Source organism: Streptomyces sp. AM25 (assembly GCF_058146165.1).
In genome coordinates, this window is sequence record NZ_JBKIWN010000031.1 from 1 (window position 1) to 55340 (window position 55340).

Annotated in this window: 51 protein-coding genes and 2 pseudogenes (1 of these 53 running past the window's edge); 25 read left to right on the forward strand and 28 right to left on the reverse strand. The window is 71.2% G+C overall.

Annotation, left to right across the window (positions count from 1 at the left end; all coding sequences use genetic code 11):
* Positions 1-36 precede the first annotated feature (36 nt).
* A pseudogene (locus tag ACLHRZ_RS30640) lies at positions 37-372 on the forward strand (IS701 family transposase); the annotation flags it as partial.
* Positions 373-447: 75 nt separating this feature from the next.
* Here ACLHRZ_RS30640 and ACLHRZ_RS30645 read toward each other — a convergent pair.
* The 9 genes from ACLHRZ_RS30645 to ACLHRZ_RS30685 all read right to left on the reverse strand — a co-directional run bounded on the left by ACLHRZ_RS30645 (position 448) and on the right by ACLHRZ_RS30685 (position 7960).
* Positions 448-1029, reverse strand: coding sequence for a P-loop nucleotide/nucleoside kinase family protein (locus ACLHRZ_RS30645; RefSeq protein ID WP_490421830.1), 582 nt, complete (start codon positions 1027-1029; stop codon positions 448-450).
* A 53-nt stretch (positions 1030-1082) separates the two neighbouring features.
* A complete protein-coding gene (locus ACLHRZ_RS30650; RefSeq protein WP_490421831.1) occupies positions 1083-1805 on the reverse strand; it encodes a class I SAM-dependent methyltransferase in 723 nt (240 codons plus the stop codon).
* Positions 1792-2742, reverse strand: a complete 951-nt coding sequence (locus tag ACLHRZ_RS30655; protein ID WP_490421832.1) for a glycosyltransferase family 2 protein — start codon at positions 2740-2742, stop codon at positions 1792-1794. Before ACLHRZ_RS30655 ends, ACLHRZ_RS30650 begins: the two co-directional genes overlap by 14 nt.
* On the reverse strand, positions 2739-3971 hold the full coding sequence (locus ACLHRZ_RS30660) for an arylsulfotransferase family protein (protein ID WP_490421833.1): 1233 nt from the start codon (positions 3969-3971) through the stop codon (positions 2739-2741). The genes ACLHRZ_RS30655 and ACLHRZ_RS30660 overlap by 4 nt, the downstream gene beginning before the upstream one ends.
* Before the next feature lie 78 nt (positions 3972-4049).
* Positions 4050-4817: a creatininase family protein gene (locus ACLHRZ_RS30665; protein WP_490421834.1), complete on the reverse strand. Its 768-nt coding sequence runs from the start codon at positions 4815-4817 to the stop codon at positions 4050-4052.
* Positions 4818-4846: 29 nt separating this feature from the next.
* Positions 4847-5824: a hypothetical protein gene (locus tag ACLHRZ_RS30670; RefSeq protein WP_490421835.1), complete on the reverse strand. Its 978-nt coding sequence runs from the start codon at positions 5822-5824 to the stop codon at positions 4847-4849.
* A gap of 9 nt (positions 5825-5833) precedes the next feature.
* A complete protein-coding gene (locus tag ACLHRZ_RS30675; RefSeq protein ID WP_490421836.1) occupies positions 5834-7048 on the reverse strand; it encodes a radical SAM/SPASM domain-containing protein in 1215 nt (404 codons plus the stop codon).
* A 136-nt stretch (positions 7049-7184) separates the two neighbouring features.
* Complete coding sequence (locus tag ACLHRZ_RS30680; RefSeq protein WP_490421837.1) at positions 7185-7367, reverse strand: hypothetical protein; 183 nt, start codon at positions 7365-7367, stop codon at positions 7185-7187.
* Complete coding sequence (locus ACLHRZ_RS30685; RefSeq protein WP_490421838.1) at positions 7364-7960, reverse strand: DUF6415 family natural product biosynthesis protein; 597 nt, start codon at positions 7958-7960, stop codon at positions 7364-7366. Before ACLHRZ_RS30685 ends, ACLHRZ_RS30680 begins: the two co-directional genes overlap by 4 nt.
* Positions 7961-8194: 234 nt before the next feature.
* On the opposite strand from ACLHRZ_RS30685, the gene ACLHRZ_RS30690 reads away from it, so the two are divergent.
* The 3 genes from ACLHRZ_RS30690 to ACLHRZ_RS30700 all read left to right on the forward strand — a co-directional run bounded on the left by ACLHRZ_RS30690 (position 8195) and on the right by ACLHRZ_RS30700 (position 9922).
* Entirely contained in the window at positions 8195-9052 is an 858-nt protein-coding gene (locus ACLHRZ_RS30690; protein WP_490421839.1) for a helix-turn-helix domain-containing protein, read from the forward strand.
* Positions 9030-9251, forward strand: a complete 222-nt coding sequence (locus ACLHRZ_RS30695; RefSeq protein WP_490421840.1) for a DUF397 domain-containing protein — start codon at positions 9030-9032, stop codon at positions 9249-9251. Before ACLHRZ_RS30690 ends, ACLHRZ_RS30695 begins: the two co-directional genes overlap by 23 nt.
* A 101-nt stretch (positions 9252-9352) precedes the next feature.
* Positions 9353-9922: a DinB family protein gene (locus ACLHRZ_RS30700; protein ID WP_490421841.1), complete on the forward strand. Its 570-nt coding sequence runs from the start codon at positions 9353-9355 to the stop codon at positions 9920-9922.
* Here the strand turns inward: ACLHRZ_RS30700 and narI are convergent.
* The 4 genes from narI to ACLHRZ_RS30720 are packed head-to-tail and all read right to left on the reverse strand — an operon-like array spanning position 9898 to position 16478.
* Positions 9898-10590, reverse strand: coding sequence for a respiratory nitrate reductase subunit gamma (gene narI, locus ACLHRZ_RS30705; RefSeq protein ID WP_490421842.1), 693 nt, complete (start codon positions 10588-10590; stop codon positions 9898-9900). The genes ACLHRZ_RS30700 and narI overlap by 25 nt on opposite strands.
* A complete protein-coding gene (gene narJ / locus ACLHRZ_RS30710) occupies positions 10587-11252 on the reverse strand; it encodes a nitrate reductase molybdenum cofactor assembly chaperone (protein ID WP_490421843.1) in 666 nt (221 codons plus the stop codon). Before narJ ends, narI begins: the two co-directional genes overlap by 4 nt.
* The gene (gene narH, locus ACLHRZ_RS30715) at positions 11249-12775 is read right to left on the reverse strand and encodes a nitrate reductase subunit beta (protein WP_490421844.1); all 1527 of its coding nucleotides are present in this window, start codon (positions 12773-12775) and stop codon (positions 11249-11251) included. The genes narJ and narH overlap by 4 nt, the downstream gene beginning before the upstream one ends.
* A 1-nt stretch (position 12776) precedes the next feature.
* Positions 12777-16478 (reverse strand): nitrate reductase subunit alpha, encoded by a 3702-nt coding sequence (locus ACLHRZ_RS30720; RefSeq protein ID WP_490421845.1) that lies wholly within the window; start codon positions 16476-16478, stop codon positions 12777-12779.
* A gap of 330 nt (positions 16479-16808) precedes the next feature.
* Here ACLHRZ_RS30720 and ACLHRZ_RS30725 point away from each other — a divergent pair, with 330 nt between their 5' ends.
* From ACLHRZ_RS30725 to hemG, 3 genes are all read left to right on the forward strand, one after another.
* Complete coding sequence (locus tag ACLHRZ_RS30725) at positions 16809-18005, forward strand: TIGR04053 family radical SAM/SPASM domain-containing protein (RefSeq protein ID WP_490421846.1); 1197 nt, start codon at positions 16809-16811, stop codon at positions 18003-18005.
* A gap of 16 nt (positions 18006-18021) precedes the next feature.
* Complete coding sequence (locus ACLHRZ_RS30730) at positions 18022-18471, forward strand: hypothetical protein (protein ID WP_490421847.1); 450 nt, start codon at positions 18022-18024, stop codon at positions 18469-18471.
* A 62-nt stretch (positions 18472-18533) separates the two neighbouring features.
* Positions 18534-19925, forward strand: a complete 1392-nt coding sequence (hemG, locus tag ACLHRZ_RS30735) for a protoporphyrinogen oxidase (protein WP_490421848.1) — start codon at positions 18534-18536, stop codon at positions 19923-19925.
* A gap of 105 nt (positions 19926-20030) precedes the next feature.
* On the opposite strand, the gene ACLHRZ_RS30740 is transcribed toward hemG, so the two are convergent.
* The gene (locus ACLHRZ_RS30740; protein ID WP_490421849.1) at positions 20031-20759 is read right to left on the reverse strand and encodes a response regulator; all 729 of its coding nucleotides are present in this window, start codon (positions 20757-20759) and stop codon (positions 20031-20033) included.
* Between the two features lie 262 nt (positions 20760-21021).
* Between ACLHRZ_RS30740 and ACLHRZ_RS30745 the strand changes: the two genes are divergently transcribed.
* Positions 21022-21981, forward strand: coding sequence for an Acg family FMN-binding oxidoreductase (locus ACLHRZ_RS30745; protein WP_490421850.1), 960 nt, complete (start codon positions 21022-21024; stop codon positions 21979-21981).
* A 155-nt stretch (positions 21982-22136) separates the two neighbouring features.
* Positions 22137-22730 (forward strand): CBS domain-containing protein, encoded by a 594-nt coding sequence (locus ACLHRZ_RS30750; protein WP_490421851.1) that lies wholly within the window; start codon positions 22137-22139, stop codon positions 22728-22730.
* A 26-nt stretch (positions 22731-22756) separates the two neighbouring features.
* On the opposite strand, the gene pflA is transcribed toward ACLHRZ_RS30750, so the two are convergent.
* The 3 genes from pflA to ACLHRZ_RS30765 all read right to left on the reverse strand — a co-directional run bounded on the left by pflA (position 22757) and on the right by ACLHRZ_RS30765 (position 26890).
* Positions 22757-23536, reverse strand: a complete 780-nt coding sequence (pflA, locus tag ACLHRZ_RS30755) for a pyruvate formate-lyase-activating protein (RefSeq protein WP_490421852.1) — start codon at positions 23534-23536, stop codon at positions 22757-22759.
* Complete coding sequence (gene pflB / locus ACLHRZ_RS30760; protein ID WP_490421853.1) at positions 23533-25797, reverse strand: formate C-acetyltransferase; 2265 nt, start codon at positions 25795-25797, stop codon at positions 23533-23535. Before pflB ends, pflA begins: the two co-directional genes overlap by 4 nt.
* 193 nt (positions 25798-25990) lie before the next feature.
* Positions 25991-26890: a universal stress protein gene (locus tag ACLHRZ_RS30765; RefSeq protein WP_490421854.1), complete on the reverse strand. Its 900-nt coding sequence runs from the start codon at positions 26888-26890 to the stop codon at positions 25991-25993.
* 217 nt (positions 26891-27107) lie between these two features.
* On the opposite strand from ACLHRZ_RS30765, the gene ACLHRZ_RS30770 reads away from it, so the two are divergent.
* Positions 27108-27821 (forward strand): response regulator, encoded by a 714-nt coding sequence (locus ACLHRZ_RS30770; protein WP_490421855.1) that lies wholly within the window; start codon positions 27108-27110, stop codon positions 27819-27821.
* Positions 27822-27908: 87 nt separating this feature from the next.
* On the opposite strand, the gene ACLHRZ_RS30775 is transcribed toward ACLHRZ_RS30770, so the two are convergent.
* The gene (locus ACLHRZ_RS30775) at positions 27909-28400 is read right to left on the reverse strand and encodes a MarR family winged helix-turn-helix transcriptional regulator (RefSeq protein ID WP_490421856.1); all 492 of its coding nucleotides are present in this window, start codon (positions 28398-28400) and stop codon (positions 27909-27911) included.
* Positions 28401-28517: 117 nt separating this feature from the next.
* Here ACLHRZ_RS30775 and ACLHRZ_RS30780 point away from each other — a divergent pair, with 117 nt between their 5' ends.
* On the forward strand, positions 28518-29738 hold the full coding sequence (locus ACLHRZ_RS30780) for a multidrug effflux MFS transporter (RefSeq protein WP_490421857.1): 1221 nt from the start codon (positions 28518-28520) through the stop codon (positions 29736-29738).
* A 30-nt stretch (positions 29739-29768) separates the two neighbouring features.
* Here ACLHRZ_RS30780 and ACLHRZ_RS30785 read toward each other — a convergent pair whose 3' ends face one another.
* Entirely contained in the window at positions 29769-31502 is a 1734-nt protein-coding gene (locus tag ACLHRZ_RS30785; RefSeq protein ID WP_490421858.1) for a sensor histidine kinase, read from the reverse strand.
* A gap of 252 nt (positions 31503-31754) precedes the next feature.
* Between ACLHRZ_RS30785 and ACLHRZ_RS30790 the strand changes: the two genes are divergently transcribed.
* Both ACLHRZ_RS30790 and ACLHRZ_RS30795 read left to right on the forward strand, forming a co-directional pair.
* Complete coding sequence (locus ACLHRZ_RS30790) at positions 31755-32180, forward strand: cyclic nucleotide-binding domain-containing protein (protein WP_490421859.1); 426 nt, start codon at positions 31755-31757, stop codon at positions 32178-32180.
* A gap of 150 nt (positions 32181-32330) precedes the next feature.
* Entirely contained in the window at positions 32331-33143 is an 813-nt protein-coding gene (locus ACLHRZ_RS30795) for a universal stress protein (protein ID WP_490421860.1), read from the forward strand.
* A 9-nt stretch (positions 33144-33152) separates the two neighbouring features.
* Here ACLHRZ_RS30795 and ppk2 read toward each other — a convergent pair whose 3' ends face one another.
* Both ppk2 and ACLHRZ_RS30805 read right to left on the reverse strand, forming a co-directional pair.
* Positions 33153-33974 (reverse strand): polyphosphate kinase 2, encoded by an 822-nt coding sequence (gene ppk2 / locus ACLHRZ_RS30800; protein WP_490421861.1) that lies wholly within the window; start codon positions 33972-33974, stop codon positions 33153-33155.
* A 27-nt stretch (positions 33975-34001) separates the two neighbouring features.
* The gene (locus tag ACLHRZ_RS30805; protein ID WP_490421862.1) at positions 34002-34433 is read right to left on the reverse strand and encodes a pyridoxamine 5'-phosphate oxidase family protein; all 432 of its coding nucleotides are present in this window, start codon (positions 34431-34433) and stop codon (positions 34002-34004) included.
* Positions 34434-34669: 236 nt separating this feature from the next.
* On the opposite strand from ACLHRZ_RS30805, the gene ACLHRZ_RS30810 reads away from it, so the two are divergent.
* The 6 genes from ACLHRZ_RS30810 to ACLHRZ_RS30835 all read left to right on the forward strand — a co-directional run bounded on the left by ACLHRZ_RS30810 (position 34670) and on the right by ACLHRZ_RS30835 (position 41926).
* A complete protein-coding gene (locus ACLHRZ_RS30810; protein ID WP_490421863.1) occupies positions 34670-35272 on the forward strand; it encodes an Rv1733c family protein in 603 nt (200 codons plus the stop codon).
* 76 nt (positions 35273-35348) lie between these two features.
* Complete coding sequence (locus tag ACLHRZ_RS30815) at positions 35349-36026, forward strand: vitamin K epoxide reductase family protein (RefSeq protein WP_490421864.1); 678 nt, start codon at positions 35349-35351, stop codon at positions 36024-36026.
* Between the two features lie 101 nt (positions 36027-36127).
* Entirely contained in the window at positions 36128-37876 is a 1749-nt protein-coding gene (gene ctaD / locus ACLHRZ_RS30820; protein WP_490421865.1) for an aa3-type cytochrome oxidase subunit I, read from the forward strand.
* A 17-nt stretch (positions 37877-37893) separates the two neighbouring features.
* On the forward strand, positions 37894-38325 hold the full coding sequence (locus ACLHRZ_RS30825; RefSeq protein WP_490421866.1) for a hypothetical protein: 432 nt from the start codon (positions 37894-37896) through the stop codon (positions 38323-38325).
* Between the two features lie 97 nt (positions 38326-38422).
* Positions 38423-39388: an isopenicillin N synthase family dioxygenase gene (locus tag ACLHRZ_RS30830; protein ID WP_490421867.1), complete on the forward strand. Its 966-nt coding sequence runs from the start codon at positions 38423-38425 to the stop codon at positions 39386-39388.
* A 132-nt stretch (positions 39389-39520) separates the two neighbouring features.
* Positions 39521-41926 (forward strand): ABC-2 membrane transporter-related protein, encoded by a 2406-nt coding sequence (locus tag ACLHRZ_RS30835; protein ID WP_490421868.1) that lies wholly within the window; start codon positions 39521-39523, stop codon positions 41924-41926.
* Positions 41927-41963: 37 nt separating this feature from the next.
* On the opposite strand, the gene ACLHRZ_RS30840 is transcribed toward ACLHRZ_RS30835, so the two are convergent.
* Positions 41964-42851 carry a universal stress protein gene (locus ACLHRZ_RS30840; protein ID WP_490421869.1) on the reverse strand — a complete coding sequence of 296 codons (888 nt, stop codon included), beginning with the start codon at positions 42849-42851 and terminating at the stop codon, positions 41964-41966.
* Between the two features lie 17 nt (positions 42852-42868).
* Entirely contained in the window at positions 42869-43561 is a 693-nt protein-coding gene (locus tag ACLHRZ_RS30845) for a CBS domain-containing protein (protein WP_490421870.1), read from the reverse strand.
* Between the two features lie 288 nt (positions 43562-43849).
* Here ACLHRZ_RS30845 and ACLHRZ_RS30850 point away from each other — a divergent pair, with 288 nt between their 5' ends.
* Positions 43850-45763: a PAS domain S-box protein gene (locus tag ACLHRZ_RS30850; protein WP_490421871.1), complete on the forward strand. Its 1914-nt coding sequence runs from the start codon at positions 43850-43852 to the stop codon at positions 45761-45763.
* On the opposite strand, the gene ACLHRZ_RS30855 is transcribed toward ACLHRZ_RS30850, so the two are convergent.
* Positions 45717-46415, reverse strand: a complete 699-nt coding sequence (locus ACLHRZ_RS30855) for a hypothetical protein (RefSeq protein WP_490421872.1) — start codon at positions 46413-46415, stop codon at positions 45717-45719. The genes ACLHRZ_RS30850 and ACLHRZ_RS30855 overlap by 47 nt on opposite strands.
* Positions 46416-46570: 155 nt before the next feature.
* Here ACLHRZ_RS30855 and ACLHRZ_RS30860 point away from each other — a divergent pair, with 155 nt between their 5' ends.
* The 5 genes from ACLHRZ_RS30860 to ACLHRZ_RS30880 all read left to right on the forward strand — a co-directional run bounded on the left by ACLHRZ_RS30860 (position 46571) and on the right by ACLHRZ_RS30880 (position 50877).
* The gene (locus ACLHRZ_RS30860) at positions 46571-47104 is read left to right on the forward strand and encodes a hypothetical protein (RefSeq protein ID WP_490421873.1); all 534 of its coding nucleotides are present in this window, start codon (positions 46571-46573) and stop codon (positions 47102-47104) included.
* 85 nt (positions 47105-47189) lie between these two features.
* Positions 47190-48221, forward strand: coding sequence for a phosphogluconate dehydrogenase (NAD(+)-dependent, decarboxylating) (gnd, locus tag ACLHRZ_RS30865; protein ID WP_490421874.1), 1032 nt, complete (start codon positions 47190-47192; stop codon positions 48219-48221).
* Positions 48222-48223: 2 nt separating this feature from the next.
* Positions 48224-49684, forward strand: a complete 1461-nt coding sequence (gene zwf, locus ACLHRZ_RS30870; RefSeq protein WP_490421875.1) for a glucose-6-phosphate dehydrogenase — start codon at positions 48224-48226, stop codon at positions 49682-49684.
* Positions 49681-50292: a histidine phosphatase family protein gene (locus ACLHRZ_RS30875; RefSeq protein ID WP_490421876.1), complete on the forward strand. Its 612-nt coding sequence runs from the start codon at positions 49681-49683 to the stop codon at positions 50290-50292. Before zwf ends, ACLHRZ_RS30875 begins: the two co-directional genes overlap by 4 nt.
* Before the next feature lie 66 nt (positions 50293-50358).
* The gene (locus ACLHRZ_RS30880) at positions 50359-50877 is read left to right on the forward strand and encodes a GNAT family N-acetyltransferase (RefSeq protein WP_490421877.1); all 519 of its coding nucleotides are present in this window, start codon (positions 50359-50361) and stop codon (positions 50875-50877) included.
* Between the two features lie 39 nt (positions 50878-50916).
* On the opposite strand, the gene ACLHRZ_RS30885 is transcribed toward ACLHRZ_RS30880, so the two are convergent.
* The 4 genes and pseudogenes from ACLHRZ_RS30885 to ACLHRZ_RS30900 all read right to left on the reverse strand — a co-directional run.
* Positions 50917-51615 (reverse strand): 4'-phosphopantetheinyl transferase family protein, encoded by a 699-nt coding sequence (locus tag ACLHRZ_RS30885; protein WP_490421878.1) that lies wholly within the window; start codon positions 51613-51615, stop codon positions 50917-50919.
* 90 nt (positions 51616-51705) lie between these two features.
* A pseudogene (gene cmlS / locus ACLHRZ_RS30890) lies at positions 51706-53424 on the reverse strand (chloramphenicol-biosynthetic FADH2-dependent halogenase CmlS); the annotation flags it as partial.
* A 5-nt stretch (positions 53425-53429) separates the two neighbouring features.
* Complete coding sequence (locus ACLHRZ_RS30895; protein WP_490421879.1) at positions 53430-54056, reverse strand: LbetaH domain-containing protein; 627 nt, start codon at positions 54054-54056, stop codon at positions 53430-53432.
* On the reverse strand, positions 54053-55340 hold the 3' portion of the coding sequence (locus ACLHRZ_RS30900) for a class I adenylate-forming enzyme family protein (protein ID WP_490421880.1). Its footprint extends 77 nt past the window's final position; 1288 of the gene's 1365 nt are visible here — the last part of the coding sequence; its start codon lies off the right edge, out of view; its stop codon occupies positions 54053-54055. The genes ACLHRZ_RS30895 and ACLHRZ_RS30900 overlap by 4 nt, the downstream gene beginning before the upstream one ends.

Below are 55340 nucleotides of genomic sequence, written 5' to 3' on the forward strand. Positions count from 1 at the left end.
GCTATCAGAAACGGACTTAACGCCCTCTCAGGGGCCATGTTGCCCCAGCGTGTGCCGTGTCCGCCCGTTCCGGGTCCGTTGGAAGCCTATGCCGCGCGCTTTGACGACCTGTTCTCCACGCTGGCACTGCGCAGTGGAGTTCGCGAGTACTTGGCTGGTCTGCTGCTGCCGCGGGACCGGACCAAGACACCGACCTGTCTGGCGGGTTCGGAGCCGGTGGTCGGTGCCCAGCACCGGACGGTGCAGCGGTTGCAGTTCTTCCTACCCAAGTCGACCGAGAGCCAGGAGGAAGTCAACGCCGCCGGCTGGAACTGCTGCTGGCGGATCCGGCGACCGCCCCCGCACCCGGGTGGGATACTCGTAGTCGACGACTCCGGGGTCCGCAAGGACGGGCGAGCGGCCGCGCACGCGGGCAAGCAGCACGCGGGCCAGCGCAGGCTCGGCTCGTCAGCCAGCGCTGGCATGCCACTCGTCGGGAGCGGATGCTCGAATGAACGTAGCGATCTCCCCAATACTCGGGCTGTAGCCGCTCGAGGTGTCCACCGTCATGGTGGGGACGTCCAGGGAGATCGGCACGAACGAGTCAAGCGAGTGTTCCCCCGCGGCGATCGCTTCGAGCAGGTCGTGGTCACCGTGCGCTGCCCGGTGGGCGCTTTCCTTCGCGCGTTGGACGATGCGGTCGTGGGCAATGCCGGCGGGAGTGGTGCAGCGGATGACCCGGATGCGCGCGAGGCTGGCGAGCGGCTCCAGGTTCGGCCGCCACAGCCGGTCTTGGAAGGCGGCCTCGGCGACGACCGTCACCCGGGCGTGGAGGAGGACCTTCAGTACGCCGAAGAAGGCTTCGAGGGTCGGGTAGTTGAGAGGGTCGTCCCCGCCGTTGCGGTAGCCGGGGGTGGCCATGACCATGCCCTGCTTGATCTCGTCGCGGATGATCGCGGGGCACCCGAGTTCGCGGGCGAGCTCGTGCGCGAGCGTTGTTTTCCCCGTGCCGGGGCCGCCGCTCACGATGGCCAGGATTGGGGCGCTCATAGCGTGTCCTCGCAGGTCAGCATCGTGTGGTCCCGTTCATGGCGTTCGCCCCGTCAGAGCAGGAGGGATTGGGTCATGGTGATCTTCACGAGCCGCAGGGCGATGAATCCTGGCTCGCGGGTCAGTTTGGCGTACTCACGGGGATAGCGCTGGCCCATTGCCGGGTCGGGGCGATGTTCCACCAGGCGTTCGATGGCAAAGCCCGCGTCGGTGATCTCCTCGACCCAGCGTTGGAGGGGCTGTCGCCAGTAGCGGTGGAGCATCCCGCCGGTCCAGGTCTCTTCGACGTGGCGGGCGTCGAAGTAACTGCCGCCGTCGGCAAGCCAGTCGGCGGTCGGGTGGCTGGTGGAGAGGATGAGACGCCCAGCGGGACGCAGGACCCGATGAAGCTCGCGCAGGGCGGCTACGCGGTCGTGGACGTAGTGGATGACCAGGGTGGCGAGGACGACGTCGACGGTGGCGTCGGGCAGCCAGTCGAGCGGGGCAGCGAGGTCGTGCTGGCGCACCTGGGTGCTGGGGCCGAGGCGCTGGCGGGCGTGGCGGACCATGTCGGCGCTCTGGTCGAACCCTATCGCCTCGGCTCCGCGCGCGGTCAGCTCGGCCAAGTACAGGCCGGGGCCGCATCCGGCGTCGAGGACGCGCTGGCCGCTCACGTCGCCGAGGAGACTGAGGATGGTGGGCCGGTCGTAGTGGGCGTTGTAGGCGCTGACGGCTGCCTCGGCTGCGAAGGTGTCCGCGAAGCCGTCGTAGGCCGCCGGGTCGTCACCCGGCTGCACGGGCGGCCTCCGCGAGCTGCCTGCTTGATGCGGGGTGGGGTGCTGTGGCAGTGGGAAGAAGGCTGTCGAGCAGCGTGGGGTCGGGCGGAGCGCTGGCGGCGAAGCCGGGGTGGAGCCCGCGGACGGCGTGCTCGTAGACGTGCGCGGGGAGCGGTCGGCCGTGCTCGATGTGAACGTCCAGGCTAGCGTCGAAGCGCCGGAACCAATCCCGGTAGGCGTGCACGAGCGGATCCGTGGTCGGCCACATCTCGTACAGGCGGGCGCGGGCGCTGGTGAAGGGGGTGGGGCTGGTCAGGTAGGCCGAGGAGACGGCGCTGGGGCGCGGGACCTGGTGGTACACGGATGTGATGTCGCTGAGGAAAGCGAACCGGAATCGTAGGGTCCGGCGGAGGGCCAGCCACAGGGCCCAGTCCTCACAGTGCGTCATTCCCTCGTCGAACCTGACTTCTGTGCGGGCGAAGTTCCAGGTCACTACGGAGCCGGTGTGGATGTAATTGGCGACCAGCAGGAAGGCGTCGTCGAAGGGGTAGTCCTTGCGCGGGAGCAGGTGCGGTGCGCAAGGGACGGCCTCGATCCAGCGGGAGCTGACAAGTGCCCCGCCGTACACCGTGTCGGCGTGTCCGGCGGCCAGGGTGCGGTGGGCGGTGGCCAGGTGTTGGGGGAGGTAGATGTCGTCGTCATCCAGGAAGGCGACATGCTCGCCGCGGGCAGCAGCCAGCCCGGTATTGCGGGCGTGGCTGACACCGCGCCGGGGATCGGTGTCGATCAGGGTGATCGGCAGGTCGTGTTTCCAGCTGTCGACGACCGTTCGCACGGACAGGCCGCCGTCGCGGACGACGATGACCTCGAAGTCGCGGTGGGTCTGACGGGCCAGACTGCGCAGGGCCCGGTGCAGCGGGCCGGGGCGGTCGGCGGTGGGGATGATCACGCTGATCACAGGGTGCTCCTCAAGGTGAGGGGGAGGCTGTCCCGCAGTTCGCACCGTAGCCGGGAGCGGACCAGGTCCCGGGCGGGCCCGTCGCCGTCGCCCAGGAGAGCGGCGGTGGCGGCGGGCACAGCGGTCATGCGGTAGAACTCGGCGCGGGAGGAAGCCGCCTTCGCCGGCTTCCGAGTGCTGATCCGCACGGCCCATGCGGTGCGGCCCTCGCGCGTGACTTCGATGCCCCGCCCGCTCTGGGCGTCGCTGATCAAGATGGTTCCGCCGGGCAGTTCCTCGCACCCGCCGGCCATCGCGCAGAACAGGCTCTCGGGCGGGTCCGCTATGTACTGCCAGACGACCTGATTGCTGACCGGGTCTATCTCCAGGACGCGGGAGCGGCCGTGGGCCTGTCCATTGTCGAAGACGAGCACGGTGCCGCCGGTCCGGGCAGAAGGCTGGTGCTGGCCGGACAGCTCACCCGGTCCCCAGAACCAGCGGACCGCCCGTGCGGTCAGGTCCAGCACCGCGATCAGGTCGAGGCTGCGCAGGGATACCAGGACATCGCCGTCGTTCCACAGCCCTTGGGGGTGGGCGCGGAGGATCTCGACGGTGTTGGCGTGCAAGACGTCGCACGGCGAGCCGGGCAGGTCCCGCAAATGCCGCGAGACCTCACGTCCGCGCTGGCCGTTCACCTCGTACGTGCCCGGTGCGGGCAGGTGGCCGCTCGCAGCGCGCTGGTCGGCTTCCTTCTCGATGAGGGCCTTCAGGCCCGGGTCGATGGTGAGGATGTCATAGAGCGAGTGCGCGGCGTGGATCTCGCCGTGGCTGCTCAGGATGGTGATGGTGTTGTCCAGCAGGACGCGGGCACCGCCCGGCCAGGGAACGCTCCGAGGTTCCTCGGTGAGGGCGTAGACGTCGCCGCTGGGGTGGACGTCGAGGTCGTGGTGGACGGGCAGCTCGGCCCGCCAGGCGAGGCTGGAGTCCGGGCGGAGTTTGAGCAGCGCGTGCAGCGGCACCGTGACGAACAGGCCGCCATCGTCAGCCAGTTCGACGTGGTTCCAGCCGCGCAGGTAGGTCGACGGTTCGGTCTCGGGCGCGGGCTGGTCGAGCGCGCTGGACCAGGCATGAACGACACGTCCACGGCGGTCAATCAGGCAGGCGAAGGGCTGAGGGTAGGAAGCTGACGGGGAGAACAGGAAGTACGTGTCCGTCTTCCCGCCTTTCTGGCCGAGAGGTGCTGGTGCCACTGGCTGTCTCCTTGTCCGCTCGCGAGTGGGGGTCCGATGGCGCCGGGCATGTTGCTGCATCTCGTACGGGTGGTGGGGCTACTGACTGCGGGGGTCCTTGAACTCCAGGCGGACCGCTGCTTCGAGCTGGCGGGCGACCTGGTCGGCAACTCTCTCGCCCAAGGCGGCGCTAGCGTTGTCGGCGGTGTAGACGATGCCGGAGTCGGTCGTGGCGTCCGGCGGCAGCGGGTAGACGTGGTAGCGCATCCGGCGCGGCTCGCCGCTGGTGCTGGGTCTGGCCGTGAGCTGGTCGGGCTGAACGGCCTCTGGCGCAATGTGCATGACCAGGCTGGACTCGACTATGGCCGCATGGTGATCGTTCCGGCGGGCGACGCCGGTCTCGGTGGCGAGGTCGTCGCGGAACCGCTCGCCGACGACGTCCCACCAGGCGACGATCACGACGCGGGCGCCCGGGGTGCTCTCGGTGAACGAGCGAGCCGCCTCGCAGAGGAAGCCGACGTTGTCGATAGCGGAGTTGACGATGACGAACTTGCGGACGCCGTTGTCGGCCAGCGAGGACAGGACGTCGCCGACGAGGTGCATGAAGGTGCTGCCGCTGATGCTGATGACGCCAGGGAAGGTGCCGCCCAGACGATAGGGCGGGGTGGCGATCCCGTAGCCGATGGACGGGGTGATGAAGCCGCCGAGGTCGCGGGCGAGCCGGGTGGCGAAGTACTCACTGATCACCGTGTCCGAGGCGAGCGGGAGGTGGGGGCCGTGCGGTTCAAGGGCGCCGACCGGCACGATGGCGTATCCGTTCCCGGCGCGCCGTTGGAAGTCGGGCCAGGTCATGTCACCCAGCAGCATCTGAGGCTCCTTGATGTCGTCGGTTCAGGTCAGGCGTTCGTCCAGCCGAGACTGGGCACGTCTCGGGAGCGCAGAGACTCGGCGACCTGCAGGTTGAGGAAGTCCTCCTTGTTGCAGCAGCCGCTGGCCGCCTCGCATGGTGCCCACCGCTCGGCGCGCAGCGGCAGCTCGAACTCCGGGTCCAGGACGCTGCCGAGCGGAGCGCGTTCCAGAGCCGCGTAGCGGGAGCACCGGTAGACCTGACCGTGGATGTCGATGAACACGTAGTCGTGCCCGGCCCGGCAGGACTGCCCGAGCGGCGAGGAAAGACCGGTCAAGGCAGCCTTGGTGAGCGCGGCGTCACCACCGCAGGCGTCCACCGTGTCCAACACGTCCAGCACGTCCGCGTTGCGTATCGCCGGCACCGCGTGGGCTGGGTCACCGTTGTGGTCGAAGGACGCCGACGGGGCGGTGGGGTCGTAGCCAAGGTCGACGTTGAAGCGCAGACCGGCCGTCAGGGCTGCGGCACGAACGCACTGGATCTCGGCGGTGTCGTGGCCGTTGAACAGCAGCGCGTTGACCACGACGAAGCAGCCGTACTCCTCCTGCGCGAACGCGGCGGCGTCGATGAACTTCTCCAGCGGGATCTGGCCCTCGTGCCAGGTCAGCCACAGCGACAACTTGCCCAGGTTCGCGTGGTGTTCGAGCTTGGGCAGTCGGCGTTTGATGAGGGATCCGTTGGACAGCAGCTCCACGTACCGCACGCCGGGCTGTTGGGTGAGCCAGCCCGCCCTCTCCAGGAAGAAGGGGGAGGCGAAGGGCTCGCCCAGACTCCCGAGGCGTACCTCGACCGAGCAGGGCCGCGAGGCTATCCAGTCCACAACGGCAGTGAAGGTCTCCCGGTCAGCGGGGTTCTTCCAGTCGTAGCGATTGCTCTTGGCCCAGTCGCCGGTGGACACACAGTAGTCGCAGTCGAAGTTGCACAGCCGTTGCCCGGCGACGTACCAGATCTTCACAGGGTCCGGCATGAACCCTCCCTATCCGAAGGTCGCGATCGGCCGGAAGTCCCGGCCGGGATAGTCCGACGTCTGGTTGTGGCAGCGTCGGCACATGAAGTCCTTCGGCGCGTCGGTCACACCGAACACCTTCTGGCGCAGGCTCACGGCGGCGTCGCTGGTCATGAGCTCGTCGATGGACCCGTCGCGGATGTTCCCGAAGACCTCACGCTGGTAATAGTCGTTGCAGCACAGGAACAGGTCACCGGTGACGCTGAAGTTGGCGTGCTGGACAGGCCAGCCGCATCCGGTCAGCCGTCCCTCGACTCGCACGTCCTGGGCGTACGGTCCACCCACGTCGCCAGCCCGGTCGCAGGTCAGGCTGGGGAAGACTTCCACCCCCAGCGGCTGGTAGCGGCGCGTAATACCGTCGAGGTTGCGGACCAGCCGGTCGCCGACGCCGTTCACCACGATCTGGACGCGCAGCCCGGCGCTGATCGCCGCCTCCACGTTCCGCACGGTGCGCGGGTAGCTGCGCGACCCGGTCAGCTCCGCGAACTCGCGCGGGTCGACGCTGGGCATGTTGACGATGAGATGCCGCAGGACGCCGTGCCGTACCAACGCGTCGATCTTGTCCTGGGTCAGCGCCGAGGCGTTGCTGTACAGGGCGAGCTGCATGCCGTGCCGGGCCAGCACCGTTACGCGATCGATGAAGTACCTGTCCAGCGTGGGCTCGTTGTAGAACTGGAATGTCACGTAGTCGACCGTGCCGACGGTCTTCAGCTTGGTGATGATCTCCTCGAACAGGTCCATCGGCATGGTCTGCCGGGGCTTCGGGTCGGTGGCGACGGGGCAGAATTGGCAGCCCCAGTTGCAGTGGGCGGTGACCTCGATCTCCCCGGACACCAGCCGGTACGCCCGGCACAAGTCCTTGGGTACCTGTAACCAGTCCCGCGCCGTGGCCACGGCTACCCGGTCCGCGCCGAACCGTTCGGCCAGCGCACATGCGGCCTGGGGCTCGCGCGCACATGCGGTGAGCAGCTCCAGCATCTGGCAGTCGTCCTGCCAGGCGATCTGACGGTCGAGGCCGATGATCCCGAACACCGCGTCGGCCGACGGCGGAGCGCCCTCGGGAAACACGGGCCCGAACGTGTCGCTCAGGTAGACGACCGGCGGATCAGCCCCCGGGATGACATGAGTGAGATATGGCGACGTCTGGAGCAGATCCGTCCCTGACCTGTGAGAGGAGCGGGTCATATAGACCTCCTTCGACCGGTAGTCAGCCCGAACGCGCCTGGCCCGTGGGGCCCGTGGCCTGCCCGCCCGGGGGTGAGGACACATCGGACGGGCAGGGAATCCCGGCCGGGCCAACAGCAGGACATTTCAAGGCTGTTCACTTCTCGGCCGGCGTGTCGGGCGCAGTGGCCACGGGGGCCGTGGCGGCGTGCTGCTGTTGCTCGACGATCTGTCCGAGCAGGACCAGCGTCGCGATGACACCCAGCCCGTAGATCCACTTGCACACGTCGCCTACCGGGTCGTACCAGGTGGAACCGCGAGGGCGCGCGTGGCAGCTCATTCGGCTGCCCCCCCTTGGCACCACTGGTCGTCCCCAGGCTCCGTCAGTGCGAGTCCGAGCAGGCCCCGGCAGGCGCGGGCGAGCTCCTGCGCGTATACGCACCAGGCAACTACCTGACCGCCGGCGGTGGGAGCGGAGTCGAGCTTCTTACGGATCTCGCCGACAAGGAGCTGGACGATGCGCTGCTGGTCGCTGGACGCCCAATCCTGCGCTTCCACGACGGGCAGCAGACGCCTCACATGCCCCCGCAAGGCGGTGAGCAGGTCATCCACGGTGTCGGCCAGCGGCATCGCGTCCAGGGGCTTGCCGATGGTCGCGGTGATGTCCTGTACGTCGATCGGGTGCGTGTGCTGCGCGGCAGACTCGGAGTGGTCGGCGGCCGCGGTTACCGGGTCTCCCCCGGGGCTGAAATCCGGGAGCGGCATCGCCCGTGCGAGGTCGTAGTAGTCCTCGAAGTCGTTACTGCTCCACTCTTGCGGATCACCATGTGAGTGCCAATAGCGGGCGCCGAGGGGAGATTCGACGGCGCGCTCGTGGTGCTCCTCGGTACGCGGATCGGCGCCGGACATGGCTGTGCGCGGGAACAAGGGCATGGGAGGGCTCCTGCACGAGCGGTGATGATGGTGGTTGCGACGGTCCGCCGCTACTCACTGCCTTCGAGGGACGGCGAGCCGCCGCACTGGTGAACCGAACACCCGATACCGGAAGGAGGGGGTGGTTCAGTCACCCCAGTATCCGGTCGCGTGTGTGAGGTCACCATGCTCTGGGTATCGAGGTTCCGAGTCGCGTATCAGTTGACGCACCGATACGACGAAGGAGGGGCAACGATGCCAGCAGCAAAGGAACTTGACCCATTACGGAATCTCGCATCACTTGCAGGATCCATGCTGCGCAACAGGCGTAAAGCCGTTGGGCTGACGCAGACCCAGTTCGGGAGGAAGATTCCCCTGTCGCAGGCGATGGTCGCAAGCATCGAACTCGGCAAGGAGATCCCCAACGCGGACACTGCGCAGCTGATCGACGATGCTGCGGGCGCCGGAGGCGAGTTGGTCGCGACGTGGTACCACGTGCGCAAGGACATCCAGCGGCAAACCACTTACCCGATCTGGTCCCACGCATACCTGTCAGCCGAAGTTGAAACGACCCGCATCCAGCACTTCGCGAACATCGTCCCTGGACTCGTGCAAACCGAGGACTACGCACGGGCGATCATCAGCGCTGGTGTCACCCTCTTCGGGGGAGATGCCGAGGAGAAGGTCGAGGCCCGCATGGAGCGCCAGACCATCCTCGGAGGAGATGACCCGCCGTGGCTCTGGAGCATCATGGACGAGGCCGCGCTCTATCGCGTCGTCGGCAGCCACGACGTGATGTGCGCCCAACTCACGCATCTCCTCGAACACTCCAAGCGGCCCCGCATCACCTTCCGCATCCTGCCTTTCAACAGGCAGATCCCAGGCGGGGTTACCTCCATCGGAGCCCTCATGCTCCTTTCACGACCAGGGAAGAACGAGGCAGTCTACTGGGAGAGCGGCATCAACGGGGCCTTCCTGGAAGCGCCAAGCGAAGTGGCGGTATACAGGGCCTTCTACGATCACCTGGATCTCGACGTCCTGACGCCGTCGGCGTCAACCGACCTGATCCGTAAAGCCCGTGAGGAGCACCATGCGCACTGCGAGCACCATTGACCTGACGTACGTCACCTGGCGCAAGTCCACTCACAGCGGCAACGGCACCGACTGCGTCGAAGTATCCGACGACCTCGACGCAGTCGTGCCCGTCCGCGACAGCAAGAAGCCGACCGGTGCCGTCGTCGTCTTCACCAGCACGGCCTGGACCTCGTTCATCGGGCGCATTCACGCCGGCCACATCGGAATGACTCGCTAAGCCATCCCGAATGGCACGTGGCCTCTCCCCAGGGATGACGAGGAGAGGCCACACTTGCGTCGCGACCTGAGCAGTCTAGACAGCACGATGGGAGGCACACCATGGACATCGACTGGCCGGCCGAACTCGGCGATCAGCTGAACTCGCACTGGGAGCAACGGCTGCGGCCCCGGCTGGACGGGCTGACGGACGACGAATACTTCTGGGAGCCGGTGCCCGGCTGCTGGACGTTGCGGCCGCGCCGCGCGGAGGACGAGTTGGGCGGGGGGACGTTCACCGTCGACTACGACTTCTCCACCCCCGAGCCGGCGCCGGTCACGACCATCGCCTGGCGGCTGGCCCACATCACCGTCCATGTCCTGGCCAAGCGCGCGGAGATGTTCTTCGGTGGACCGCCCGTCGACTACGGCACCCATGTCTATGCCGGCACCGCGGCCGAGGCACTCGGCCAGCTCGACCGGGCCTACGACGCGTGGTCCTCCGGAATGCGGTCGCTCGGCCCCGCGGATGCGGCCCGCCTCTGCGGTCCGGCCGCAGGCCCCTTCGCCGGCCGCCCGCTGGCGGCTGTGGTGCTCCACATCAACCGTGAGGTGATCCATCACGGCGCTGAGATCGCGCTGTTGCGCGACCTGTACCTGCGTTCCGGTCACCCGTCCTTCCGGCTCCGGTAGACCAGCGCCGGGCGCCTGAGGTAGCCGACGGGTGCGCTCCAGACGTGCACGAGGCGGGTGAAGGGCCACACGGCGAAGAGCAGGAAGGCGCTCAGGATGTGGAGTTGGAACAGCAGGGGTGCCGAGGCCATGGCGGCGGGGTGCGGTTGCAGGGTGAACAGCCCGCGGAACCAGACCGAGATCGTGGCGCGGTAGTCGTAGCCGCCTCCGGCCACGTTGTGCACGGCGGTGGCCGCAACGCCCAGCAGGACGGTCGTGAACAGTACCGGGTAGAGGACGCGGTCGCTGCGGTCGGTGGTGCGGCGGACGCGTGCGGACAGCAGGCGGCGTGCACACAGCATGGCCAGCCCGGCCACCATCGCCGCCCCGGCGGCCGTGCCGAGGCCCACGGCCGTGACGTGGTAGGCGTGTTCGCTGATCCCGACGGCTTCCGTCCAGGTCGCGGGTACGGCCAGGCCCACGGCGTGTCCGCCGATGACGGCGAAGGTTCCCGCGTGGAACAGCGGGCTGCCGAAGCGCAGCCAGCGGTGTTCCAGGAGCTGGGTGGTGCGGCACGTCCAGCCGAACCGGTCCCGGCGGTATCGCCATATGTGGCCGGCGACGCACACCGTCAGGCAGATGTAGGGGAACGCGACCCACAGGAGGGGCTGCGAGGCGAGGTGGGTCATCGGGGGTCTTCCGGGTTCGTGGGAGTGGTTCCGTAGGGCTGCAGGCCCACCTGTTCGGCGGGCGGGCCTTCGGCCGCCAGGCGGCGCACCGCTTCCCGGTCGGCGGCCGTCGGCGGCGGGAGCAGGGCGAGGAGGGCCGCGAGGAGGTGGCGGTAGGGGGATTCCAGGTCGTCGAGGGAGTGGTGGATCAGCTGCAGCCCGCGCCGGTGGCGGCGCAGGGGTGCCTCGCCCGGCCCCGGCCCCAGGAGGGCCGCGAACTCCAGGGCGACCGGCAGGTGGTCGGGCAGTTCGCCGTCGGCGACCTCCCAGCCGTGGGCGCGGTAGGTCTGGGCGAGGGCGAGCAGGGCCGTGCCGCGGCGGCGGGTGTCGCCGTGCAGGTAGTAGGTGAGGTGCAGTCCGCTCCTGCGGCGCAGGTCGAAGACGTCGACGTAGTGCATCTGCCGTTCGTGTGCGGGCTGCGGGGCGAACCAGTCGGTGAACCGGGTCAGGTGTTTCGCGGCGGGTGAGGGCGACAGTTGTGCGACGGCGGCGGCCAGTTCCGGTGCGGCAGCGGCCAGTTCGGCGTCGGGGTACTGGAGCAGCAGGGACAGCAGGCGCATCGACCGGGCGCGTTCCGCGGTCTGCCGGGGGGTGGGCCGCCGGTCGCGGGTGAACAGGTTCACGGTGCGTCCCTTTCCGTGCGGCGCCGGGCGGGCATGCCGAGCATGGTGCGGCCCTCCCCCGGCTGCCGGTCGTGGGTGTCGACCGGGCAGCGGAAGCCGGCTGTGCCCGGGTCCCCGGTGGCCGCTTCCTTGTGTGCGGCGGGTACGACGAAGCGGTCGGTGTATTTGGCGACGGCCAGCAACCGGTGCAGGTCGTCGGCCTGTTCGGGGGTGAGTCCCACGGCGTCGAGCAGGCCCGGGTCGGCGGGGTCGCCGAGGGTGCGGGTGCGCATGTGGCTGCGCAGGGCGGTCAGTTTCATCAGGACGCCGGCCACGGCGTCGGTGTCGCCGGCGGTGAAGAGGGCGGCGAGGTATTCCAGGGGGATGCGCAGCCGGGTGACGGCGGCGAAGACGTGGTCGGGGTCGTCGGAGCTGCCGCCCGTCGCGCCGACCGCGTCCAGGACCGGGGACAGTGGGGGCACGTACCAGACCATCGGGAGGGTGCGGTACTCCGGGTGCAGCGGCAGGGCCACCCGGTATTCGCTGATGAGGGCGCGTACGGGTGAGCGCCGGGCGGCGTCGATCCAGTCGTCGGCGATGCCGTTCGCGCGGGCGGCGGCGGCCACTTCGGGGTCGTGGGGGTCGAGGAGGAGATTGCGCTGGGCGTCGAGCAGGTCCGTCTCCTCGGGGATGGCGGCGGCCTGGCCCACCCGGTCGGCGTCGTAGAGGACGACGCCGAGGTAGCGCAGCCGGCCGACGCAGGTCTCGGAGCAGACGGTGGGCTGTCCGGCTTCGATGCGCGGGAAGCAGAAGGTGCACTTCTCCGCCTTGCCGGTGGCGTGGTTGACGTAGACCTTCTTGTAGGGGCAGGCGGAGACGCACATGCGCCAGCCGCGGCAGCGGTCCTGGTCGACGAGGACGATGCCGTCCTCGGTGCGCTTGTAGAGGGCGCCCGACGGGCAGGCGGCGACGCAGGCGGGGTTGAGGCAGTGTTCGCACAGTCTCGGCAGGTGGAACATGAAGGTCTGCTCGAACTCGAACCGGACCTTCTCCGCCAGGCCGCCGCCGAGGTTGGGGTCTCCGGCACCGTGCTCCGGCGTACCGCCCAGTCCGTCCTCCCAGTTGGCGCCCCAAGTGATCGCGGTGGGGCGGCCGGTGAGCGCCGAGCGCGGGCGTGCGACGGGGACGTCCTGGCCCGCCGGGGCGCTGACGAGGGTGTCGTAGTCGTAGGTGACGGGCTCGGCGTAGTCGTCGATCGTGGGCAGCCGGGGGTTGGAGAACAGGGAGGAGAGCCGCTTCAGCCGGCTGCCGGAGCGCAGGGCCAGCCGGCCCTTGCCGTCGAGGGCCCAGCCGCCCTTCCAGTGTTCCTGGTCCTCGTAGCGGCGGGGGTAGCCGACTCCGGGCTTGGTCTCGACGTTGTTGAACCAGGCGTACTCCACGCCGCTGCGGTTGGTCCAGGTCTGTTTGCAGGTGACCGAACAGGTGTGGCAGCCGATGCACTTGTCGAGGTTCATGACCATGGCGACCTGGGCCATCACACGCACGTCAGTACTCCACGTTCTGCGAACGGCGGCGGATCACGGTGACCTCGTCGCGCTGGTTGCCGGTCGGTCCGTAGTAGTTGAAGGCGTAGGTGAACTGGGCGTACCCGCCGGCCAGATGGGTCGGCTTGATCAGCAGCCGGGTGAGGGCGTTGTGGATGCCGCCGCGCTTGCCGCCGACCTCGGTCTTCGGCACGTTCACGGTGCGGTCCTTGGCGTGGTACATGTACACGGTCCCCTCGGGCATACGGTGGGTGACGACGGCTCGGGCGGCGACGACGCCGTTGCGGTTGTATGCCTCGACCCAGTCGTTGTCCTCGGCGCCGATGCGCGCGGCGTCGGCCGTGCTCATCCAGATCACCGGCCCGCCGCGGGACAGCGCGAGCATGTGGGCGTTGTCCTGGTAGGTGGAGTGGACGGACCACTTGGAGTGCGGGGTGAGGTAGCGCACCGTGACCTCCGCGCGGCCCTCCTCGTGCAGGTGCTCGTCGCCGTAGTGGCGGCGGCTGTCCAGGGGCGGGCGGAAGACCGGGAGCTGTTCGCCGAGTTCGGCCATCCAGACGTGGTCGACGAAGAAGTGCTGTCGTCCGGTGAGGGTGTGCCAGGGCTTGCGGTGCTCGACGTTGATGACGAACGGGGAGTAGCGGCGTCCGCCGGTCTCGCTGCCGGACCACTCGTAGGAGGTCATGACGGCGCGGGGCTGGGTGCGGGTGTCGGCGAAGGTGATGCGTTCCCCCTCCCGTTCGGTGGCGAGGTGGGCCAGGTCGGTGCCGGTGCGCTGTTCGAGGGCGCGGAAGCCGGCGGTGGCGATACGTCCGTTGGTGGTGCCGGACAGGGCGAGCACGGCCTCGCAGAAGTCGGAGGCGGTGGCCAGCGAGGGCCGTCCGGCGGCGATGCCGTCGCGCACGGTGCCGCAGCGGCGGCGCAGTTCGTCCAGTTCGGGGCCGACCTGGACGGTGATGCCCTTGGTGGTGGTGCCGAGGTCGTCCAGCAGCGGGCCGATCGCGCGCATCTTCCGGGCGACGGCCGCGTAGTCGCGTTCGACGGTGACGAGCCTGGGCATCGTGCGGCCGGGTACGGGTGCGCAGGTGCCGGTCCGCCAGTCGCCGACGGCCCCGCGGGGCTGGGCGAGTTCGTCGGGGGTGTCGTGCTGCAGGGGCACGGCGAGGACGTCGGTGCAGGTGCCCAGGTGTTCGGCGGCGAGTTCGCTGAAGCGGTCGGCGAGGGTCAGGAAGGTGTCGTAGTCGGTGCGCGCCTGCCAGGGCGGCGGGATGGCGGGGGTGAAGGCGTGGACGAAGGGGTGCATGTCCGTGCTGGACAGGTCGTCCTTCTCGTACCAGGTGGCCGCGGGCAGCACCACGTCGGAGTACAGCCCGGTGGAGGTCATGCGGAAGTCGAGGGTGACCAGCAGGTCGAGCTTGCCCTCGGGGGCCTGCTCGTGCCAGGTCACGTCCTTCGGCCTCGTGCCGGGAGGCGACTCCTCGGAGCGCACGGCGGCGTCGGTGCCGAGCAGGTGGCGCTGGAAGTACTCGCTGCCCTTGCCGGAGGAGCCCAGCAGGTTGGCGCGCCAGACGGTCAGGACGCGGGGGAAGTTGGCCGGGTCGTCGGGGTCCTCGGCGGCGAACCGCAGCCGTCCGGCGGCGAGTTCGCCGGTTATGTGGTCGGCGACGGGGCGGTGTGCGGCGGCGGCCTCGTCGGCGAGGTCGAGGGGGTTGCGGTTGAAGCCAGGGTGGCCGGGTGTCCAGCCGTTCCTGACGGCCTGGGCCAGGCAGTCGGCGAACCCCTTGCCCTCGAAGCGGCCTTCGCCGAGCGGCGAGGCGAGTTCCCCGGGGCCGAAGGCTTCGTACCGCCACTGGTCGGTGTTGAGGTACCAGAACGAGGTGCCCGCCATGTGCCGGGTGGGCCGCTGCCAGTCGAAGGCGAAGGCCAGGTGCTGGAAGCCGGTGACGGGGCGGACCTTCTCCTGTCCGACGTAGTGCGCCCAGCCGCCGCCGTTGACGCCCTGGCAGCCGGTCATGGTGGTGAGGGCCAGGAAGGCACGGTAGACGGTGTCGGAGTGGAACCAGTGGTTGGTGCCGGCTCCCAGCGCGATCATCGAACGGCCGCGGGTGCGTTCGGCGTTGCGGGCGAACTCCCGGGCGATGCGTGCGGCCTGTTCCGCCGGGACGGAGGTGATGCTCTCCTGCCAGGCGGGGGTGCAGGGCCGGGTCGCGTCGTCGTAGGAGTCGGGCCAGTCGCCGGGCAGTCCGTCGCGGCATACTCCGTACTGGGCGAGCATCAGGTCGAAGACGGTGGTGACGAGCCTGCCGCCCACCCGGCGGGCGGGCACGCCGCGCACCGTGGCGGAGCCGCCCTCGGTGGGGCCCTCGTCGAACCGGGGCAGCGCGAGCTCGACGTTCTCCTCGGCCCGCTCCAGCAGGGTCAGTTCGGGGACGGTGTCGCCGAGTTCGAGGTTCCAGCGGCCCTCTCCGGTGTCGCCCCAGCGGAAGCCGAGGGAGCCGTTGGGGACCACGGGCTCGCCGCTCTCCCGATCGGTCAGGACGGTCTTGAACTCGGCGTTCTCCTCTTCACTTCCGAGGTCGGCGGCGGTCAGGAAGCGGTCCGGGACGTACCGTCCGTCGTCGTGGGCGCGCAGGGCGACGAGGAAGGGTGCGTCGGTGAACCGGCGCAGGTAGTCCTCGAAGTACGGGGTGCTCCGGTCGACGAGGAACTCGCGCAGGATCACGTGGCCCATGGCCATCGCGAGCGCCCCGTCGGTGCCGGGGTGCGGGGCGAGCCACTCGTCGGCGTGCTTGACGTTGTCGGCGTAGTCCGGGCTGACGGCGACGACCTTGGTGCCGTTGTAGCGGGTCTCGGTGAGGAAGTGGGCATCGGGGGTGCGGGTGACGGGGATGTTGGAACCCCACATGACCAGGTAGCCCGCGTTCCACCAGTCCGCCGCCTCGGGCACGTCGGTCTGGTCGCCGAAGACCTGCGGCGAGGCGACCGGCAGGTCGGCGTACCAGTCGTAGAAGGACAGCAGGGTGCCGCCGATGAGCGACATGAACCGCGAGCCGGCCGCGAAGGAGGCCATGGACATGGCGGGGATCGGGGAGAAGCCGGCCACCCGGTCGGGGCCGTAGGTCTTGATGGTGTGGACGTGGGCGGCGGCGACGAGTTCGGAGACCTCGTCCCAGTCGGCGCGCACCAGGCCGCCCTTGCCGCGGGCCCTCTTGTAGGCACGGGCCTTGGCCGGGTCCCCGGTGATCTCGGCCCAGGCCGCCACGGGATCGCCCAGCCGTCTGCGGGCCTCGCGCCACATCTTGAGCAGCGCGCCGCGCACGTACGGGTGGCGGACACGGCTGGGCGAGTAGGTGTACCAGGAGAACGAGGCGCCCCGCGGGCAGCCGCGCGGCTCGTACTCGGGGCAGCCGGTGCCGATGGAGGGGTAGTCGGTGGCCTGGTGCTCCCACGTGATGATGCCCTGCTTGACGTGCACCATCCAGGAGCAGGAGCCGGTGCAGTTGACGCCGTGCGTGGAGCGCACGACCTTGTCGTGGGCCCAGCGGCTGCGGTAGAAGCCCTCCCACTGCGTGTCGCCGGGGGCGAACAGGGCGCGTCCGTCGGCCGAGGTCTCGTGGTGCCGTGTCAGCAGCCGCCGCGCGGCGAGAGGCCCGCCCTGTTCCCCGCGGGCACCGGGGTTACCGGCGGTCTCGTCGTTGTCCATGGGATCGAACGCTAGGCGAGAGCGAACCGGACAAGGCGGGGCGAAAGGTCCCTGTCCGGGTGGCCGCACGGCCCGGGATACGACGTCCGGCGCGGGACCAACGGCCCCGGAACGGGGCCGCTCGGCCGCCGCCCGCGGGCAGCCGGACATCGCATGCTGGGCGGCAACCGATACGGAGGTTCTCGTGCACGACCGCAGGCAGTTCCGGCCCGGACACTCCCCCTCACACCCGCCCGGGCGGGCACCGCACGCGGCACCTCCCGTCGGTCACCGGCCGGTCCGCCCGGGCCATGGTGACACCCGGGCGGCCGGTCGCGGCCGGTGGCCGCGATGAGCGCCCGCCGTCCGGTGCGCAGCACGCGCCGGGACGTGTCGGACCGGCCCTTCATCGTCATCTGGGAGTCCACCCGGGCCTGCCCGCTCGCCTGCCGGCACTGCCGGGCCGAGGCGGTCCCCGACCGGGACCCCGGTGAACTCGGCACCGCCGCAGCCAAGGAACTGCTGGACCAGGTCGCCGCGTTCGGCCGCCCCGCGCCCCTGTTCGTGATCACCGGCGGCGATCCCTTCCAGCGGCCCGACCTGCTGGAGCTGATCGCCTACGGCACCCTCTCCGGGCTGCACGTGGCCGTCTCCCCCTCCGGCACGCCCACCCTCACCCCCGAGAACCTGCGTGCCGTGCGCGACGCGGGGGCGGTCGGCCTCTCGCTGAGCCTGGACGGGTCCACCGCAGCGCTGCACGACACCTTCCGGGGCGTGTCCGGCGTGTACGACTGGACGCTGGACGCCTGGGACGCGGCCCGCCGGCTCGGGCTCAAGGTGCAGATCAACACCACGGTCACCCGTCACAACCTGCTCGACCTGCCGGACATCGTCGCCCTGGTGCGCGAGCACGGGGCCATGCTGTGGAGCGCGTTCTTCCTGGTGCCCACCGGACGCGGACGGCTGCTGGACGCGCTCACGCCCGGCGAGGCGGAGGACGTCCTGAACTTCGTCCACGACGTGGGGCTGGCGGTGCCCGCCAAGACCACCGAGGCGCACCACTTCCGCCGCGTCGCCCTGCAGCGCGCGGTGCTGGCGGCCAGGGGCGAGGACCACGTCGCGGCGCTGGGGCTCGGCCCGCTGTACGGGAAGCTGCGCGAGCGGGCGGCCGAACTCGGGCTGGACGTCGCGGAGCGGCGCACGCGGCGTCCCCCGCTGGACGTCAACGCCGGCCGGGGGTTCGCCTTCGTCTCCCACACCGGCACGGTGCACCCGAGCGGCTTCCTGCCGCTCGCCGCGGGCAACGTGCGCACCCGGCCGCTGACCGAGATCTACCGCACCTCCGAACTGTTCACCGGTCTGCGCGACCCCGACCGGCTCGGCGGCCGGTGCGGGCGGTGCGAATTCCGCGTGGTCTGCGGGGGTTCGCGCTCGCGCGCCTACAGCGCGACCGGCGACCCGTACGCCCAGGAGCCGTGGTGCGGTTACCGTCCCGGTTCCTTTCCCCACCAGCGGGACGTGGCACAGCTGCTGCTCGCGGCGAGATGAGCGAGGAACACACGCCATGACAAGCGCCATCGGGCTCTGGACGCTGGTCCGCTTCGTCCATGTGACCGGAGCCGTTCTGTGGGTCGGCGGCCAGCTGGCCCTGTCACTGGTGATCCTGCCGCTGGCCCGCCGCATGCTGTCCGAGGAGGAGCGGGCGCGGTTCGCCGTGGCGGCGGGCAAGCGGTTCGGGATCCTCACCGGCGCGGTGTTCCTGCCGGTGCAGATCGCCACCGGCTGGGCCATGGCCTGGCACAAGGGCATCACCTTCGCCACGCTCGCCGAGCCGGGCTACGGCCGCACGCTGGCGGCCAAACTCGCCCTGTTCCTCGCCGTGTTGGCGGCGGCCGCCGCCCACGGGTGGGCGTACTCCCGCGGCCGGCCGAGGACTGCCCGGGCGCTCGCGGTCGCCTCTCTGGCCGGCTCCCTGGGAGTCGTCCTGCTCGCCACCGGACTGCCGCCCACCTGACGCGGCGGGACATCCCCCGCCACCGAAGACCGACCCCGAACCCGACCGGCCAGGAGGCCCTCGTGCAATCAGTGATCATCATCGGCGGCGGCATCAGCGGCCTCACCGCGGCGTGGTACCTCAGGGCCGAGGCCGAGGTCACCGTCGTGGAGGCCGGCCCGCAGCCGGGCGGCATCCTGCGCTCCGGCACCGTCGCCGGCGTCCCCGTCGACGACGGGGCGGAGGCGGTGCTGGCCCTGCGCCCGGAGGCGGTGGACCTCGCCAAGGCCGCCGGACTCGGCAACGACCTCGTCGCGCCCGCGCAGGCCCCCGTCACCCTGTGGACCCGGGGCACCCTGCGCCCCCTGCCCGCGGGCCACGTCATGGGGATACCCACGGACCTCGCCGCACTCCGGGACACCGGCCTGCTGTCGCCCGAGGGCCTGGCCCGGCTCCGGCGCGAGGAGGAGCTCCCCGCCGCGCCCCTGGACGGCGACACGAGCGTCGGGGCGTATCTCGCGGACCGGCTCGGCCGGGAGGCGGTGGACCGGCTCGTCGAGCCGCTGCTCGGCGGGATCTACGCGGGACGGGCGGACCGGATCTCGCTGCGCGCCGCGCTGCCCGGGGTCGCGAACATCGCCGCCCGCGGCGGTTCGCTGCTCACCGCCCTGCGCTCCGGTGCGCCGTCGAAGGCAGGAGCTCCTCCCGCCGTGATGCAGGGGCTGCGCGGCGGCCTCGCGCGGCTGCCCCGCACCCTGGCCGACACCTGCGGGGCACGGGTGCTCGCCCGGACCCGGGTGCGGGAGCTGCACCGCACCCCCGACGGCTGGCGGGTCGTCGTCTCCGGCTCCTCGCCCCGCACGCTGGAGGCCGACTCCGTGATCCTGGCCACCCCCGCCTATGCCGCCGCCCCGCTCCTGCGACCGCACGCGCCCGTGGCGGCCCGCGAGTTGAGCGCGATCGAGCACGCGAGCATGGCGCTGGTGACCCTGGCCTTCGACCGCGCGCAGATGCCGGCCGGCGTGCCCCGCGGCAACGGCTTCCTCGTCCCGCCCGTCGAGGGGAAGGCCGTGAAGGCCGCCACCTTCCTCAGCAACAAGTGGCACTGGCTCGCCGAGGCCGCCCCCGGAACGTTCGTCCTGCGCGCCTCCGTCGGCCGGCTGGGCGAGGAGTCCCTGCTCGGCCGGGAGGACGGCGAGCTGGCCGCCGTCTGCCTCGCCGAACTGTCCGAGATCCTGGTCCCGTTGGGCCGCCCGGTCGACTTCCACGTCTCGCGGTGGGCGCGGGGGCTGCCGCAGTACTCCGTGGGACACCTCGACCGGGTGCGCACGATCCGTGACGCCGTGGCCGGGCTGCCCGGCCTGGAGGTGTGCGGGGCCGCGTACGAGGGCGTGGGCGTCGCCGCCTGTGTCGCGGGGGCACGTACCGCCGCCCTGCGCACTCTGGGACATGCAGGGCGGAGTTCAGGCAGCTGAACCGGCCATGGAGATCACGTCCGCCGCGCGTCCCCGCACGTTCCGTGGGGTCGGTGCCAGCCACACAATTGACTCCCCGTCATAGACGGGCGACCGGCCGTCGTGTCAGCCGCGTCGCCGCCGGAGCAGCGCGGACTGTCCGGACCGTCTCCTGCCGGCCTCCGGCAAGCGGGTGGCGATCACGGCGGCCTGTACCCGCCGCTCCACCCCCAGCTTGGCCAGCAGACGGGAGACATTGTTCTTGACCGTCTTCTCGGCGAGATAGAGCCGTTGGCCGATCTCCCGGTTGGTCAGGCCCGCTCCCACCAGTGCCAGGATCTCCAGCTCGCGCTCGTCGAGGTCGGGCACGTCCCGCTGCTCCTCCTCGCGCCGGTGCTCGCCGCGCAGCCGGGCCATCAGCCGGGTGGTGGTGCCGGGGTCGAGCATGGACTTGCCGGAGGCGACGACGCGCACGGCGCCGACGAGGTCGTTGCCGCTGATCTGCTTGAGGACGTAGCCGGAGGCCCCGGCCAGGATCGCGTCGAGCAGCGCTTCCTCGTCGTCGAAGGAGGTCAGGATCAGACAGGCGAGACCGGGCATCCGGGAGCGGAGTTCGCGGCAGACGCTCACCCCGTCGCCGTCGGGCAGGCGGACGTCGAGCACCGCGACGCGGGGGCGGAGTGCGGGGATGCGGGCGAGCGCGTCCGCGGCCGTGGAGGCCTCGCCGATCACGGTCATGCCGGGCTCGGCGGACAGCAGGTCGTGGACGCCTCGTCGTACCACTTCGTGATCGTCGAGGAGGAAAACCGTGACGGGCGCCTGCGCGCCGGTCCCTGCTGTGCTGTCGACCGTCATGACGTGCTCCGTACTCAAGTGACCGTCCCGCCGGGCGGGACCCGCTCCATCCTGTCCCGCCACCGGACCCGCGACATGGGCCGACCGGCCCTCCCACCCGGCCCAGGGGGCCTTCCTTCACCTTCCTGCGCCTCCCCGTGCAGATCAGGGCCGGTCTCCTGGTTTCCGGGCCGCCTGGGCCATGGTCCGGCGCACGACGGCGGCGAAGCCTGGGGCTCAGCACCCGGACCGGCCGTCACGGCCCAGGAAAGGAAGGATCGCGATGCGTGCCCCGGACATCGACGCAGCCGCCATCGAAACGCTCATCTCCGCCGCGGTGGCCGCGCCATCGATCCACAACTCCCAGCCGTGGCGGTTCCGGCTGGATCCGGACACCCCCGCCGTGGAGGTCCGCGCCGCGCTGCAGCGCTCGCTGCCGCTGGCGGACCCGCTGCGCCGGGCCCTGCACCTCTCGGTGGGGGCCGCGGTGTTCAACCTCCGGGTGGCGGCCGCGCATCTGGGCTGGGAACCGGACGTGCACCTGCTGCCGGAGGGGGACGACCCCGAACTCCTCGCGACCGTGCGCCTGATCGCCGCCGGGGACACCGGCTCCGGGCATCCGGCCCTGTACGACGCCATCGCGCGGCGGCACACCAGCCGGCTGCCCTTCACGGGCCGTCCCGTGGCGGAGCCGGTGGTGGCGGAGATGGCCTCCGCCGCGCGTGCGGAGGGCGCCCGGGTCCATCTCCCGGGCATCGTGGAGACCAAGGTCCTGCTGGGCCTGACCGCCGAGGCCGAGCGGCGCAACCACGCCGACCGGTGGCGCATCGCGGAGAGCCGGGCCTGGGTCGCCCCGGCCGGGGCGGGGCCCTACGGCGTCCCGGTCACGGCGCTGGGCCCTCGCGACACCGCGCGGCGGATACCGATGCGCGACTTCACGGGGTCGGCCGACACCCCGCACCTGCCCGCCCTGCGCTTCGAGCGCCACGCGCAGCTGGCGCTGCTGTGGACGAGCGACGACCGGCCGGTGGACTGGCTCCGGGCCGGGCAGGCCCTGGAGCGGATGCTCCTGCTGGCCACCGCGCGCGGCGTGCGGACCTCGGCGCTGCACCAGGCCCTGGAGTGGCCCGACTTGAGGGAGTGCCTGCTGCGGCGGCGGTTCCGCTACCCGCAGTTCCTGGTCCGCTTCGGTTACGGGCCCGACGGCGGTCCGACACCGCGTGCCGGGGTCAGGCCGGCATGACGGGGCGGGACGGACCGTCCGCGGGCCACTCGACCTGGCGCTCCGGTCCGCCGATCGGGGACACTCGGCCCCTGCGTCCGCCGGGTCCGCGCGCGAAGCTGGGAAAACGCCGCGTGACCGCGGCACACGAGGATCGCCGGGAAAGGAGGTCTGCCGTGAAGTCCCGGACAGTCGGTGAGGTGATGACGCGCGAGGTCGCTCACGCGGGCCGCGACACCACGTTCGCGGATCTGGTGCTCCTGCTCGACCGGCGGTGCGTCAGTGGTGTGCCGGTGGTGGACGACGACGACAAGGTGCTCGGCGTCGTCTCCGAAGCGGACCTGACCCGTCATCAGGCAGTCGGCACGGAGACGGCGCGGGGGCTGATGTCCACCCCCGCCCTCACCGTCCACCCCGAGCAACGGGTCTCGGACGCCGCGCGGGTCATGGAACGCCACCATGTCAACCGCCTCCCCGTGGTGGACGAGGAGGACCGGCTCATCGGCATCATCACCCGGCACGACCTGCTGCGGGTGTTCCTGCGGACGGACGAGGAGATCCGTACGGAGGTGGCGGACGAGGTGCTCGGACGCGCACTGAGCCTGCCGCCCGGCTCCGTGTCCGTCTCCGTCGCGGACGGAGTGGTCACGCTGGACGGGCCCGTGTACCGCGGTCTGGACGTCTGGACCGCGGTCCGGCTCGCCTGGCGGGTGGACGGCGTCATCGGCGTGGTGAACCGGCTGGTTCCCGCCGGGGAGACCACGGTCTGACGACCGGTGGTCTCCCCGGAGTTGCGTCAGTCCGCCCTGAGGCCGTACGCCCGGAACTGCTCGCAGACCCGCTCCACCAGGGCCGGCTGCGGCGCCGGGGTGCCGCTCAGGGGGAAGGACAGGCCGAGTGCCGCGTACTTGGCGGCACCCAGCTTGTGGAACGGCAGGACGTCGACGCGTTCGACGACGGACAGCCCCGCCACGAAGGCGGCCAGGCCGTCGACGTCGGCCTCCTTGTCCGTCCAGCCGGGGACGAGCACGTACCGCACCCATACCGGCACCCCGAGCGCGTCCAGCCGGTGGGCGAAGCGCAGGGTCGGCTCCAACTCGCCGCCGGTGAGCCTGCGGTGGAGGGCGCGGTCGAAGGACTTGATGTCGAGCAGCACCAGGCCGGTGTCCGCGAGCAGGGCGTCGTCGGCGCGGGCTCCCAGGTTCCCCGAGGTGTCCAGGGCCGTGTGCAGGCCGGCCTCCTTGCACCGGCGCAGGATCTCGCCGGTGAAGGCGGACTGGAGCAGGGGTTCGCCGCCGCTGAGCGTCACTCCCCCGCCCGAAGCGGCCAGGAAGGCACGGCACTTGTCGATCTCCGCCATCACCTGGTCCACGGTCATGGTGTGGCCGTCGCGCATGCGCCACGTGTCGGGGTTCTGGCAGTACAGGCAGCGCAGCGGGCAGCCGCTGGTGAACAGCACGAAGCGGGTGCCGGGCCCGTCGACGCCCGTCGACAGGTCCCAGGAGTGGACCCTGCCCGCCGCCGGTCCGGGCCGGGCGGTGCTACCCGCCCGGACCGGACCGTGGACGTCGCTCACGCGGCACCGTGGAAGGTGCGGCTGATGACGTCCTGTTGCTGTTCGCGGGTGAGCCGGACGAAGTTCACGGCGTACCCGGAGACCCGGATGGTCAAGTCCGGGTACTTCTCCGGGTGTTCCATGGCGTCCTCCAGGGTGGCGCGGTCCAGGACGTTGACGTTCACGTGGAAGCCCCCGGAGGCCGTGTAGCCGTCGAGCAGCCCCACCAGGTTGGTCACCCGGTCCTCGGGGCTGCGCCCGAGACCGGCGGGGGTGATGGTGGACGTCAGCGAGATGCCGTCCCGGGCCGCCGTGTAGGGGAGCTTGGCCACCGACAGGGCGGAGGCCGCCATGCCGTGCCGGTCCCGGCCGTTCATGGGGTTGGCGCCCGGGGCGAACGGCTGTCCGGCCCGGCGCCCGTCGGGGGTGTTGCCGGTGTGCTTGCCGTAGACGACGTTGGAGGTGATGGTGAGGACGGACTGGGTGTGCTCGGCGTCCCGGTAGGTGGGGTGCCGGCGGATCTTGCCCATGAAGGACCGGACGAGTGCGACCGCCAGTTCGTCGGCCCGGTCGTCGTTGTTGCCGTACGCCGGGTAGTCGCCCTCCACCGCGTAGTCGACCGCGAGCCCGTTCTCGTCGCGGATCACCTTCACGCGCGCGTACTTGACCGCCGAGAGGCTGTCTGCCGCGACCGAGAGCCCGGCGATGCCGCAGGCCATGGTGCGCCGCACCGGGTGGTCGTGCAGTGCCATCTCGATGCGTTCGTAGGCGTACTTGTCGTGCATGAAGTGGATGACGTTGAGGGCGTCGACGTACGTGCCCGCGAGCCAGTCGAGGACGCGGCCGTACGCCTCGGTGAGCTCCTCGTAGTCCAGGTACTCGCCCGTCAGCGCAGGCATGGGCGGGGCGACCTGTTCGCCGGAGATCTCGTCGCGGCCGCCGTTGACCGCGTACAGCAGTGCCTTGGCGAGGTTGACGCGTGCGCCGAAGAACTGCATCTGCTTGCCCACGGCCATCGCCGACACGCAGCAGGCGATGGCCGTGTCGTCGCCCGTGCACGGCCGCATCAGGTCGTCGGACTCGTACTGGATGGAGCTGGTGTCGATGGAGACCCGGGCACAGAAGCGCTTGAAGCCGTCGGGCAGTCGGGGCGACCAGAACACGGTGAGGTTCGGCTCGGGTGCCGGTCCCAGGTTGTAGAGGGTCTGCAGGAAGCGGAACGAGGTCCGGGTGACCAGGGGGCGGCCGTCGGTGCCGATGCCGCCGATGGACTCCGTCACCCAGGTGGGGTCGCCGGAGAACAGTTCGTCGTACTCGGGGGTGCGCAGGAAGCGTACGATGCGCAGCTTGATGACGAAGTCGTCGATCAGCTCCTGCGCGTGCTCCTCGTCGATCCGGCCTTCGGCCAGGTCGCGTTCGAGGTAGACGTCGAGGAAGGTCGAGGTGCGGCCGAGCGACATGGCGGCGCCGTTCTGCTCCTTGACCGCCGCCAGGTATCCCAGGTACAGCCACTGCACGGCCTCGCGGGCGGTGGCGGCCGGGCGGGAGACGTCGCAGCCGTAGCCGGCCGCCATGCGCGTGAGCTCGTCCAGGGCGCGCAGTTGCTCCGCCAGTTCCTCGCGGTCGCGGATGACGGCCTCGGTGGAGGGCTGTTCGTCGAGCAGTGCCCGTTCGGCGCGCTTGGCCTCGGTCAGCCGGTCCACGCCGTACAGCGCGACGCGGCGGTAGTCGCCGATGATCCGGCCGCGGCCGTAGGCGTCGGGCAGTCCGGTGATGATGTGGGCCTTGCGGGCCCGGCGCATCTCGGCGGTGTAGGCGTCGAAGACGCCGTCGTTGTGGGTCTTGCGGTAGGTGCCGAAGACCTTGGTGACGAACGGGTCGGGCTCGTACCCGAAGGCGCGCAGGCCGTTCTCGACCGTGCGCAGGCCGCCGTTGGGCATGATCGCGCGCTTGAGCGGGGCGTCGGTCTGCAGGCCGACGACGAGTTCGCGGTCGCGGTCGATGTATCCGGGGGCGTGCGCGGTGATGGTGGAGGGCGTGGCGGTGTCGACGTCGAGGATGCCCTTGCGGCGCTCTTCGGGGAACAGCGCGGTCACCTTGCCCCACACGGTCCGGGTGCGCTCGGTCGGCCCGGCCAGGAAGGCGGAGTCGCCTTCGTAGGGCGTGTAGTTGGCCTGGATGAAGTCGCGCACGTCGACGTGCTCGCACCAGCGCTGCCCGGCGAAGCCGCGCCAGGGCTGCGCGGTGGTGGTGTCCACGATCGGTTCGGCCACTGCGGTCATCTTCGGTCTCCGTACTCGTCGGCGACGCCGGCGTGCGATCGTGCCGGCGTCCGCACACCCGATGCTCGTCGCAGACTCCGGGCCGGGCCCAGGGCCGCCGGGGGTCCGGCAGCCTGCCGACCGGTCCCCTTCCGGGGCGCCGGCGGCGGGTCTCAGGTCCCGGCGCGGCGGGGACCTTGGGCCCGGCGGCGGGTCACGCCGTCGGGCCGTGCCCGTTCGGCACGAGCACCACGGGGCAGTGCGCGTGGTGCAGCAAGGTGTGGGTGACCGGCCCGAGTTGGAGGCCGAGCCGGCGGGCGCGGCGGTGGGCGGAGACGACGACCAGGTCAGCCGTCCGGCTCGCCTCGGTGAGCGCGTGCCCGGCGCCGAGGCACATGGCCACCGTGTCGACGTCGACCCCGGGATATTCGGGACGCAGGGCGGCGACGGCGTACTGCGGGACGGCCTCGGCGGCCTTCGCCAGCAGTTGCACGTCGTCCCACTGCAACGACGCCGGGGGGCACATGCTCGGGACCGCGGGGTAGCGCCAGGCATGCAGCACGCGCAGGGTCGCATCGCGGCGGGCCGCCTCCTCGAAGCCGAAGCGCAGCGCACCGAGGTCGGCCTCCGACTCCAGGCCCACCAGGACGCAGCTCCGCTCGTTGCCCGTCGAACCGCGGACGACGAGCAGGGGGCCGAGGCAGTGCGCCGCCACCCGCAGGGTGACCGATCCCAGCAGCAGTTCGCCGAAGCCTCCGTGGCCGCGGGTGCCGACGACGGTCAGGGCCGCGGTGTGCCCGGAGAGCACCAGGGCCCGGGCGGCGGGCTCGGTGGTCAGCGTCGGCACGACGGGCAGGCGGGCGGCGCGGCCGTGCACGCGGGCGACGGCCCGGTCCAGGGAGACGCGGGACAGCTCCTGGAGCGAGGGCCCGCCGGGCGCCATCGCCATGTGCGGCGACCGCTGTCTGCCCCAGGGCCAGCCGCACAGGATCTCCAGAGTGGCCCCGCGCCGCAGGGCCTCGTCGGTCGCCCGGTCCAGTGCGGGCAGGGCGCGTGCCGAGCCGTCGAAGCCGACCAGGACCCGGGTCCTGCGGGCGGTGGTCGCAGCGGACATGGCTGTCTCCTCGGTGTCCTGGGGACTGAGGTGCCGGACTCTGCCAGCGTCGGCCACCTTTTTCCCGTGCGGCAGGGGCCGGTAGGGACCGACAGCGGGCCGCCGGGGCCCACCGGGTGGGCCGACCGGCCCATGGCGGCTTGTGCCGCTTTGGCCCATCCTCGGAAGCAGGAGACGTGCACGGAGCACGGGACCGAGCCGACAGGAGCCGGGAGCTGTGGACGAGCCAAGGACGTTCTCGGCCGAGCAGCCGGTCCGGGTGTTCCTGCTGGACGACCACGAGGTCGTCCGGCGGGGCATCCAGGATCTGCTGGACGCCGAGGAGGACATCACGGTCGTCGGCGACGCCGGCACCATCGCCCAGGCGCTCACCCGGGGTCCGGCCGTCCGGCCGGACGTCGCGGTGCTGGACGTGCGGCTGCCGGACGGCGACGGCATCACGGTCTGCCGCGAGCTGCGGTCGCGCATGCCCGGCCTGGCCTGTCTGATGCTCACCTCGTTCGACGACGACGACGCGCTGCTCGACGCGATCATGGCGGGGGCCGCCGGCTACGTCCTCAAGCAGATCAAGGGCTCCGACCTCGTGGCCGCCGTCCGCACGGTCGCCACCGGCCAGTCGATGCTCGACCCGACCACCACCGCCCGCCTGATGACCACGCTGCGCGGGGAGAAGACCGCCGGGAACGAGCCGGGGGACGAGCGGCTGGCGGGCCTCTCCCCGCGCGAGCGCGACATCCTCGCGCTGATCGGCGATGGCCTGACGAACCGTCAGATCGGTGAGCGGCTCTTCCTCTCGGAGAAGACGGTCAAGAACCACATCTCCCGGCTGCTCGCCAAGCTGGGCGTGGAACGCCGCATCCAGGCCGCCGTGATCGCCACGGAGGCGGCCAAGGCGGCAGGCGGCGAGGAGCACCCGCGCGGGCACCGCTGACCGAGGCCTGCCCGGTGGCGCCCGCAACCGGCTGACGGCCCGCTCCTCGAAGCGGGACGTTCCCTCAGCACCCCCTGCCGCATCCCGTCATGCGGACTGCGGAGACTTCTGCAGCGCAACCCCGAGCGCCTCGAGGGCGGGCAGGGCCGCGACGAGCGCCGCCCGCTGCTCCTGCGGAAGCCCCCCGAGCGCGGCGGCGAAGGACTTCGCCCAGTTCTCCTCGACACGGCGCAGGTCGGCGCGGGCCTTGGCCGTGGGCTTCAGCCGTACGGCGCGGCGGTCGGCGGGATCCGGTTCACGGACGAGCAGGTCACGGCCGACGAGGCCGCGGACGGTGGTGCTGACGTTGCTGGCGTGCAGGCCGAGCCGCCGCGCGAGGACTCCGACGCCGATGCCGGGCTCGTCCAGGACGGTGCGCAGCACCTCGAACTCGGCGGGCGGCAGGGGCTGGAGGCCGACTTCCTCGGTGCCGCGGAGGCGGAGACGCAGCACGCGCGAGAGGGAGTGCAGGGCCGGGGTCAGTGCCTTGGCCTCGGTCAGGCATGCGTCGGGAGCGGGGCGGGGCTCTTGCTCGGTCATGGAGCCATGCTAGCTTTAGTTATAGATACATAACTACATGCACTCCGTGCTTCCCGGCCGCGGCCCTGCACCGACCAGGCGCCGCCCGTCCGCCGGAGGCCCCTCCGGGAGATTTCGATGTTCTGGCTCACCGCGGCCCTCGGGCTGCTCGCTTTCGTGACCCCCCTGGCCACGGACATGTACCTGCCCGCCTTCCCCCACCTGACGGGCGAGCTGCACAGCAGCGCCTCGGGAATCCAGCTGACGCTGACCGCCTTCCTCCTGGGCATGGGCCTGGGACAACTGCTCATAGGCCCGCTCTCGGACCGGTTCGGCCGCCGGGTGCCCCTGCTGACCGGCGCCGCGGTGATGGTGGCGGCCTCGGCCCTGTGCGCCCTCGCGCCCTCCCTCGGCGCGCTCGTCGCCCTGCGCTTCGTCCAGGGCTTCAGCGGCTCGGCCGGCGTGGTCGTCGGCCGCGCCGTGATCACCGACGTCGCCTCGGGCGACCGGGCGGCCAGGCTCTTCGGCACCCTGATGACCCTCACCGGCCTGGGTCCGATCGTCGCCCCCATGGCGGGCGGGCTGCTGACCGAGTCCACCGGCTGGCGCGGCGTCTTCTGGGTGCTGGCCGGCGTGTCCGCCCTCGCGCTGCTCGGTGCGGCCCTCTTCGTCCCCGAGAGCCTGCCCGCCGGCAAGCGGCACGCTGGAGGTCCCCGGGCCACCTTCCGTGCCATGCGCGGCGTGCTCGGCGACCGGGCCTACCTCGGCTACACGCTCTCCTTCGGCCTGACCTTCGCCATGCTCTTCTCCTACATCGCCGGTTCCGCCTTCCTCTTCCAGAAGGTGCTCGGCCTGAGCGTCGGTCACGCCTCCCTCGCCTTCGCCGGCATCGGCGTCATCGGCACCCTCGCCAGCATGACCGGCACCCGGCTCGTCGGCCGCTGCAGCCCCGGCCGCCTCCTGCGCACCGGGCTCTGCACGATGGTCGTCTGCACCGCGGCGCTGTGCGCCGTCTCCCTCGCCGGGGCCCTGACCCTGCCGCTCACCATGGTGCTGCTGTGCCTGGTGTTCATCGGCATGCGCCTGGTGACCGCGAACGCCGGAGCCCTGGCCATGGCCCGGGTCCCGTACGCCTCCGGGTCCGGCTCGGCCGTCCTGGGCACGCTGCAGAGCGCGCTCAGCGCCGTGACGGCACCGCTCGTCGGACTCGGCGGCGAGGACACCGCCGTCCCGATGTTCCTGAGCATGGCCCTCTGCGCGGCACTCGCCCTCCTCAGCCTGCTCCTGACCCGCGGAGCGGCACCCGTCGGCGCCCCCGCCCCGGCCGCCGCCCCGCGGCGCGAGGCCACCCGGGCCTGACCGCACGGCGCCACGGGCTCCCGCCCGCTGTCAGCCGGTGAGCGGGATCCGCCAGGTGAGGACCATGCCGCCGCCGGCCGGCGTGCTGAACTCGAGGACGCCGCCGTGCTGTTCGGCACGCTCGGCGAGGTTGCGCAGCCCGCTGCGCCGTCCGCCCTCGGGGATGCCGACACCGTTGTCGGCGACGCTCAGCACCAGTTGCCCGCCGGCGTTGACGACGGACACGTCCACGGAGGTCGCGTGCGCATGCCGGGCCACGTTGGCCAGGGCCTCCTCCAGCACGGCGGCCGCGTCCTCGGCGGCCGCGCGGGGCACCTGCGTGTCCAGCAGGCCCTCCATCCGCAGGCTGGGGGCGAAGCCCAGGATCCGGCCGGCCTCGCCCGTCTTCTGGACGACCCGGGTGCGCAGACCGTGCTGGGGAGCCGTGTCCCGCGAGCGCAGGCCGAAGATCGCCGACCTGATGATCTTGATCGTCTCGTCCAGGTCGTCGACGGCCCGCTGGACCCGTTCCGACGCCTCGGCATGGTCGATGAACCGGTCGGCGCTCTGCAGCGTCATCCCCGTGGCGAACAACCGCTGAATGGCCAGGTCGTGCAGGTCGCGGGCGATCCGGTCACGGTCCTCGAGCAGCACCAGCTGCTCGGCGTCCGCACGCCGCTCGGCCAGCTCCAGCGCCAGGGCCGCCTGCCCGGCGAACGTGAGCAGCGGCCCGGTCTCCTCCTCGGAGAACTCCGGCCGGCCGGCGGCGCGCACCAGGAAGAGCACACCTCGCACGATCTCCCCCGACATGACCGGCACCGCCACCGCGGGTCCGAGCCCGGCGAGGACCCGCGTGGCCGCGAGGGCGCGCGGGTCCCCGTCGATGTCGCGGCTGTGGACCGGCTCCCCCGCGTCGTACGCGACACCCACCAGCGAGCTGTCGGCCGGCAGGACCAGACCGCGCAGCTCGTCGGCCCTGGCACCCACGGCGACCTCCACGGTCAGCGCGGAGCCCCCGTCCAGCGGCACGGAGAAGGTGGCCAGCTCCGCACGCGTGATCTCCCTGGCCAGCTCCGCGATCTGGACCATGACGTCCGCCGACGGGCTGCCCGACATCAGGCGCGTGGTCACCTCGGAGCTCGCCCGCAGCCAGCGCTCGCGCCGCGTGGACTCCTCGTACAGCCGGGCGTTGTCGATCGCCACGCCGGCGGCCACGGCGAGCGTCGAGAGCACCGCCTCGTCCTCGTCCTCGAAGTCGGCGCCACCGCGCTTCTCGGTGAGGTACAGGTTCCCGAAGACCTCGTCGCGCACCCGGATCGGCACGCCCAGGAAGCTGTGCATCGGCGGATGGTTCGGCGGGAAGCCGTACGAGGCCGGGTGCTCGGAGATCTTGGGCAGACGCAGCGGCTCCGGGCGCCGGATCAGCTCGCCGAGGATGCCGTGTCCTTCCGGGTACGGGCCGATGGCCTTGATCTGCTTGTCGTCCAGGCCCACGGTCAGGAACTGCGACAGCGTGCTGCCGTCCGGGCCGATCACACCCAGGGCCCCGAACTGGGCGTCCACCAGCACCACGGCCGCCTCGACTATGCGCCGCAGCACGTGTTCCAGGTCCAGCTCGCGCCCCACCGAGAGCACCGCCTCCAGCAGGCTGTGCACCCGGTCCCGGGTACCCCGGGCCGCGTCCAGCCGCGCCTGCAGCTCCTCCAGCAGCTCGTCCAGTTTGAGCTGCGGCAGCCGCACCGGCTCTTGCCCGGCGTTCCTCAACGCGCCTCCTCCGACCTGCATCCGCATCCACCTCCCCCTGGTGCAACCGTACCGAGCCCCGGCGCAGGGAACGCCCTGGTATGCCCAAGATCTCCGGTCACCCCGCGGGGCACCGGGCGGTCCGGGCCCGGAATGCGCCCGGCGAGGGCCGTTCGCCTGCCGCATCGGGCCCGGTCGGCCCGCCCCGTGGGCACCGGGACCGGCGGAGGCTGGAGGCCGACGGGGAGGCATCGGGCACGTGGTCGCGGGGCGGCCGGGCAGGAGGAAGCGCACATGGCCAGGACCGGGGTTTTCGCCGACCTCTCGGCGGACCAGGAGCGGGCTCTGATGGCCCTCGCGCGCGAGGTGTCGTTCCCCGTGGGGGCGCGCATCTTCGAGGAGGACGGCGACGCGGACCGGTTCTGGATCCTGCACACCGGGACGGTCCGCCTCGACCTCCGGGTGCCGGGCCGCCCGGCCGCGGTCGTCGACAGCATCGGGCCCGGCGGACTCCTCGGCTGGTCGTGGCTGTGCCCGCCCCATGAGTGGCACCTCGGCGCCGAAGCCGTCAGCCCCGTGCGGGCCTGGGAGTTCGAGGCGGCCCCGGTCCGTGCTTTGTGCGAGCACGACCCGCTGCTCGACCACGCTCTGCTGACCCATGTCGCCGCCGTCATCGGCCGCCGTCTCCGGGCGGCACGCACGCGACTGCTCGACCGCTGAGGCGCAGATCTCCCGCTCCGCCAGGGCCGGTTGCCGCCCGAAAGCGGCCAACAGGCCCTCGGGACAAGGCCGCTCGCCTCTGGCACGCCGGCGCAACGCGGCCGATCGTGGAAGCGGACCGGCAAGCAGGACCTGAAGGCGGTGGCAGCAATGGACCTTCCCGTCGTCGTGGGCACCGACGGATCCCGCGCGAGTCTGGAGGCAGTGGACTGGGCGGCGGACGCGGCCGTCCTCCGCGGACTGCCCCTGTGGATCCTCCACGCAGGCCCGGACGGTCCGCACTCCGGGCATTCCCCGGCGCAGGCCGACGAGGTCTGCGCCCTCGCGGCCGACCGCGCCGCGCTGCGCGACTCCCGGCTCAAGGTGACGGCCGAATCCGTTGGGGGAGCAGCCGCCATGGTCCTGCTGGAGGCCTCGCACAGCGCATCTCTTGTCGTCGTCGGGCACCGGGGAAAGGGAGGAGGGGTGGGCTCGCTGTTCCTGGGCCCAGTGGCCACGGCGGTCGCGGCTCACGCGCACTGTCCGGCCGTCGTCGTCCGCGGCCGCCCGGACAACGTCCACGGCCGGAAACACCGGATCACCGTGGGGATCGGCAGGAAGCACCCGGAAGAGGCGGCCGTCTCCTTCGCCTTCGCCGAGGCGGCACTGCGACGGTGCGAGGTGGAAACGGTGTTCGCCTGGTCCGGCACCGGCGGTGACCCGCGGGGCGACGATCGGCAACGGCGCGAGCACGAGGCCGACGAGGCCCTCCGGTCGGCGACCTGGGCCCACCCCGACGTGCCCCTGCTGACCTGCCCCGTCGGCGGACCGGCGCACACGGCCCTGCTCCGTGCCTCCGCGGAGTCGGACCTGCTCGTGCAGGGCGCACGCCCGCACGGCTCACCCGGGCCCCGGCCGGGCATGGTCGACAGCACCGTGCTCAAGCACGCGCACTGCCCGGTCGCCGTCGTCCCGTACTGGTGAGATGTCTCCTCACCGGAGCAGCCGGGCCGCCCGGTCTGGGACGAGGGTCTGCAGATCACGGGAGGGCCGCCGGTATCCGGTGGAGGGAGGGCGGGGCGGGAGTTCGAGGGCGGGCCGGGGGACGTCGTGGTACGGAACCGTCGAGAGCAGGTGAGCGATCATGTTGATGCGGGCCGCACGCTTGTCGTCGCCCTCGACGACGTACCAGGGCGCCTCGGGGATGTCGGTGTGCGCGAACATCTCGTCCTTCGCCCGGGAGTACGCCTCCCAGCGGGTGATCGACTCCAGGTCCATCGCCGACAGCTTCCAGCGCCGCGTCGGATCCTCCAGCCTGCTGCGGAACCGCTGCTCCTGCACCGCGTCGCTCACCGAGAACCAGTATTTGCGCAGCATGACCCCGTCCTCGACGAGGAGCCGCTCGAAGACGGGGCACTGGCGCAGGAACCGCGCATGTTCCTCCTCCGTGCAGAAGCCCATGACCCGCTCGACGCCCGCACGGTTGTACCAGCTCCGGTCGAACAGCACGATCTCCCCGGCGGCCGGCAACTCGGCCGTGTAGCGCTGGAAGTACCACTGCGTGCGCTCCCGGTCGGTCGGCACGGGCAGCGCGGCGATCCGGGCGACCCGCGGGTTCAGCCGCTCGGTGACCCGCTGGATCGCACCGCCCTTGCCCGCTGCGTCACGCCCCTCGAAGACCACGACGAGCCGTCGGCCCTCGGCCCGTACCCACTCCTGGAGCGCCACCAACTCGCCCTGGAGACGCAGCAGCTCGCGCTCGTAGACCGGGCGCGGCAGCCGCTCCGGCCTCCGGTCGCCGGTCACTGCCGTCACCTCCTGCGCGTCCTCCGCCTCACCGCATCAGGTGATGCGGCAGCCGGTGACCATGTCGAGGCTGATGGTGATCACGTGATCCATCTCCTCGCCGATCCAGGGCTCGAGCGCTGTCCGGTAGCGCTGCTGGTCCGCGGGATCCCGCACCAGGTGCGCCTCGCCCGTGACCACGACGCTCCATCCGGTGCACGTCTCGGTGTCCAGCTCGTCGGCCTCATAGGCCACCACGGCACCGTCCCGGGCCGGGCCGAGCATGGCTGCGCCGGTGTGGGTCCTGATGACGACCTGGCCGTCCAGGAGGACGTGGTTGACCGGCCGGATGGCAGGCAGAGCCTGGTGGCTGAAGACCAGGCGCCCGATCCGTGCGCCCCGGAGCAGCTTCAGCGCCTCCGGCCGGGACAGCTCCACCGTGGTCGGCGGACCCGGCAGGACATCGTGCGGGATGGAGATCTGTGCCATGGCACCAGTCAGGCACGGTCCGCGCCGGCGCGGCTAGGGCTGAACGGCCCCGATCTTCGCCCCTCCGCTCCGCCGGCCAGGGCCCATTGGTCCCGGCGACCGTGCCCGGCGTGCCCGTCGGGCGGGACCGCGCGGCCCCGCAGCAGGCCCTTCGGCCCCATGACCGCGCCCTCCCGACGGCCGACCGTGGAGACGCACGAGCCGGACCGGACGACTTCCCGCTCGGGAGGCAGAGGATGAACGCACGAGGCAGCTCCCGCACAGGGCCCCTCCCGCACCGCTTCCGCATGCGGGCGGCCAACCCGCTGCGACGGCGTTCCGACCGATGCCAGTCGTGGCTCTGCACGTGTCTCCTCGTTCTCCTGTTCCTCGCTCTGCCGACGGCCCCGTTCCTGGTCGCCCAGGACGTCTACGCCTCCCAGATGCGCACGCTGCACGCGCAGTCGGCGCAGCGGCACCGGATCGCCGCGCTCGTTACCGCGGATGCGAAGGGCCACTCCACCACCGGGGACAGCCTGCAACGGGCGCCCGTCCGCTGGACGGATGCGTCGGGTGCGGTACGGACCGGCACGGCGGACGTCCCCGCAGGATCGGCCGAGGGCAGCACGGTACGGATCTGGGTGGACCGCGCGGGACGGCCGGCGAAGCCGCCGATGCAGCGCGACGAAGCGCTGACGGCCGGCTGGTTCGCCGCCTGCTTGACCGCGGCGGGTCTGGTCCTGGCGTACGGAAGCACCCGCGCAGCGCTCGTCGGGGCGCTGAACCGCGGGCGGTACGCCCGCTGGGAGGCGGAGTGGGAGACGGTGGAGCCGCGGTGGTCGGGGCGGCTGCATGGATGAGGGAAGGCCGGTCACCGCCCGCCGGGGGCCGTTCGGCCCATGGTGTCCGGAACCGGGGCGGGCAGGATCGAACGCCATGAACAGGCACACGACCGACAGCAGCCGGCAGCCGGAACAGGCGCGGACGTTCCCCACGACGGGCTCGGGCCGGGCCGTTCGCCGAAGGCCCGCCCCGGTCGGGTCGGGCCGGAGGTTCTCCTGGCTCATGGTCGTCACCGGCGGCCTCGGGCTCCTCGCCTCGGCCGTCATCATGGCGGACAGCATCCGGCTGTCCGAGGACCCGGCGTTCCGCCCCGCCTGCAACGTCGGGTCGGTGCTGTCCTGTACGGACGTGATGCGCAGCGATCAGGCTTCGCTGTTCGGGCTGCCCAATCCGCTGTTGGGAGTGGCCGCGTACTCGCTCGTGGTCGCGGGCGGCATTGCGCTGCTGGCCGGCGCCCGGTTCCCCCGGTGGTGCTGGATCGGCCTGAACCTGGGCGGGCTCGCCGGTGCCGCCTTCTGCATGTGGCTGATGGGCCAGGCGCTCTATTCCATCGGGGCTCTTTGTCTGTGGTGCTGCCTCACCTGGGCGGCGACCATCGCCCTGTTCTGGTACTCGGTCGTGCACAGCCTCCGGCACCGCATCATTCCGGCTCCGCGAGCATGGGTCCGCGGAGTCCTGGAATTCCACTGGGCGGTACCGGTCACGTGGTACGCAGTCGTCGTGCTGCTCATCGCCATTCGATTCCGGCCCGCCTTGCAGTCGATGATCTGAATCACCGTCGATTCCCGAGGCATTCACCGCAGGAAGTGGGGCCGTTCGGCCCTGTGCCGGGGACCCCCGGCCCTGTCCGCGACCGCGGCACGCCATTGATCATGATCCGGGCCGGAGATCTCCGGCCCGGAAATTCTCTTTGGCACAGCTGGAGTTGGTGGCCTGTGGACGGTATCGGGACGCACAGAGACGACAGGGCCGAGGCGCAGCATCGGGAAATCGGGCCGGTGGCCGGGCGGAAGCCCCGCAGCACGCCCGTCGCATGGCTGACGACCACCGATCACAAGCAGATCGGCACGCTGTATCTCGTCTCCGCTTTCGTCTTCTTCATCATCGGCGGCCTCATGGCGCTGCTGATGCGCGCGGAACTCGCGCGCCCCGGCACGCAGATCATGTCGAACGAGCAGTTCAACCAGGCCTTTACGATGCACGGGTCCGTGATGCTGCTGCTCTTCGCGATGCCGCTGTTCACGGGATTCGCGAACTGGCTCATGCCGTTGCAGATCGGCGCACCGGACGTGGCGTTCCCCCGGCTGAACATGCTGGCCTTCTGGCTGTTCCTGTTCGGGTCGCTCATCGCGGCGGCCGGTTTCCTCACGCCCCAGGGTGCCGCCGACTTCGGCTGGTTCGCGTACGCGCCGCTGTCGGACTCCGTGCACTCCCCCGGCGTCGGCGCGGACATGTGGATCATGGGGGTGGCGCTCTCCGGTTTCGGCAGCATCCTCGGCGCCGTCAACTTCATCACCACCATCATCTGCATGCGCGCACCGGGCATGACGATGTTCCGTATGCCGATCTTCACGTGGAACGTGCTGCTGACCGCCCTGCTCATCCTGATGGTCTTCCCGGTGCTGGCCGCCGCGCTGTTCGCCCTGGAGATGGACCGCAAGTTCGGCTCGCACGTCTTCGACCCGGCCAACGGCGGTGCGCTGCTGTGGCAGCACTTGTTCTGGTTCTTCGGGCATCCGGAGGTGTACGTCCTCGCCCTGCCGTTCTTCGGCATCGTCTCCGAGGTCATCCCGGTGTTCTCGCGCAAGCCGATGTTCGGTTACATCGGCCTGATCGCGGCGACCATCTCGATCGCGGGTCTGTCGGTGACCGTGTGGGCGCACCACATGTACGTCACGGGCGGTGTGCTGCTGCCGTTCTTCTCCTTCATGACCTTCCTGATCGCGGTCCCGACCGGTGTGAAGTTCTTCAACTGGATCGGCACTATGTGGAAGGGCTCGCTGTCCTTCGAGACCCCGATGCTGTGGGCCACCGGATTCCTGATCACCTTTGTGTTCGGCGGCCTGACCGGCGTCATCCTGGCCGCACCGCCGCTGGACTTCCACGTCTCCGACTCGTACTTCGTCGTCGCCCACTTCCACTACACGCTGTTCGGCACCGTCGTCTACGCCATGTTCGCCGGATTCCACTTCTGGTGGCCCAAGTTCACCGGCAAAATGCTCGACGAGCGCCTCGGGAAAATCACGTTCTGGACGCTCACCGTGGGATTCCACACCACATTCCTCGTCCAGCACTGGCTGGGCGTCGAGGGCATGCCCCGCCGGTACGCCGACTATCTCGCCTCGGACGGTTTCACCGCGCTCAACACGGTGTCCACGATCGGCTCCTTCCTGCTGGGCCTGTCGCTGCTGCCGTTCTTCTACAACGTCTGGAAGACCGCCAAGTACGGCAAGAAGGTCGAGGCCGACGATCCCTGGGGCTTCGGCCGCTCCCTGGAGTGGGCGACCTCCTGCCCGCCGCCGCGGCACAACTTCACCAGTCTGCCGCGCATCCGTTCCGAGTCCCCTGCGCTGGACCTGCACCGGCCGGACATCGCCGCGGCCGAACTGACGGGCCGCTGAAGGACGAGGAGGAACTCATGCCCCGGACTCTCCTCGCCCTGAGCGCCGCGGTGATCGGCGCAGCCGGCTGTGTCTGGTACCTGCCCGCCCTGTCCGACCTGCGGGCCGGCGACGACCGGCCGCCTGCCCGGCGGGCCGCCGCCCTCGCCTGCCTGACGGGATGGTGCACATTCGCCGCCGTCACGCTCCTGCTGCTCGCGCAGACCCCGTGGCTCGTTCCCGGGGCCACGGCCGCGGTCGGGGCAGCGGTCGCGTCGGCCCTCTCCGTACGCGCCGGGGTGCTGCGGCGGCGCGAGCGGCAAGAGACCGAGAAGTGGGGGGCGTTGCTCGGGACGGCTCCGGCCCGCGCCTCCGGGCGGCTCGCCCGGACCGCCCTGGCCTGGGGGCTGTCGGGGATCGCCCTCGCCGCGGCGGGAACGCCGTTCCTGGTGAGGCAGCTCCTGCTGTGAAACCCCTCGGGTGGCCTCTTGCCGGGATCCTCGCGGCACGCGAAACTGCTGCCCGCCACCTACAAGGCGCGTGACAGCGGCCGGGGACAGGAACCGTATGGCCAGTGCGAGGATTCCGACCGTCGACCTCCGCCCATGGCGGCACAGCACGGCGCAGGCCCGTGCCGCCGTGGCGCGGACGGTCGACGAAGCTCTGCAGAACGCCGGCTTCCTGCTGGTCACCGGGCACGGCGTGGACGCGGCACTGCGGACCGGCATCCGGGACGCCGCCCGGGCGTTCTTCCGTCTGCCGGCCGACGTCAAGGCCCCGTACGCGGTGCGGGTCGGCGGGCGCGGCTGGCTGGGGCCGGGGGCCGAGGCGAACGGCTACGCCGAGGGCACGCGGACTCCGCCGGACCTGAAGGAGTCCTGGTCCTTCGCCTCCGACACCCCGACCGGTGATCCGCTGGTGGACGCGGAGTGGTTCCTGCCGAACGTCTGGCCCGCCGGGGTACCCGGGCTGCGGCCGCTGGTGGAACGGTACCTGGCGCAGATGCGGTCGCTGTCGGATCTGCTGCTGGAATTGCTGGCGGTCGCCCTCGACGGGCCCCCGGATCTGTTCACCCGCCACACCGGGCATCCCACCTGGGGCTTCAACATCAACTGGTATCCGGGGACGGACGTGGTGGGTGCCGCGCAGCCGGGCCAGTTCCGGATCGGCCCGCACACGGACTTCGGCACCGTGACCGTCCTGGACAGGCAGCAGGGCAAGGGCGGGCTGCAGGTGTTCACCGAGCAGGACGGCTGGCAGGACGCTCCGTACGATCCGCAGGCGCTCACGGTCAACATCGGCGATCTGATGGCGCGTTGGACCGGGGACCGCTGGCGGTCGGGCCGCCACCGCGTGCTGCCGCCGCCCGCGGACACGCCCACGGAGGAATTGTTGTCCCTGGTGTACTTCTACGAGTGCGATCCGGGGACCCGCGTCGAGTCGCTGCCCTCCCCCGTCGGCAGGACCGCGTACGAGCCGGTGGACTCCCACCGGTACCTGCGGGCGAAACTCGACGCGATCAGCGTCGGATGAATGGCGACCTTCTTCACCTCCCCTTCTTCGCTTTTAGGGCGATTTGACGGTTTGGCCCTTCGGCCGGAATCCTGGCATCCGGTTGACCAGCGGGACAGCGGAGCCCGGCCGTGAGTGAAGGAGTGCGCGATCGTGAGCGCCGACACCGCCGCCTGCCGTCCCCTGCCCTCCCCCTGGCGCGGACAGCGCCTGGTGATCACCGGCTTCGCCGCCCTCCTTCTGGCATGCGCGCTCTGGACGGCATACGGGCGCGACGCCCTGCTCTCCACCATCGCCGCCTGCCACGCCGAGGGCGCCGGCTGCTCACCGGTACGACTGGCGGAACGTGCCTTCAAGCACGACGGCAGGCTGCAGGCGCTGGGTGCCGTGGGCATCGCCCTCCCCGCCCTGGCCGGCGCCTTCTGGGGCGCGCCGATGATCGCCCGAGTGCTGGAGACCGCTCCCGGACGGCTGCCCGCCGCTGCCGGGGGCCGCGTCCGCTGGTACCTGGCGCGCCTGGCCGTCGCCGCCGCCGGCACGGCTCTCGCCGCGGGGCTGCTCGCGCTCCTGGTGGCCTGGTGGTGGCAGCCGGCCGCCAACAAGGTCTACGGCCTCACGTGGTACGACCCCGCGGTGCTCTACGCCACCGGTCCGGGCGCCGTGGCCGCCGCCCTCTTCGGCCTGGCTCTCGGCACCGCCGCCGGGCTGCTGCTGCGCCGCACCCTGCCCGCCATGATCACCACGGTGGTCGGCGTCCTCGGGGTGCGCTGGGTGCTCCACACCGTCCACACCTCGGTGTTCTCCCCTCACACGTACACCGCCGAGGGGGATGCCTCCCCCGGCTCACCCGAGGGTGCCTGGTGGTCGGGCTGGGGATATCTCACCTCCGCCGGCCGGGAGGCGCCCGCCTCGGTCTGCCGGTTCGGGGAGGGCGGGGACACGGCGGCGTGCATGAGCAGGCACGGCTTCACCGGCACGTTCGTCAAGGCGTACCCCGGCAGTGACTTCTGGACGTTCCAGTGGTTCGACACCGCCGTCCTGCTGGCCCTGGCCGTCGCCCTCACCGCGTTCGTGGCACGGCGGCTGTACCGCCGCGTCCCGTCCGCACCGACGGCCTCGCGCCGGCTGCCGGGACGGGCCACCACGGCGTGGCTGGTCCCGCTCGTGCCGGCCGCGGTCACGCTCGGGCTCGGTCTGTGGGGCGTCACGCGCCACGGGAGCATGTGGCGCGACGAGGCGGCCACCTGGCAGGCCGCCCACCGTTCGGTGCCGGAGATCCGGCACATGCTCGGCGAGGTCGACCTCGTCCACGGCCTGTACTACTTCCTCATGCACGGGCTCTTCGAGCTCTTCGGCGACAGCGTCCTCGTCCTGCGGCTGCCCTCCGTCCTGGCCATGACCGCGACCGCCGCCCTCACCGCGCTCATCGGCGCCCGGCTGGCGGGTGCCGTCGCGGGGATCTGCGCGGGCACCGTCCTCGCCCTGCTGCCCGCCGTGCAGACGTACATGCAGGAGGGCCGCCCCTACGCCCTGGTCACCGCCGGCGTCGCCGCGGCGACCTGGCTGCTGGTGACCGCACTCGGCCGGCCGGGACGCCGGACCCTGTGGGCCGCATACGGCGCCACCGTGTGGATCACGGCGCTGCTCAACTGGTTCTCCCTGTTCGCCCTGGGTGCCCACGCCCTCACCCTTGTCCTGGTCCGCGCCGACCGGGCCGTGCTGCGCCGCTGGGCGACGGCAGCCGCCGTCGCCGTCGCCGCGACGCTGCCGCTGATCCTGGCCAGCCGCGCCCAGTCCGGCCAGGTCTCCTGGATCCGCCCGCTCGGCTGGTCCACGCTGCTCGCGCCCGCCGTGCTGCTGATCATCGGCGCCGCCTGCGCCCGCATCCCGCACCGCGGCACCGGCCCGCTCACCCCGGCCCGCCTCGCCCTGCCCCTGCTGGCCGTCCCACAGCTCGCGCTGCTGGCGGTCTCGGCCGTCAAGCCGCTCTACCTCGACCGGTACGTCCTCCACACCTGCATCGGCCTCGCGCTGCTGCTGGGCGCCGCCGGCGCGGCCGCGGTCCGGGCGGCCGCCGCCCGCCGCTTCGCGCAGCCCTGGCTGCTGATCCCCATGGCCGCGTGCACGGCCGTCGTCCTGCTGGCGCCGATGGAGAACCGGCAGCGCACCTCCTTCAGCCGCGTCGACGACGTCGTGCCCGTCGCCCACGAGGTGGCGCACTACGCGCGGCCGGGCGACGCCGTCCTCTTCCTGCCGGCCGCCCGCCGGGACACCGCCCTGGTGACCCCCTGGGCGTTCGACGGCCTGGACGACATCGCCCTGGACCGCACCCCCACCGAGTCCGGCACCCTCAAGGGCCTCGAACTCCCGCCCGAGAAGATCCGCACCGCGATGCTCGGCCGCTCCCGCATCGTCCTCGTCACCGACGCCTATGCCGTCGCCCGGCCACCGGGGACGGCCCGGGAGCGCACCAAGCAGCAGGTCCTGGACCGGTACTTCCGCAAGAGCCACGAAACCCAGACCAACGGCAGGCGCGTGACCGTCTACGACAGGAAGTGACGCCCCGTCGCCGACGCCCCGCACACCGGCCGTGGTCTCAGCCGGTCGGGACGAGGGCCACCGGGCAGTGCGCGTGGTGCAGCACCGCGTGCGTGACCGGCCCCAGTTGCAGGCCGAGGCGGCGGCTCGCGCGGTGGGCGGCGATGACGACGACGTCCGCCTCCCGGCTCGCCTCGGTCAGCGCGTGGCCGGCCCCGAGGCACAGGGCCTCGGTACGGACCTCGACCCCGGGGTACTCGTCGCGCAGGGGCGCGACCGCGGACTCCGGAACGTCCTCGGCCGCCTTGGCCAGCAGGCGCACGTCGTCGCGGAAGAGCGGCCCGGCGGGCTGCATGCCGGGCGAGGCGGGGTACTGCCAGGCGTGCAGCACCAGCAACTCCGCACCGAGCCGTACCGCCTCCTCGAAGCCGAAGCGCAGGGCGTCGGTGTCGGCGTCCGATTCGATGCCGACGAGCACGGTCCCCCGCATGCGCCGCACCACGTCGCGGACGACGAGCAGGGGGCTCGCGGTGTGCGCGGCCACCCGCAGGGTGACCGAGCCCAGGAGGAGCCCGGTGAATCCGCCGTACCCCCGGCTGCCGAGCACGGTCAGGCCGGCGGAGTGCCCGGACCGGACGAGCGCGCGGGCGGGGGACTCCGTGGTCAGGGTGGGGACCACGGACAAGCCGGGGGCACCCCGGTGGGCCCGTGAGACGGCCCGGTGCATGGCGGACCTGGCCTGTTCGTAGAGGACTTGGCCGTCACCGCACCTCATCACGGACTCGGGGACCAGGTGCCGTCCCCAGGGCCACCCGCACAGGATCTCCAGCTCGGTACCGCGGCGCACTGCTTCGTCCACGGCGCGGTCCAGGGCCCGCAGGGCGGGCTCGGAGCCGTCGTAACCGGCAAGGACCCGGCCCTGCCGGGGAGTCGCCGCCTCGGACATGGTTCGCTCCTCCGGTGTCAGAACTGCGGTCCGACGGCGGGCGGTTCGGGGATCCTGTGCCTGGCCGGGGCTGCTTCGAGGCACAGTTCGACGTTCACGACGCCTTCCACGTCCCGTACCAGCCTGGCCATGACCGGCACCATCGCCCCGTCGGGGAGCCGTCCGGAGAGGGTGACCACGCCTTCCGTCACCGATACGTCGACCGTGGACCTGCAGTTGCGGAAGAAGTGGTCCACGATCTCGTCGCGCACCTCGTGGGCGATGTCCTCGTCGTCGCGCAGGTAGACCATGAGCAGGTCGCTGCGGCTGACGATGCCCGTCAACCGCCCGTCCCCGTCCACGACGGGAAGCCGCTTGACGCCCTCGCGGGCCATCACGCGCGCGGCCTCCGCCAGGGTCTCGTATCCGCGGACGGTGACGGCCGGGGTGCTCATCAGTTCCCCGGCCGTCCCGGCCCCGGCCTTGACCAGGTCGTCCAGGTGGCGCAGTTGCTCCAGGCGGGAGGGGTCGCGGTCCTTGTACTGCTGTTTGGGCAGCAGGTCGGCCTCGGAGACCATGCCGACGACACGGCCTTCGCCCTCGACCACCGGCACGGCGCTCACCTTCCACTGCGCGAACGTCTTGACGATCTCCTTGTAGGCGGCGCTGCGGCTGACCGCCACGACCGTCTCCGTCATCACGTCGCCGACCGTGCGCGGGGTGTTCCTCATCCCGGGCCTCCCTCTCCGATGCCGGAATCCACCGGCACTTCCACCCTCGTCCCGGCGGACGGCACCGGCCAAGGTGCCGATGGGCCCTGCCCGGCGGGCTGCCCGGCCCCGTCGCAAAGCCCGGCACACGGGCCGGTCAAGAGCACGCACAGACCGCTCGACTTTCTCCCATTTCTGCATCAGAGCAGGTCAACCGGGGCCGTTGACGAGCAATCGACCTGCGTGCATACGCCAGGGTCATGCACCGGTGCTGGGATCTATTTTTCCGACCAGAAGGAGCCGGTCCCCATGCCAGAGAACTGCAGCCACGACGAACACGGGGCGGCCGAGGCCCGTTTCCAGGGGCTGCTGGAGTCGGCCCCGGACGCCATGGTCATCGTGGACGACACGGGAGTCATCCAACTCGTCAACGCCCAGACCGAGGCCGTCTTCGGCTACTGCCGACAGGAACTGCTCGGCCGGCCCGTCGAGATCCTCGTGCCCCGGCGCTTCCGGCACCAGCACTCGGCCCACCGCCGGGACTACGCGAGCAACAAACAAGTACGCCCCATGGGAGCCGGTCTCGAACTCTACGGACTGCGCAAGGACGGGCACGAATTCCCCGTCGAGATCAGCCTCAGCCCCCTCGAGACCCCCGACGGCCTCCTCTTCTCCGCGGCGGTGCGCAATGTCAGCGATCGCAAGGCCGTCGAACGGAGGATCACCGAGCTGGCGTCCCTCGTGGAGTCCTCCCAGGACGCGATCCTCGCCAAGACCCTTGAGGGCCGCATCACCTACTGGAACGCCGCCGCCCACCAGCTCTACGGCTACACGGCGGACGAGGCGGTCGGCCGGCACGTGTCCCTGCTCGCTCCGCCCGCGTGCAAGGACGAGGTCGACGCCCTGATGGAGCGGCTGAGCCGGGGCGAGAAGGTCGAGCACTTCGAGACGCTCCGGGTGACGAACACCGGCGCCCTGCTCGACGTGGACGTCACGCTCTGGCCGACCCGTGACGCGGTCGGCACGGTGATCGGCGCCTGTGCGATCGTCCGCGACATCAGCGAGCGCAAGCGCGCCGAGGCCGAACTCACCCGGCTCTACGAGCAGCAGCGGCACGTCGCCCTGACCCTGCAGCGCAGTCTCATGGGCACCCCGCCGGACGTCCCCGGCCTGCACTCCGCCAGTCGCTACCTGCCCGCCACCCAGGGTGCCGGCGTGGGAGGGGACTGGTTCGACCTCGTCCCGCTGGGAGGCGGTCAGGTCGGTGTCCTCATCGGGGACGTGATGGGCCGGGGCCTCGAAGCCGCCGCCGTGATGGGGCAGTTGAGGTCCGCGGCCAACGCCCTGGCCCGTACGGGGATGCCGCCCCGGCAGCTCATGCAGGCGCTCGACACCATCGTGGCCGATCTGCCCGACCAACTGGTCACCTGCAGCTACCTGGTGATCGACCCCGACGCCGGCCAGATGGCGATCTGTTCGGCCGGTCACCTGCCCGCACTCCTCGCAGCCCCGGACCACCAGGTCAGTCCGATCGCCGTACCGATCAGCGTTCCCCTCGGCGTCGGAGACGTCCCCCATCAGCAAGCGGTCGTCGCGGTACCGCCCGGGTCCACGCTGGCGCTCTACACCGACGGCCTCGTCGAGACCCCCGCCACCGACATCGAGCAGCAGATCACCGCGCTCGCCTCGGAGTTGAGCCACTCCTTCGGTTCCGCCTGCGGTCTCGAACAGGCGGCGGACCGGGCCCTCGCGGCGCTCCTGCCCGACACCACGGGCCACTACGACGACGTCACCCTGCTCCTGGTCCAGCTGCCGCCCGCCCCGCTCGCCTGGGCCTGCACCGAGCTGCTGTCGGAGCCGTGCGCGGCGGCCGACGGCAGGCGGTTCCTCGCCGTCACCCTCGCCGCGTGGAACTGCACCGAGGCGCTCGACGACGCCCGGCTGCTGACCTCCGAAGTCCTCACCAACGCGATCTGCCACGCCTCCGGCCCGATCCAACTGCGGGTGCGCAGGGGCCCGGACGAACTCACCGTCGAGGTGACCGACCGCAGTCTCCAGCCCCCTCAGCCGCGGCTCGCGGAGGCGGGGGACGAGTCGGGCCGTGGTCTGCTGCTCGTCGACGCGCTGGCGGACAGCTGGGGCACCCGGCCCATCGACCGGGGGAAGACCATCTGGTTCACCCTGCGTCTGAAGGCCCCGGACGCACCGGGGCCGCGCCCGTGAGGGACTTCACGAGGATGTGACTGCTGACGGCCAGCATCCAGACCGGGAAGACGAGTTCGAGGTGGCCGGTGCTGCTGACGGAGAAGAGCAGCACCAGTGCCACGAGGTGGCCGAGCCAGGACAGCCAGCGCGGAAAGACGCCCAGGCGCCGCCCGATCGTGGTGGTCGACAGCACGAACACGGCGGCCATCCGCGTGAAGTAGCCGGACAGCAGCGTGAGGACGAGGTGGCGCCCGTACTGCCACAGTTCGTCCCTGCCCGGTGCGGGAGGCCGCGTCGCGAAGCCGGTCACGGCCAGCAGGCTGCCCGCCGTCGCCGCGAGGACGAACAGCGTCGCCACGAACAGCAGCCCGCTGCCCAGGAACAGCGTGGCGAAGAACCGGTCCTCCGCCGCGCCGACGTAGTCGCGGAAGCAGCCCATGAACCACAGGAAGAAGACCCCCGCGAACGGCACCATCGCCAGCGCCGTGTTCAGGCTGTTGCGCCGGGACGTGTCGCCGAGCCAGTCCGCGGCGTCCTGGGGATGCTCGGGCACGGCCAGGCGCACCAGGACGATGGCCGCACCCAGCAGCAGTGCGGAGACGATGCCCGCCACCGCGGCCACGCGTGGTGTCCGCAGTCCCTGCCCTGCCGTCCTCGTGCCGCTCCGCATGACGTTCTCCTCCGGCGGACGCTCCCGTGCCGAGCCCTCATCGTGCAGTGCGCTCCCCCGGGGCACGACCCGGCGACACCCGCAGGGGCGCCTGTCGCTCCCCCGGCCCGCCCGCCTGTCGTGCGCACCGGTACGTCCCCGGCGATCCTGGGGACGTGACAGGCCGCGCCGACACGGACGACACAGCGGACGGCCGGGGCCGGCGCCGGCCGGAGCAGCCGCGGACCGATTTCGGGGGCGCGGTCTACGGCGCGCTCCTGGCCGCCTCCGTGGTGGCCGGCACCGGGGCACTCGGGCCGTACCGCCGGGTGGGCCTCGTACTGATCCTGCTGGTCACCGGTCTGGTGTTCTGGGTCGCACACGTCTACTCCCGCCTCGTCGGCGAGCGGGAGACCTACCGGCATCCGTCCTGGGCCGTGGTCAGCCGCGTGTCGCGCGAAGAGTGGCCGATGGTCCAGGCGGCGGTGCCCCCGGCCGTGGCCGTGGCCGTCAGCCCGCTGCTGGGGCTGGATCTGGAGGGGACGGTCTGGTTCGCCCTCGCCGTCGCTCTGGCCGAACAGATCGGCTGGGCCGGCGCGGCGGAGGTCCGCGCCGGCGGCTCCCGTCGGCGCGTGATCGTCACGGGGGTCGTCAACCTGGTGCTCGGCCTGGTCATTGTGATCCTCAAGGCCTTCCTGCACGAACACTGAAAAAGGGCGACCGGCCGGGATGCGGGCCGGCCCGGGACGGCGTGTACTGGAACGAGGGCTCGTGCCGAACACGGGGAGACCAGCCATGACCACGGACTCGCCCCTGCAGATCGGAATGGTCGGGCTCGGCCGGATGGGCGCCAACCTGGCGCGGCGGCTGATGCGCGACGGCCACCACTGCGTCGTCAACGACCTCGGCCGGGACGCGGTCCAGGCCCTGGAGAAGGAGGGCGCGACCGCCGCCTTCTCGCTGGGGGAGCTGGCCGCGGCGCTGGAACGGCCCCGCAACGTCTGGCTGATGGTGCCCGCGGGAGCGGTGGAGTCCACGCTCGACGAGCTGGTGCCCCTGCTGGACGCCGGCGACACCGTCGTCGACGGCGGGAACTCCTTCTACCGCGACGACATCGCCCGGGCCGGCCGGCTCGCCCGGCACGGCATCCACTACGTGGACTGCGGCACCTCCGGCGGCGTCTGGGGCCTCGACCGCGGCTACTGCCTGATGATCGGCGGCGACGAGAAGGCCGTGGCCCGGCTGGACCCCGTCTTCCGCACCATCGCCCCCGGCACCGGCGGCGCCGAGCCCACCCCCGGCCGGACCCGGGCCGGCGGAACGGCTCCCGAGGGCTATCTGCACTGCGGCCCCAGCGGCGCCGGGCACTTCGTGAAGATGGTGCACAACGGCGTCGAGTACGGGATGATGGCCGCCATCGCCGAGGGCCTCAGCATCATCCGGCACGCGGACGCGGGCCTGCGCGGCGGCACCGTCGACGCGGAGACCGCCCCGCTGCGCGACCCCGACGCCTACCGGTACGAGATCGACGTGGGCGAGGTCGCCGAGGTGTGGCGCCGCGGCTCGGTCGTCGGTTCCTGGCTGGTCGACCTCGTCGCCGACGCGCTCGCCCGCTCCCCCGGGCTCGACGCCTTCACCGGCCGGGTCTCCGACTCCGGCGAGGGCCGCTGGACGGTGCAGGCGGCAATCGACGAGAGCGTCCCCGCCCCGGTCATCGGCACGGCACTCAACCAGCGCTACGAATCGCGCGGGCTGGGCGAGTTCACCGACAAGGTGCTCTCCGCGATGCGCAGCGAATTCGGGGGCCATGCGGAGAAGAAGGGGTAGCCGTGACCGGCCCGTCCTCCACCGCAGAGAAGCGCGGCCCGCGTCCGGAGGACCACGTCGTCGTCCTCTTCGGCGCGACCGGTGACCTGGCACGGCGCAAGCTCCTGCCGGGTCTGTTCCACCTCGCCCGCGCCGGGCTGATGCCGTCCCGGTACCGCATCATCGGCTCGGCGCCCGCCGCCGACGCACTCGGTACCGAGGAGTTCCGCACGCACGCCCGCGAGGCGGTCGCCGAGTTCGGCAGCACCCGGCCCGAGGGGCCGGCCTGGCAGGAGTTCGAGGCCGCGCTGTCCTTCGGCGCCGCCGACCCGGACGACACCGGTCCGCTGCTGGCGGCCGTGCAGGAGGCCGAACGGGCCGTCGGCGGCAGCCCGCGCCGGCTCTTCCATCTCGCGGTGCCGCCGAAGGCGTTCCCCTCCGTGGTGCAGGAGCTCGGCGCGAGCGGCCTCGCCGAGGGCGGCCGGCTGGTCGTGGAGAAGCCCTTCGGCACGGACCTGGCGTCGGCGCGCGCGCTCGACGCGACCGTCCACGCCGTCTTCGACGAGTCCCGGGTCTTCCGCATCGACCACTTCCTCGGCAAGGAGTCCGTCGACAACATCCTCGCCCTCCGCTTCGCCAACGGCCTCTTCGAGCCCGTCTGGAACCGCAACCACATCAGCCACGTGCAGATCGACGTACCGGAGCAGCTCACCATCGAGGGCCGGGCCGGCTTCTTCGAAGGGACCGGCACCTTCCGCGACATGATCGTCACCCACCTCTTCCAGATCCTCGGCTTCGTGGCGATGGAACCCCCGGCCGCACTCACCGCCCGCTCCCTGCGGCAGGAGAAGGACAAGGTCTTCGCGGCGATGCGCGCCCTGGACCCGGCCGGCGTCGTGCGCGGCCAGTACGAGGGGTACCGCGGCGAACCCGGCGTCGACCCGCACTCCGACACCGAGACCTTCGTCGCCCTGCGCGTGGAACTCGACAACTGGCGCTGGGCCGGAGTGCCTTTCTACCTGCGCTCGGGCAAGGCCCTGGGACAGGGACGGCACATGGTGACGCTCGGCTTCCGCGAACCGCCCCTGCGCATGTTCCCCTTCGGCACGCAGGACACCGCCGAGGGCCGCCACAACGCGCTCGTCATCGACTTCGACGACCCGGGCCGCATCACCACCCGCTTCATGGCGAAGGAGCCCGGCCCCGACATGCGCCTCGGCGAGGCCGAGATGGTCTTCGCGTACACCGAATGCTTCAACACCGCCCACGCCCTGGAGGGTTACGAACGCCTCACCCTCGACGCGATGCTCGGCAACCAGTCCCTGTTCACCAGCGCCGACGGCATCGAGCGCCTGTGGGAGGCGTCCGCCCCGCTGCTCCGTGACCCGCCGCCGGTGCAGCCGTACGCCCCCGGGTCCTGGGGGCCGGAGAGCGTCCACCGGCTGATCCGCCCCTACCGCTGGTACCTGCCGGAGGAACGATGACATCCGATCCGGGCGAACTGTTGCTGATCCGGCACGGCCAGACCGAATGGAGCCGAACCGACCGGCACACCGGCCGTACCGACGTGCCCCTCACCCCGGAGGGCGAGGCGCAGGCCCGCGCGCTCGCCCCCGTCCTCGCCGCGCGGCGCATCACCGCCGTGCTGTGCAGCCCGCTGCAACGCGCCGTGCGCACGGCGGAGTTGAGCCTGCCCCGCGGGACGGGTGTGGCCCTGGAGCCGGGGCTCATGGAGTGGGACTACGGGGCGTACGAGGGCCTGACCACCGCACAGATCCAGCAGACCCGGCCCGGCTGGGACCTGTGGCGCGACGGCGTGCCGACCGACGGCGCCGAACGCCCCGGGGAATCGCTCGTGCAGGTCGGCAACCGCTGCGACAACGTCCTCGCCCGCGCCTGCGCCGCGCTGGAGGAGACGGGCGGCGATGTCGCCCTCTTCGCCCACGGCCACGTGCTGCGCGCCCTCACCGCCCGCTGGCTGGGGCAGGGGACGGAGACGGGCGCCCTGTACCGGCTGGGGACCGCCACGCTGTCCGTGCTGGGCACGGAGCACGCGCGGCGGGTGATCGCCGGGTGGAACATCCCGGCGTGAGTGAGTCACGATGTCCGTACCGGACCACTCCGTCACCTCTCCCCGCCCGATGCGAAGGGAAGAACGATGACCGGCTCGTTGTCGCAGAAGACCGGCACCGATGTTCACTACCGCACGCCCACCCCGGAAGACGCCGTATCCGTCTGGCAGATGGTCGTCGACGAGCCGATGCTGGACGACAACAGTTCCTACCACTACACGCTCTGGTTCCGGGACTTCGCCAAGACCTCCCTGGTGGCCACCGTGGGCGGTGACATCGTGGGTTTCCTCACCGGCTACCGCCGGCCCGACGAACCGGAGACGTTCTTCATCTGGCAGGCGGCGGTCAGGCCCGGCAGCGGCATTTCGGGCCTCGGGATCGACATCCTCGTGAACGCGATCGACCTCCAACTGGCCACAGGGGCGCACTACGTGGAGACGAGCGTCTCCGAGCAGAACAAGACGATCGCGATGCTGCTGCACATGGTCGCCGGGAAATACGATGCCGGTACCCACACCGAACTGCTCTTCCCCGCGGAGGAGCTCCCGGGCGGCGACCACGACGAAGTCCTCTACCGCATCGGACCGTTGCACCCCCGCGATTGAAGCGGTGACGGAGCCCGCGCGCCACCGCTGCCCTCCGGCTCACCCGGAGGGCAGCGGCCGAGCGGCCAGACCAGTGATCCGACGGGTGCTGGCGATCGCGGCGACATGACCCTCCACGGGCACGTCCAGCAGATGGACCCGGGACGAAGGCCACTCCTCGGCGGGACTTCCCTGGGGCAGGACCAGATCGCCCCGCACCCCGATACGGTCCAGCCGGGCCGCCAGCCCGTGTCCTGTGAGCTTGACGGCAGCCTCCTTCCTCGACCAGAGCCTCGCGAAGGCCGCCGGTCGTTCACGCGGGGGCAGCCGGGTCAGGGCCGCGCGTTCATCCGGTGTGGCGATGCGGGCGACCAGCCGCTCCGGGACGCCGGGGCCCGGAACCTCGTCGAGGTCGATGCCGACGAATCCCTGCGTCACGACCCCGATCAGAACACGGCGACGGGTGTGCGACACCGAGTAGTCGTACCCGGCTCCGACGACGCGAGGACGGCCGTGGCCGGCGCCGCAACGGTCGCAGGTGCGGTCGATGCGCACCAGGCGGGCAGGACTGCCGGTGTAGCGGCAGGCGATCAAACGCTGCGCCGCGCGCGAGGTGACGAACAGATTCCGCCGCCCGTCCCCGGGAATCGCCCCGGCCCGGGCCGCCTCGTCGGGCGTCAGCAGCCCTTCCCAGTCCGGTCGCGTGCGGACGGCCACCGACCAGAGGTGGCACTCGCCGGCAGCGGGCAGGGCGTCCACGGCAGACGGCTCCTCTCCCTGTCCCCGAACGGTTCCGGATCCGTCGCCCGCGGACCCGGCGGACCGGGGCGCGGGCGGCGGGGACCGGGATCAGACCTCGTACTCGGTTCCCACACCGTCGAAGCGGAGGCGGTCCTGGATGAAGACCTCCTCACCGTTCTTGTCATAGCCGGTCAGGAGACCGGCCTCCATGAGGCGGATGACGATCTGGGAGCTGAACTCCTGCTGTCCGGCGGCGCCCAGTTCGCGGATCAGCTCCTTGTAGCCGATCTCCTCGCCGAGAAGACGGCCGAAGATCTGCCGGTGCTTCTCCTCCAGGGGCCACTTGACCATGTCGCGGCCCTCCTCATTGGCGAGGACCTGTTTGGACTCCAGGCCGAACGTCTCGGGATCGACCTTGTAGTACGGCTTGAGCACCACCTCTTTGCCGTTCCACTGCAGGCGTTCGATGCGGTTGAGCCGCTTGGTCAGCTGACTGATCCAGCGCACGCGGGCGGGGTTGAGCTCCTTGTCGGTGAACTCGTCGCTCAACTCCATGCGCTGGTGGCGTCCGATGCTCATCATGGTCGCCGCGCGGTCGCGGAAGTCGCTCACCGACCAGGTGCCGTCCTTGGTGGAAGCGGCCAGGCGCTCGAACCAGCGCTTGTGGTGCAGGCGCCCGTCGTCGGCTTCGCCGATGCGCCGCCTGGCCCAGAATGCGGACTCCGGCTCGGTGAAGGAGGCCAGGGTGTAGAAGGAGGCGAGGAACTCGTGGTACTGCTCGTAGGTCTCACGGTAGGCGCGGTTGTACCAGGCGTGGACCTCCTCGGTCTCCCCCTCCTGCCGGGCGATCCGGTCGATCGCGGCAGCCGCGGAGACGGCCGATTGCGTGGCCAGGTGCACGCCCTGCGAGAACAGGGGGTCGGTGAAGCAGGCGGAGTCGCCGGAGAGGAAGTGGCGTCCGCCGGAGTACACCTCGGAGTCGTACGACCAGTCGTGGACGACACGGACCTCGTCGGCCGTCTCGGCGTCGCCGAGGATCTCCTTCACCCGGGCGGCCTTGGCGAGGGTCTCCCGGTAGAAGCGTTCGGGGCCCAGCTCCTTGACCTCGCCCGACTTCGAGCGGTCGACGACCAGTCCGACGCTGTAGAGGCCCTCCTCGACCGGGATCATCCACACCCAGCCGTCCTCGAAGGTGATGGAGTAGGTCGTCCCCTTGAGGTCGCCCTCGAAGGGGTCGGGGCAGCGGAAGTACGTCCAGACGGCGAAGCTCTTGTAGAACTCGTCGTAGCGCCGCACTTTGAGCTTCCGGGCCAGGGGCCCGTTGGACCCTCCCGCGTCGATCACGAAATCGCATGTCACCTGCCGCGCAGCAGCACCCTGTCCCGCGGTGAGCGACACCCGGCCGGGATCCGACAGGTCGACATCGGACACCGGCGTGTTCTCGTGCACTTCGATGCCGCGTTCTTTGACCTCGTCGAGGAGGAGTTTGTCGAATTCCTCCCGCTTGACCTGGATGGCGTGGTCGAAGACCCACGGCGAAGTCTTCGGAGCGGTGAAGGAGAAGGTCCACGGAGCCTCGTTCCGCCCCCACAGGAACGTGGCCGAGGGTTTCCTGACGAAACCGGCGGCATCGAGCCTCTCCTGCAGGCCCAGCCGGTTGAAGATGGACAGCGAACCGGGGAGGAAGGACTCCCCGATCCGGTAGCGGGGGAAGCAGTCGCGCTCGTAGACGACCGGTTCATGGCCGAGCTTGTGCAGCGTGAGGGCAGCGGTGCAGCCGGCGGGGCCGGCCCCGATGACGGCGACGGTCGTTCGGTTCATGGGCGTTCCCTTCAGGACCGGAGGGAGTTGATGGATTTGATGCGGCTCGGGGCGAGATAGGAGAAGCCGCCGGCGGCGTTCTCGAACATGGTGATCCCCGCCTGGAACCGGCATGCGTCGCCGATGGAGACCTCCGGGGCGACAGTGCAGCCGAGGCCGAAGAAGTTGCCGTCTCCGATCTCTGCGCTGTTGCCGCAGTGGAAGTTCGGGGCGAAGAAGTTGCCCGACCCGATCCGGGAGTGGTGCCCGAACGTGCACCGGTAATTGACGACGTTGTAGCTTCCGAGTGCGGTGTTCACGCCGGCGTAGTTGTCCGGGCCGATGACGTTGCCCTCGCCTTCGACCGCGGCGGGATCGAGGCGGGAGGAAGGGTGGACGATATTGACCGCCGACAGTCCCCGGGGCGTGATGTACCCCTCGATCAGCGTGCGCCGCAATTCCATGTCGGACACGGCGAGGACGGCCTTCGCCCCCTTGCCCGGCTCGTATGCGGCGAGTTTCGTCCATGTCCCGTCCGGCACATGGACGTCCTCGCCCTCGACGGCGAGGTAGCACTCGATCCCGAAACCGGAGTCCTCTGCGTAGCGTGCCACTTCCAGGGCGAACTTGCCCGCCCCTATGACGACCAGGTGGGTCACTGCCGGATCCTCTTCTTCTTGAACCGGTCCGAAACGGGTATCTCGTCGATCACGGTGATCCTGGCCGGCATCTTGAACGGCTCGACCTTGCCGTCGAGGAACTCGCGTACGTGCCGGCGGACTTCGGACCTGCCCATCTCGCCGACGGGTTTGACGTCGACGTGGACGGCCTGTCCTGTGATCGAGTTCGGTTTCCCGTAGACGGTGCAGTAGGCGATATGGGGGCTGCTCATGAGGATCGACTCGAGTTCGAGCGGCAGGACCTTCTCGCCGCCGACGTTGATGACGTCCTTCGCCCGGCCTTTGATCTTGATGTAGCCGTCACTGTTCTTCTCCACGAGGTCGCCGGTGCGGAACCAGCCGTCCTCGGTTACGGCCTCGTCGGAGTGGTTGAGATAGCCCATGAACTGCGTCCTGGTGCGCAGTTGCAGTTCGCCGTCCACGATCCGGTGCTCGACGTGCCCGTCGGAGATCTTGAAGTACGTACTGGACGACGACTCGCTCCGAGTGGTCGAGATGCCCGTCTCGCTGGTCCCGAAGGTCTGGAGGAGGCGGGCGCGCGGGAGAGCCGCGTGTATGCGTGTGAGCAATTCCTCCGGCATCGGCTCGGTGCCGTAGGTGATCAGCCGCAGGCTGGAGAGGTCGAACTTCTCCTGGAAACCGCCGATGAGGATGAGGTTGAGGAAGGTCGGGCTGGTCGGGAGAAGGCGGATGCCGTACTTCTCGACCAGTCGGCAGACCTCCTCCGGCGTGCGCTTGACCGGCACGACGGCGGTCGCCGCGCTGCGCACAACGCCCAGCAGCGAGTTGATTCCCCCGATGTGGTCGGCCAGGAGGAACAGCAGGATGTGCGGGGGTCTGCTGCCCACGCGCTCACTCGTGCCGAGCTTCTCCTCCACCAGGGCGTCGAAGTCGTGCAGGACCGCCTTCGGCACACCCGTCGATCCGCTGGAAAGGAGGACGAGCCCGGCCGAGCCGGAGTCGGTCAGCCTCCCGTAGAGTTCCACGGCCTCGCCCGGAGGCGAGGCGAACGGTTCGACCGCGACCTCTCCGTCCGTCTCCACGACGTACCGGGGGCGGCAGGCCTCGCGCACGGCCGCCGGCGTCGTTCCGGTGAACGCCACGACGGGCACCACCACGGCCTTGCGGCGGTAGAGCGCGAAGAGCGCGGCGATGTGGGAGAACGAGAAGTCTCCTCTGAGGACGACGGCGTCGTGCGGTTCCACGCCCGCCTCGTCCAGCATCGTCTCGATATGCCGGATCTCCCCGGCCAGTTCGGCGTAC

Excerpts from the sequence above, each read along its gene's own strand:
- ACLHRZ_RS30645 (WP_490421830.1), bottom strand. The coding sequence starts at position 1,029 with ATGAGCGCCCCAATCCTGGCCATCGTGAGCGGCGGCCCCGGCACGGGG.
- ACLHRZ_RS30665 (WP_490421834.1), bottom strand. The coding sequence starts at position 4,817 with ATGCTGCTGGGTGACATGACCTGGCCCGACTTCCAACGGCGCGCCGGG.
- ACLHRZ_RS30670 (WP_490421835.1), bottom strand. The coding sequence starts at position 5,824 with ATGCCGGACCCTGTGAAGATCTGGTACGTCGCCGGGCAACGGCTGTGC.
- ACLHRZ_RS30675 (WP_490421836.1), bottom strand. The coding sequence starts at position 7,048 with ATGACCCGCTCCTCTCACAGGTCAGGGACGGATCTGCTCCAGACGTCG.
- ACLHRZ_RS30680 (WP_490421837.1), bottom strand. The coding sequence starts at position 7,367 with ATGAGCTGCCACGCGCGCCCTCGCGGTTCCACCTGGTACGACCCGGTA.
- ACLHRZ_RS30685 (WP_490421838.1), bottom strand. The coding sequence starts at position 7,960 with ATGCCCTTGTTCCCGCGCACAGCCATGTCCGGCGCCGATCCGCGTACC.
- ACLHRZ_RS30690 (WP_490421839.1), top strand. The coding sequence starts at position 8,195 with ATGCCAGCAGCAAAGGAACTTGACCCATTACGGAATCTCGCATCACTT.
- ACLHRZ_RS30695 (WP_490421840.1), top strand. The coding sequence starts at position 9,030 with ATGCGCACTGCGAGCACCATTGACCTGACGTACGTCACCTGGCGCAAG.
- ACLHRZ_RS30700 (WP_490421841.1), top strand. The coding sequence starts at position 9,353 with ATGGACATCGACTGGCCGGCCGAACTCGGCGATCAGCTGAACTCGCAC.
- narI (WP_490421842.1), bottom strand. The coding sequence starts at position 10,590 with ATGACCCACCTCGCCTCGCAGCCCCTCCTGTGGGTCGCGTTCCCCTAC.
- ACLHRZ_RS30720 (WP_490421845.1), bottom strand. The coding sequence starts at position 16,478 with ATGGACAACGACGAGACCGCCGGTAACCCCGGTGCCCGCGGGGAACAG.
- ACLHRZ_RS30725 (WP_490421846.1), top strand. The coding sequence starts at position 16,809 with ATGAGCGCCCGCCGTCCGGTGCGCAGCACGCGCCGGGACGTGTCGGAC.
- ACLHRZ_RS30730 (WP_490421847.1), top strand. The coding sequence starts at position 18,022 with ATGACAAGCGCCATCGGGCTCTGGACGCTGGTCCGCTTCGTCCATGTG.
- ACLHRZ_RS30740 (WP_490421849.1), bottom strand. The coding sequence starts at position 20,759 with ATGACGGTCGACAGCACAGCAGGGACCGGCGCGCAGGCGCCCGTCACG.
- ACLHRZ_RS30745 (WP_490421850.1), top strand. The coding sequence starts at position 21,022 with ATGCGTGCCCCGGACATCGACGCAGCCGCCATCGAAACGCTCATCTCC.
- pflB (WP_490421853.1), bottom strand. The coding sequence starts at position 25,797 with ATGACCGCAGTGGCCGAACCGATCGTGGACACCACCACCGCGCAGCCC.
- ACLHRZ_RS30765 (WP_490421854.1), bottom strand. The coding sequence starts at position 26,890 with ATGTCCGCTGCGACCACCGCCCGCAGGACCCGGGTCCTGGTCGGCTTC.
- ACLHRZ_RS30775 (WP_490421856.1), bottom strand. The coding sequence starts at position 28,400 with ATGACCGAGCAAGAGCCCCGCCCCGCTCCCGACGCATGCCTGACCGAG.
- ACLHRZ_RS30780 (WP_490421857.1), top strand. The coding sequence starts at position 28,518 with ATGTTCTGGCTCACCGCGGCCCTCGGGCTGCTCGCTTTCGTGACCCCC.
- ACLHRZ_RS30785 (WP_490421858.1), bottom strand. The coding sequence starts at position 31,502 with ATGCAGGTCGGAGGAGGCGCGTTGAGGAACGCCGGGCAAGAGCCGGTG.
- ACLHRZ_RS30790 (WP_490421859.1), top strand. The coding sequence starts at position 31,755 with ATGGCCAGGACCGGGGTTTTCGCCGACCTCTCGGCGGACCAGGAGCGG.
- ACLHRZ_RS30795 (WP_490421860.1), top strand. The coding sequence starts at position 32,331 with ATGGACCTTCCCGTCGTCGTGGGCACCGACGGATCCCGCGCGAGTCTG.
- ACLHRZ_RS30805 (WP_490421862.1), bottom strand. The coding sequence starts at position 34,433 with ATGGCACAGATCTCCATCCCGCACGATGTCCTGCCGGGTCCGCCGACC.
- ACLHRZ_RS30810 (WP_490421863.1), top strand. The coding sequence starts at position 34,670 with ATGAACGCACGAGGCAGCTCCCGCACAGGGCCCCTCCCGCACCGCTTC.
- ACLHRZ_RS30815 (WP_490421864.1), top strand. The coding sequence starts at position 35,349 with ATGAACAGGCACACGACCGACAGCAGCCGGCAGCCGGAACAGGCGCGG.
- ctaD (WP_490421865.1), top strand. The coding sequence starts at position 36,128 with ATGATCCGGGCCGGAGATCTCCGGCCCGGAAATTCTCTTTGGCACAGC.
- ACLHRZ_RS30825 (WP_490421866.1), top strand. The coding sequence starts at position 37,894 with ATGCCCCGGACTCTCCTCGCCCTGAGCGCCGCGGTGATCGGCGCAGCC.
- ACLHRZ_RS30830 (WP_490421867.1), top strand. The coding sequence starts at position 38,423 with ATGGCCAGTGCGAGGATTCCGACCGTCGACCTCCGCCCATGGCGGCAC.
- ACLHRZ_RS30840 (WP_490421869.1), bottom strand. The coding sequence starts at position 42,851 with ATGTCCGAGGCGGCGACTCCCCGGCAGGGCCGGGTCCTTGCCGGTTAC.
- ACLHRZ_RS30845 (WP_490421870.1), bottom strand. The coding sequence starts at position 43,561 with ATGAGGAACACCCCGCGCACGGTCGGCGACGTGATGACGGAGACGGTC.
- ACLHRZ_RS30850 (WP_490421871.1), top strand. The coding sequence starts at position 43,850 with ATGCCAGAGAACTGCAGCCACGACGAACACGGGGCGGCCGAGGCCCGT.
- ACLHRZ_RS30855 (WP_490421872.1), bottom strand. The coding sequence starts at position 46,415 with ATGCGGAGCGGCACGAGGACGGCAGGGCAGGGACTGCGGACACCACGC.
- gnd (WP_490421874.1), top strand. The coding sequence starts at position 47,190 with ATGACCACGGACTCGCCCCTGCAGATCGGAATGGTCGGGCTCGGCCGG.
- ACLHRZ_RS30875 (WP_490421876.1), top strand. The coding sequence starts at position 49,681 with ATGACATCCGATCCGGGCGAACTGTTGCTGATCCGGCACGGCCAGACC.
- ACLHRZ_RS30880 (WP_490421877.1), top strand. The coding sequence starts at position 50,359 with ATGACCGGCTCGTTGTCGCAGAAGACCGGCACCGATGTTCACTACCGC.